We start from the raw sequence: 51,345 nt of genomic DNA, 5'->3' as shown, positions 1-51,345 counted from the left end.
GGACGCGTCCGCGCGGACGCATCACGGGCTCAGGAGATGCGAGCGCGGTGGAGAAGGCCTGGACGAGGTGCATGGGGGTGCTGGGGGCGAACTGGGCGGTCCAGCCGTTGCCGTGCTCGTCCCTGGCGCCCGACCACCACAGGGGGTTGCCGTCGCCGTCCTGGCGGAAGTGCATCCAGGCCGAACCATCGGGACTGGTCGCGGCGTAGTGCCGGCCCTCGAGCCGGGTGTGCCAGCGGTGTCCCTCCAGGGGCGCCCACACGTTGGGGGCGTGCGCGGAGCGGGGACGGGTGAGGGCGTCGGTCAGTCCGGCGATGATCTCCACCGGGGCCTGTCGGCCGATCACCGCCCACCACTCGGCCTGGTGCCCCTGTGCCGCGCCACGGATCGCCCAGCCGCCCGGCTGGGTGAACGGGTCGTAGGAGATCCAGACCGCGCGGTCGGGTCTCTCCAAGACCAATGGGCCGCCGTTCTTGGACTTGTCCCGCCAGCCGGAGGCACGCAGGAACTCCGAGACGTGGCGGATGTCGCCGCCGCCGGCCAGCGCTCGGGGCTCGACGAGGTAGTGCTGCTCGGCCTGCTCGCCTGAACCCCAGCCGTGCCACTGGGTATTCCTCATCGGCGCCGCCGGGCGACGAGCGGGGCGGGGGCCGGTGGCTTGGCCGTGGTCGTACTGGGGCGTGTGCCGAACTGGGTGAGCGTCTCGTTGTGGTTGTCCAGGTCGAGGCCGATGTCATGCAGTTCGTTCGCGGCCCGGCCCAGGGACAGCCATACCTCCGCCGGCAACACTCCGCGCTCGGCTTGGTCCTTGGCGAAGTAGGAGCCGGTGATCACGAGATGGGTGAAGGCGCCGAGGATTCCGTCGTCAGGGTGGAGGACACGTGCGATGACCTGCAGGGCCTCGGTGGCGGGCAGCCGCTGGAGGTCGTTGGAGAGTCGTCCCAGTTGGCGTGTGATCTCGTCGGCCAGCCGGACGGCGTACGGGGTCGGGTGGGTCATGTTGCTCCGAGGGTGTCTGGGTCAGCGGTGGTGGCCGGTCCGCTGGGCCTCGGAGAGAGCGGCTTCGGGGTGCGCACCGGCCAGTGGGGAGGTGTGGTCGGGGTCTACGGGAATGCAGGCGCGCAGGTAGCGGCGGAACAGCGCGGTCGCGAGGCGGGGCGTCAGGCGGTGGCTGATCGGTGGTGGTGTGCGGGTGGTTACGGGGTTCTCCGGTTGGTCGTCTGGGAGGATGCCTGGGAGGGGCGGCCCCGGCCTGGGCCGGGGCCGCCCGGGCTTATGGAATGCGCCGGGTGGACGCGTGACGCCGGGCGGGAGCGGCAGTGCCCGACGGACGTGTGGCCTGGCGGGATGTGCCGGATCGGATCTCGTGCACGGCCTGCTGGTAGGCGGTCTCGTCGAAGACGTCGGGGGTGCAGTTGACCGTGTATCCGGCCAGAAGCAGGGTGGGGACCGCCCGGCTCGCCAGCCGCTGCTGCTCGGCGCTGTCGAGGTGGGCAGGGACCTCGTGCCAGATGTAGACGGGGCCGACGGTGCGGGCCTCGCGGCGCTTGAAGCCGAGCCGGTCGAGCAGGTCGAGGAGCTGCTCCGGCGCGCCGGTGGGGGTATCGGCGTGGATTGTGGAGGTCAGGGCCCTGCGGTAGATCTCGACGTCGGTGCCGTACTCGTCGGCACGGTTGCCCATGGAACTCCGTTTCATCGGCTGCGGGATACGGCATCGGCCGGACGCTGCGCCGGACTCGGCGGTCTCACGCCGGGGTTGGGAGCGCGGGCGCTGTTGTTCCGAGCGAGGAGGATCTGGTCGGTGGCTCGTGAGAGTGCATCGACCCTGCTTTCGAGCTGTGCAGCCAGTTCCCGGTCTTTGCTGGAGAAGTCGGGCAGCAGTGAACAGACCCAGGCGGCTACGACTACCTGCCGGATGAGCGGCAACAGTCCCTCGGCAGGGCATGCGATCTCCGTCAGGAGGGCGGTCCAGTCGTGGCTGCTCTCGGCGCGAGTGGTCCGTTGGGGCAGCTGGGCCAGGTACCGCAGGGCAGCTTCCCGGTCGCCGTCCGGTGCGGCCAGGTCGTTCAGAGCCGGGTCGAAGTGAACGCTGTAGCCAGCGGTGAGCAGCGTGCGATGCGGCCGTGGTCTTCCGGCGCTGCTCCTCGACGGGAAGGCCATGGGGCAGGCGGTGGTAAGTGCCGCGGGGGCCGGAGGCGTCGAGGAATCCGGCCCGTTGGAGGATGCCGACTGCTTGTTTGGTGCTGCCGAGTGCGACGACCAGTCCGGTGCGGGCGTCCTTGGTGATGGTGATCTAGTCCAGGACGTAGAAGTCGGGTTCCGGGTGCCTCATCGAGATCGGGCTTGCGATGCGCGGGGCCCGGCCGGGACGGCGGGGGTGGCCGGCGCCGTGGCGGTGGGGGTGATCCGGCCCGAGGGGTGCTGCAGCGCGATGTCGATGCCGTGGGCGCGCAGCTGCCGGCCGGTCTCCCGGACGGCGCGGGCCTGCTTGGTGCTGTCGTCGCCGTTGAGGCGATAGATGCCGGTCTGCTGGTCGGAGACGAATCCGTTGGTGGCCAGCACTGTGGCGGCGCTCGCGCCGACGGGGGTGGCGGCGAGGCTGCCGTCCGGTTGCCAGGTCAGCACGACCCGGTCGGGCTGGGATGGCAGGATGCCGTCGTTTGCGTTGTGGCGGACCTGGGCGAGCGCGATGTCGTAGCGGGCGAGCAGGTCACCGGCGACCCGCTCGGCGCCCAGGAAGGGATCATCGGTCAGTGCGATCCCGTTCGGCTCGCGCCCGCCGCGGTACGCCTCGTCGGGAAGATCTCGGGGGGCGACGGCGGCGATGAGGAAGCCGTCGCGTTCGTCGTGCCGGTCCAGGACGAGGAGCTGGGCGCCGTCCGGACGGGACAGGACGGCCGCCTGCTGCAGCGGATGCTCGGCGAGGGACTCGGCGACGAGGTCCAGGTCCCAGATGCGGTCGGCTAGTTCGGCGAGGTCTTCCTTGTGCTCGGTGGGGTGGTAGGTGCTGCTCCAGGCGCCGGGGAGTTCGCCGGCGAGGACGTCGGCGAAGGAGGCCAGGCGCTCGGAGTCTTCGTGGTGGTGCATGGAGTCCTTCGGCAGGGGAGGGTCGAGTGTCAGCGGCGTGGTCCGACGGCCACGGGCGACGGGGGGACGGGGATGGGGCATGGCGGGGGCGGGCAGGCGCACACGGCGGAGCGTGACGGGCACTTGCTCGGTGCAGGTACGGCGGCCACGGCGAGTGGCGGGCCGAGGCCCGGGCGGTGGTGGGTCGCGCGGCGCAGCGGTGGGCGGGTGGGCCTGCGTGGCCAGAGAGCGTGGCGCGGCCGGGGCGGCGAATGGGCAGACTCACCGGCCGCCCCGGGCGTCGGCGACGTGGACGAGCTGGCCGAGGGTTGTGATGGTGTACCAGCCGCAGTCGATGACGGCGTCGTCATGGCCGGCGAACCTCGGCAGGAGGTGATCGGCCATGGCCCGCAGGTAGATCAGGCAGTCCGGACAATGCCGCGAGAGGTGCACGAGGTAGCGAGGGTGGGCCGTGATGAACGTCTGGGCCCCGCCGTCGGGGTCGCGCAGCCGCCACCCGTCTTCGTCGGTCGGGGTGTGCCAGGAGGGAGCGACCACCCGCACCGCGTCCCCCCACAGTTCCTTGCCGGCCACGCCCTTGATGACGACGACCTGGTCGCCGGCCTGGAAGTGCTCGTGGGTGATGTCCCGGTCCGGGGTGAGAGGGTCGGGCGTCGGCGCGAGGGCCGGGGTGGACGGTGGAGTCCGGGAGGGCGGGAGCATGCAGGTCCTTCCACGCGATGCGGGGTGGCGGTGGGAGGATCAATGGTCCGCAGGATCGCCGGTTTGGCTAACCGGCGAACTGCGGCTATGTTCCGGCCGGATCAGTGGAATGGGTTCTCCGTCCCGCGATCCTTGTCGGTCGCGGCATCGAGGAGTTCGAGTAGGTCAGTGCCGTCTGCGTCGCGCTGGTCGATCCACCAACCGGCCCGGGTGATGGTGCGGGCCTTCTCCTCCAGCTCCGCCCAGTCGGCCTCGTCCCAGGTGCCCTCGATGACGAGCGCGGCGTGCGCGGCGGTCATCAACTGGTGACGCGAGCGTGTGCCCCAGTCCAGGGCCCGTTCGGGGCCTTCCAGCGGCGGCATGTCGAACTGCTTGGCCCACTCGGCGGCGGCCTGCTGCTCCTCGGCGCGCTTGGCGGCGAGCCACTCCTCCTTGGACGCGGTGTCGGAGTCGCGGGCGGCCTTCCAGCAGCCGGTGCAGTCCCGTTCGGCGAGCCAGCGGGCGAATCCTGCCCGCCGGTCGGCGGCGCGGTTGGACAGGTCATGGACGACTTCGTGGCCGCAGGCGTGCTGGACGGTCCACTTCGTGCGGACAGTCATAGATCGATCTCCTTGAACGGTAAGCGGGGACGTCGGTTGAGGTTGAGAAGGTCTGCTCGTGCGCACCGGTGTGCTACGCGCGGCGGGCGACGACCGTGCTCGGGGTCGGCGGCGTGGGAGGTGTGGTGTTGAGGGCGGGGCGGGGCCGTAGCCGAGGTGGTGTGGGTGTGCGATGTGGGGGCAGGACGGCGAGGGTCGCGCCGAGGTCCTCGGCTGTGTCGTGGACTTCGCGGGTGAGGAAGGCGAGTTGCCGGCTGAGGGCGTCGAGCCTGGCGCCGACCTGCTGACCGCGGACGGTGTCCAGGGCGTAAGAGAACTTGGCGGCGGTGTTGAGGAGGCGCTCCATCCGGACCAGAGGCCCGGCGTCGTAGCCTTGCTGCGCGGCGGTGATCAGTGTCTCGGAGACCTCGCTGGCGCCTCGGGCCTCGATGACCTCTTGGAGCAGCTCTTGCAGGGGTCGCTCGGGGGTAGGTTCGGGGCGGTTGAACCGGGACGCGGCGTCCGGGCGCAGGACTCCGGGTGGGACCGCGCGGGGCAGGGCCTGGCCGGCGGCGGATTCGTTGTCGTAGTGCCCGATCACCTCCCAGCCCGGCGCGTCCAAGTCGCCGGCGGCGGCAATGACGGTGGAGGTTTCGTCCTCGATCAGATAGGCGAGGGTGATCAGGCGGCCGTCGGCCGCGTACCAGGATTCGATCGGGTCCAGCTCGCCCCTGCGCCGGGCAGCACGGGCCTTGTCGGTCCACGTGCGCTTTTCCTTGGTGGTCAGTTCGGGGCCGGGCTGGTGGTGCTGGTCGGCGAGTCGACAGCGATGGAGCAGTAGTCCGCCCAGAAGGCCAGGTGCGGCCACACGGCCGCGTGCTGCTCACGCTCGTCAGCCGATCCGGGTGTGGCAGGGCCGTCCAGGACGCGGACGATCTCTGTATGGGAGATTGCGAGGGCATCTACCAGGTCGCGCCAGGCCCTGGTGTGCCGGGCCGGAGGCAGACGGTCGAGGCCGCTGCGGGCGCGAGGGCGGCTTGGGTGCGTCGTGTGCGGGCGGCTGCGGCAGCGTCGTGGTTGATGGTGCGGCCGTAGCGGTCACGGGCGGCGTCGAGTGCGGTCTCGGTGTCGCGGTCGATGATCGCCATCCGCAGCCGGAAGCCGCGTGCCCCTTCGGCGAGCTGTGCCGCGCGCGGCGTGGTGGTGTCGGAGATCAGGTCCTCGTGGGAAAGGGTTCAGCGGTGGGGTGGCCGGCTGGGCGGCGCCTGGGCGGTCATGGCGGGCGGTCGAGAAGGCGTGACCGGGCCAGGCGGGCGAGGGCGGAGGTCGGCGTCGAGGTGCACGGGGTAGCGTGCGGCGGTGAGCATGTCGGCTGCCCAGGTCGCGTGCTCGTTCTCCCACTTTTGTCCCAGGTCGAACGGCAGCCGGATCCAGTGACCGCGCAAGGACGGCTGGAAGAGGAACCCGGCTCGGAGCAGGATCTCTCGGGCGAACGCGTCGACTGCTCCGGTGACTTCGACCTCGCCTCCCAGCCCGCGGACGATGCGTATCTGCTCGCCGCCGGGGCTCATCGTGACCGCTCGGCGGACAGGTGAACGGTCGGGGCGAACGCAGGCTTCGGCGGGATCGGTCGGGCGGCCGGCGGGGAGGTGGTTGGCGCGGTGCGGTGTTGCGGTGAGCGTACGGAAGCGGCCTGCGCGAGACGGGTGCGCCGGTCCGACAGGGCGCGGGGTCGGAACGGGCGCGGCGCAGTGGCCGGTGCATCGGGGTCGAGGCCGACGTCGGCGTGCACGGCGTAGCCCTGGGCGCGCAGGTCGTGGACGGCTTGGCGGGTGCGGCGCGGACCGTCACGGTCGGGCTGGGTCAGGCGGAAGAGCCCGGGACGTTCTGGGACGGGTTCGAACTGCTCGCGGGTGAGGAACCAGTGGGCCAGGTGCGCGGGCATGGTGGCGGTGAAGGCCGCGACGAAGCCGTGCTGTGGATGGGTGCCGAAGGCGAAGTGAGTGCCAGGGTCCAAGAAGGTGGGTTTTCCTAAAGGTCGGGGCCGGTCAGCGGTGGTGCGCGGATGTGCCCGGCGGGAGGGCGCGGGCCGGCTGCGGGAGCGCGGGGGCGGCTTGTGGTGGCGGGGCCGCGGCACGTGCCTGGCGCAGGAATCGGGCGCTGTGGGTGAGCCAGGTCTCGATCAACGGCTAGCTCCGCGCGTGGTGCTCGGCGCGGGACAGCGGGGCGCCGCTGGCAAGCTCCTCGCGTACCTGTTCCGCGAGCGCGGCGCCGGCGGGCTCAGCGGCTCGCGCGAGGGCGAGCGTCGTACGGCGCAGGGTCACCGTGATCTTCTTCTGATAACGGGCAGCGGCCCGGTGCCGGAAGGCGTTCTTCCCGGCCAGGTAGCCAGCAATCGGGTCAGGTGCCGGACCTCGTCGTCCAGGATCTCGCTCAGCCCGGGTCGGCACGGAGGTGGTCGGGGAGCGGGAGCTGATCGAACACGGTGTTGAGCCGGTCGGCCACGTCGTGCAGCAGCATCCGCTGATCGGGCTCGGCCAGCGACAGGCATCGCACGGGAGGGTCGATTTCATCGCCGCGTGGTAGACGATCGCCACGCGGGCGGCGGTGCGCCGAGCACTGCCGCTGCTGGGCAGGGCGGACGAGAGGCGGCGGCTGGGGCGGCGTGGCGGAAGTTGACGACGATGCCCTGGGTGGTGAGCTGCCGGACCGCGCTGTGGAGCAGGAGGGCTCGTGCCTCGGTGTCGTAGGAGGAGGGCAGGACGAAGGCCGCCTCGTGCGGGCTGTACTGGAAGTAGCAGGCGTAGAGCACGGTGCGGGCCGCGGCGGGCACGCTCGTGTACGGTGCGCCCACCACGCCGTCGGCGTACCAGATCAGCGTGACTGACTCGGTGACCTCCGGCGCACCGGGCCGGTGCGCCGGGTCCGGCTGGAGGTGGGCATTGCGCCGGACCGCATCCAGCGCGTCGGCGTAATTGGGCAGAACTCGGCGGGAGACCTGGGCGGCGGCCCTGGCGGGATCGTCGGGGACAGCGATGCCGTTCGGCTCCTCCACCCCGCGGAAGTGGTGCTGTCGGAACCCCTCGGGCTGCAGAGGCGCTACCAGGTACTGGCGAGGGTGACGGGGGCGCGGTATCACGCACAGCTGTTCGCCGGGGGGACCTTCGAGAAAGGCCGTCGGCGGGTCCCAGTCGAGCAGGGCCGAGTGGGCCGGGCCGCAGTCCCAGATCCGGTCGGCGATATGCGGCTGGTCGGCGGGCGGCGGGAATCCGGCGTACTTGCGGTACCACTTGCCGGGCAGGCGTGCTGCGAGTGCGGTGGCAAGGTACTGGTGGTGTGTGGGGGCAGGTGGTGCCTCCTGGTCGGGGGAAGGAGTGGTCGGCGAGAGCGTATTGGCGGAGCGGTGCTTCAGCGCAAACGCGCGTCGGTGTCGAACAGCTGCAGTTCATGCGGGTGGAGGAGGTGCTGAACGATGAAGGATCGTCCGGCGACCTTCCACAGGCCACGGCCCCGGTTGAGATGCGCCATGGCCTCGGTTTCGACGGAGGTCAGGCCCAACAGTGCGGCAGCGGCGTGGAGCTGGTCGGTTTCCTGCCGGTAGATGATGCGGGTGGAGCAGTCGGCGAGGAGGCCCTCGGCGAGTGCTCGGCCTTGTGATCCGGCGTCGCCGGCGGTGAGCAGGTCGGACAGCCGGTGGATCACCATGAGGTTGGCGATGCCGAGTCCGCGGGAGAGTTTCCACTGGGCCTGCATGCGCTGCAGCAGGCCGACGTGGCGCATCAGGCGCCACGCCTCGTCATAGACGATCCACCGTCGGCCGCCGTGCGGGTCGGTGAGAGCGGATTCCATCCAGGCGGAGGCGCAGGTCATGGCGAGGACGAGGGCGGTGTCGTCGCCGGATCCGCCGAGCCGGGACAGGTCGATGGTGAGCATCGGCGCGCCGGGGTCGAAGCGGACGGTGGAGGGGGCGTCGAACATGCCGGCCAGGTCGCCGTGGACGAGGCGGCGCATGGCGTGGGCGAGGTCGCGGGCTGCGTCGCCGAGGTGCCCGGCCATCGTTCCGGCGGCCTCATCCAGCTGAGCGGGGTCGTTGAGGGCGGCGGCGACATTGCCAAGGAGCGGCGTGCGGCCGGTGCTGGCGGCTTTGGTGACCGCGATGTCGAGGGCTACGTCGAGCGCGGTGTGTTCCATCGGCATCAGGTCCCGGCCCAGGACGGTCCGGGCCAGGGAGCCGAGCAGGAGGAGGCGCCTCTTGCGTATTTCACTCTCCCAGTCGGCCTCGGAGATGCTCTCGGGGCGCGGGGCGGCATCCAGGGGGTTGAGGCGGCCGGGCAGTCCGGGGCCGAGGGCGACGGAGGTGCCGCCCAGCGCCTGGGCGACCGGTGTCCACTCGCCCTTCGGGTCGCAGGGGACATAGACCCGGTAGCCGAAGGCGATCGAGCGGAGGGCGAAGCTCTTGGCGAGCGCGGACTTGCCCTGGCCGATCACTCCGGCCAGCAGCACGTTCGGGTTGGTGAACCCCTCAACGCGGCCGTACAGGGCGAACGGGTCGAAGACGAAGCTGGCCTGGGCGTGGACGTCTTGGCCGATGTAGATGCCTTCGGCGCCGAGTCCTCCTTCGGCGAGGAAGGGATATGCGCCGGCGGCGATGGCGGTGGTCATCCGGTGTGCGGGCAGCCTCAGCCGGTTGCCGCGGGCGGAGGCGGGGCCGGGGCGTCCGCTCGGCGGGTACAGCGGCGCGGGCATTTTGTGCTCGGCCGGTGCGGTGCCCGCTGAGTGGGCGGTGGCTTCGGCGCGTGCTTTCGCGGCGGCTTCGGCGAGCTGGCGGCGGCCGGCCTTGCGGCTGGCCCGGTCGGTGCCGTGCGGGGTGAACAGCGGTGACGCGGAGGCACGGCGTGCGCGGCGGGCGGGCCGGTGATTCATCAGGGGCCCTCGTTTCAGCGGGTGCTGCTCATCGCACGCACGCGGTGGTGTGCGGCGCGCGGTTGAGGTCGGTGGGGGTGGTGGTGCGGCGGACGATGTGGCCGGCGGCGAGGTGGCGCTGGCAGATGGTGAGGAACGGCGGGCCTGCCGGGAGCTGCTCGGGACGGCACTGGGTGGAGTCCGCCGACGTGGCCGGGAGCAGGTGGAAGGCCGCGTGGATCTCGGTGGTGGCCTGGTACAGCCGGGTGTGCGCTGTGGCAAGGTGCCGGCCCGCACCGGGATGCGGTGGCCGGGTGGTCTCGGCCAGCTGGTGAAGAAGCCGCTGCACCTCGGCGAGGTGAGCGTGGAGGGCATCAAGGTGCACGCGGCTCACCGGAGCCGCCGCGGCGGGCCGGTTCAGGGTGCGGGTGTGGTGGCGTACTCCGGCGGTGGCGGCCCGCAGGTAGGGCTGTGCATCGGGTTCGAGGGTGCCGGGCTGGGTCAATGGGAGGTCCTTGCCGCCAGGGAGGCGGGAGCGGGGGCCGGTGGCGAGGTGGTCAACGTTGTTGCCGGGCGGGCCTGGGCGGTTTGCTTGGTACTGCTCGCAGGCGACGTAGTGCGTTCCTGCTCGGCGCGCAGGTCGACATATTCGCCGCGCGTGGGAAGGCTGGGATGGCTCTGCTCCGGTAGGTAGACGATGTCCGCGCCCTTGGCGTCCGGGGTCCCGGCGGTGTCCAGATACCACTCGTGCCAGCTCGGGTGGCCGGCCAGGATGCGGGCGGCGTCGTCTAGGTTCATGGCGTTGACGACGAAGCTCGTCGGGGCTTCGCCGCTCTGTCGCTCCTGACGGGCGAACGTCAGGGTGAAGGGGCTGGGTTTTGGTGGGCCGATGAGGTCGGCGAGGTGGCTGACCACGGTGTCGAGGTGGTCGCTGGCCTCGATCGCGGTGCTGATCCGGGCCTCGTCGTAGTCGGCGTACTTGTCCTCGATCACCTCCCCTTCGTCGCGGTACTGGTCGAGGATGGCGCGGTGGCGGTCGGCCAGTTCCTTGCATGAGGTGAGCAAGGCCCGTAGTTCGCGGAGCAGTTGGTCGTAGTCGGTGATCGATGTCAGTGCGTGTCCCGGGGACTGAAGGGTTTACAGGGTGGTGCGGGCGAGGGGGAGTGCGGCAACGGTGAAGGCGTCGGGCTGCTGGAAGAACAGGCGGCGCAGGTCGACGCCGGCGGTGACGGCTGCGGTCTCGATCTGTGCGCACGCGGCGTCCAGGGCTGTGTCGGTGTCGGCGGTGACGGTGACCAGCCCGGTCAGGGCGACGTCGGCGTGGCCGGCGATGAGCTGCCGTTCACGGTTTTTGACGTCGGAGTACTCGACGGAGTCCTCTTCGCTGTCGACTTGACCGCGCCGGGCGCGTTCGGATGCGTCGGCGATGATCGCGGCCTTGCGGCGCTGGACGTCGCGCAGCGCGGACTCGAGTCCCTGCGGGACGTAGGTGAGGGAGAGAGTGCGGCGGACCCCGGCAGTGAACATGAGGCCGTGCAGAAAACCTGCGCCCATCTCGGTGCGCGGCCAGTTCTCCACCCAGTACGTGGCGTGGCGCGCTGAGTCGGTGGCGATCCGGTCGTACTCCTCGACCTGGACGACGGGACCGGCGGCGGCTGGGTCGGCTTCCGCACGGCCGGTTGGCGACCACTGCTGGAGCGCGGCGAGCGCCTTGGGGTCGTAGGCGGTGCGGACGACGGCGGCGATCTCCCGGGCGGACAGCCACCCGGTGATCATCAGTCCGGCGTTCCGGGCGGCCTGCGCGATCGAGGCGGTGGACTGCTCCATGACTGTGAACGCTCCCGGCAGCCCCCCGCCCGCCTGACCGATGAGCCGCTTGGCGGCCTTGAGATCGAGCGAGATCGCCAGGTACGTCTCGTGCGGGGCGGCGGCGGGACCGGCGGAGGCAACTAGTTCCGAGTAGACCTGCCCGGCGATGGGGGCCTCGGGCCGGCCGTGCTGGGACCAGTGCCGGGCCAGGGTGTCACCGGAGTCGGGGACGGTGCGCTCCAAAACCTGCACGGTGGTCACGTGCCCGGTGCGGGCCGTGCCCGCGAGCGCGCGTCCCCACCCGTTGACGTTGTGGTTCTGCGTGGCCGGGTCCAACAGGGCGAAGGCGCGACTGCTGACGCGGGCGATGGCCGTGAGGGTCTGCTGGTGCGGGTCGTAGACGGCGGCGGCGCCGTTGGTGGAGTCACCGGGGGTGACCACCTTGAGAGAGGAGGCGGCGCCGGGCAGGTGGAGGACGCCGTCTTGCCGGGGCCTGGTGACGGGCCGGGCCAGCCACAGGGTCTGCCCGGTGCGGCGGCGCCCGGCGTAGCGGGCGACGATCGGCGCCCAGTCGATCAGGGAGCGGCCTTGGCGTCGGATGGCGACCAGGGCGGCGACCGTCGCCCACAGCGGGGCCAGGGCGATGGCGCCGAGCAGCCCGCTCGTGACGACCGTCACCAGCAGCAGCGCCAGCGTGCAGGAGACAAGGGTGAGTTGGGGGAGGGTGAGCCCGAGGAGGATGCCGCGGCGGCTCCTGTGGGGGAACTTCACCGAGGCAGGGGCTATCGAAAGGTCGGACAAAGGCAGTGGTCCTGGAGCGAAGGGCCTGGGGGCGGGGAGGCGGGGGAACCTCCCCGCCCCCAGAGATCGGGCATCGGGCAGGGGCGGTCAGAGACCGGTCGAGGGCGGAGGAGGAGAGGCCGGCCCGTTCGTTCCGGAGCTCTGAGTGCCGACTGGCTGTGTGCCAGCGGAGGGCGGAGCGCCCTGGGGTGGTGGGGTCGTGGCTGGCGCTGCCGACTGCCATCCGCCGGCCTGGCTGCCGGCTGAAGTGCCTGCTCCGGGGCTGCCGCCCATCTGGCCGCTGGTGTCGTCGGTGGCACGGGTCGGCGGGGGCTGGACGGCCTGCTCCAGGCCGGACTTCGCGGAGCCACCACCGGGGGAGCCGCCTGAGCCTGCGCTTTTCGCACTGTCCTGGCCGCTGTCGGACGAGGTGGAGGCGATGTCGCCGGGGAATCCGTCCTGGCCTGGGATGGAGTCCGGTCCCTGCGGGGCTGCAGCGGCTCCGGCTGCGGCGCCGCCGGTTCCGGCGGTGGCCGCCATCGCGGCGGCCTTCCTCCCGGCGCGCTCGGCGTGCTGCCGAGCGAGCTGGGCGCCGGCGCCGCCGGCCCGGTGGAGCGTCTCTCCGTCGGATCCTTCAGCCGCCCAGTGCACAAACTTGAACGTCGCGTAGGGGCACAACAAGACCAGGATCATGATCACGATGCCGGCGAGGACGTCGGCGAGTGCGGCCAGGCCGTCCTTGGCCTCTGTCTTGCCCATGGCGGCGATCCCGAGGACGAAGACGACCGTCATCAGCAGCTTGGAGGCCACGAGGGTGGCGGTTGCCTCGATCCAGCCCTTGCGCCAGCGGCGTGCGACCTCCCAGCCTCCGCCGGCTCCGGCGAAGACCGCGAGGGTCACCATGACCAGAATGCCGACCTTGCGGACCATCATCACGCACCAGTACAGGACCGCGCCGATGGCGGCTCCGAGGCCGGCGAACACGGCGACGAGCCATCCGAGTCCTGCGAGACCTGGGATTTCGCTGACCTTGACGATGCGGCGGACTGCCGTGGCGATGTCCATGTTGGCGGTCTTGAACAGCCCGGCGGACAGGGCGTCGGTCACTTCGATTGCGACAGTGGTCAGGGCGATGGCGGCGAACGCGAAGATCACGCCGGACGCGGTCCCGGTGAACGCCTGTGTCAGAGCCTGCCCGTCGCGTCGGATCGCGGCGCGGACGAGCTGGGCGCAGAAGGTGGCGACGAGCAGGACCAGTCCGATCGGCAGGATCGTCTCGTAGTTGTCGCGGAACCAGGTGGCGTTGAGGTCGACGCGGGTGGTGGCATCGACGGCTTTGGACGCCAGGTCGGCTGATGCGGCGGCGAGTTCACCGGCACTCTTGGCCAGCCAGTCGCCGATCGCCTTGCCGGGGTCGGAGGCGAAGTCGACCGCGTCGCCGACCGCGCAGACCGTGTCCGCGACGGGGAGATCACAAAACCCCACGGGGGCTCCTTTCGGTCAGGGCGCGACGCGCGGGGCGATGGCGACGAGCGTGCAGTCGGCCGAGGGTCGGCACTGAACGGCGAGCGTGATGGAACGCTCCTCCGCGCCCCCGCCGCCCTTCCAGGCGATGGTCTGCTTGCCGGTGACGGTCACTGCGTAGATGTACGCCTTGGTAATCGCGGAAGGGTCATCGGACAGTGCCTGTTTGAAGGCGGCCGGGTAGTGGCCTTCGGCGATGGTCGCGGCAGCGTGCTGCTTCTGGTCCGCCATGCGCGACCACAGCAAGGGGTCGGGCATCTGCGCGGAGACCGAGGCCCAGTCGCCGTACTGACTCTCCTTCGTCATCCACGCCTTCATGCCGGCCAGCTGCTGGGCCTGGGCGGTGGTGCGGGTGTCGTACGACCAGAGCATCTTCGTGGCGGCCTTGGCGAACTCCACCGGGTCCGAGATCCTCGGTGGCCTGGCCACCGGGCCGGTCCCGGAGGATGGCTCGCCGGTCTGAGAGGTGGAGCTGGGTGTCTGCGACGGGACGGGGGCGGAGGTGTGAGGGTGGTCGCTGCGGCGGGTGACGAAGGCGGTTGCGGCGGCCAGGGACAGCAGGCACGCCAGGCCAATCGCAATCACGGCGACGCGGCGATTCGGCGACCAGCCGATGCCGTACGCGGGGAACCGCTTCTGCATCAATGGACCTGCGACCCCAGGCTGGAGAAGAAGGCGATGATGCCATTGGCAGCACCGAGGCCGATTGCGGCGCCGGCGGCCACGACGGCACCATTCTTGCCGTTGGCCTCGGCCTGGTGACCACCGGTGTGGCGGCCCCAGGCCCAGACGGCGAGGCTGACGGCGAGGGCGCCGACGGCGGCGACAATGCCGAAGAGGTTGATGCTGTTGACGACGTTCTTCAGGACGGACAGGCCCGGCAAGCCTCCGCCCTTGGGGGAGATGCCCGGATCGTAGGCGAGCTGGATGACACGGCCAGCGAGTGGGGACATGGGTATGGCGGGCTCCTTTGCTTGCGCATGCCAGAAGGCGCTGGCAGAGGGGAAGTTGAGAAAGACCGGGGGAAAGGCGCCCGAGCGGCGCGAGAAAGCTGTAGGTTCCAACCTGACTTGTCGTCTGACACCAGGCTGACCTGCGGCTCTGGGCGGCTGTCCAGACGGTCTGTCGGCGGTTTAGTCCAGCTGATTTGTCAGGTTCTTCGGGCCGAGGCACTGAGCTGGCTGTTGGCCCCCACGCCGTTAGCCGGAACTTCTAGTATTTGGTGCATGGCTCCTGGGTGGGATGTAGCGAACGTTGTGGCGACAATCGTTGGGGCAGTGGGGACCGTCTCCGCCGTGGTGGTAGCGCTGGGCATCGCGATCCGAGACGGCCGCTTGATCCGTTCGGAGCGCGAGTACCACGAGGCACCGCAAGCCCGTAGCGTCGTGTCTGAGGTCCCCACTCCCGACTTGGTGCGGATCAGTAACCACAGTCGCGAGCCAATACTCGTCGCGAGGATCACTGGAGTCAGCGCGCGAATGACTCGGGGTAACGGTGAAGTTGAGCATTACCTGGGCAAGGCGGAACCAGATCTGAACGGGGTTGTCGCCCCGGGCAGTAGCTGGGAAACCTCCATCGAGCTAGTGGATGTCGTCAACCCAGGACGGACGCTGCAACCGAACCACGGCGTCGATGATTGGCAAATATCGGTGACCTTTCAGATTTTGGACAGCGAAGGCCAAGCCTGGCAGCGCACTGACAACGGGCGCCCCGTGAAGGTCAATGACTAGCTTTGCCAGTGTCTCGAAGGCTTGTAGCGCGGGTCCTGAGTTCGTGGGCCGCGGCGCGGCGGGCCCTGCGCGACAAGTCGATGGCAAATCACTTGGACAGCGACATCTCTAATCGGAATCTACAAAAGCAGGGCCGGCGTCAGACGACGCGGCGGGCGGCGAGGACCGTCCAGTCCTTCAGCGGCGTGATCCGGACGGGCTTGCCAGTGCGGGGCGCCTCGATGACCAGGCCCTCCCCGATGTACATGCCGACATGCTCCGGGCGGGCCGCGGTGCCGCGGCTGAAGAGCAGGTCACCGGGCTTCAGAGCGTTCGGTGAGACGCTCTTGCCCTCGCCGACCTGCGCGTACGTGGTTCGGGTGAGGGTGATGCCGGCGTGCGCGTACGCCTGCTGCATCAGCGAGCTGCAGTCGCAGCGGGCCATGGCGTCGGGGCCGTGGGGGTTCGTGCAGGACCCGCCCCACTGGTACATCGTCCCGAGCTGCTGCATCGCCCAGACGATCGCTTTCTTCGCCCGCGGGTCGGTGCCCTTGGGGATCTTGTATCCCTTCGGGACGGCGCCTTCCGGGATCGGCCCGAAGGACGAGCCGTCGGCGGTGTCGCAGCTGGTCGTGGTGGACGGCTTGTCGTCGTCCTTGCCGGTGTCCTTCTCCCCGCTGTACGGGAAGGTCGCAGCGATGGCCTTCTGCAGCGCGGCAGCCATCGGTTCCCACTTGGCGTACGCGTCCGGGTAGCCGGACTTCTGCACTGCCTGGGCGGCCTGGGTGACGGTCATCTGCTGCCAGCCGTGGACCTTGAGCAGCGCCTTGTAGAACTGCTCGGAGGCGTAGACGGGGTCGTGGATCTGCTCGGCGGTGCCCCAGCCCTGGCTGGGGCGTTGCTGGAACAGGCCGAGGGAGTCACGGTCGCCGCCGCCGAGGTTGCGCAGTCGGCTCTCCTGTAGGGCGGTGGCCAGCGCGACGATCTGCCCGCGCTTGGGGACGCCGAGGCTGATGCCGGTGGCCACGATGGTCTGCGCGTTCGGAATCTGCTCACCGGGCAGCTCCAGGCCCTTGATGTGGACGTGAGAGGCGTCCGCGCCGTCGAGGATCTTGGTGACCTGCTCGGCGATCTGGCCCGTGTCTGCGTCGGACACGCAGTCGAGCGACGAGGTGGTGCTCTGGGCGGCTTCGCTGGAGGCGGCCATCATCATGGCGCCGCCGCCGAGGAGAAGAGGGGAGAGGAAGACGACGCCGATACCGGCGGCGAGCCCCTTCAACCCGAGCGGCCTGCTCGCAGGTCACCGTTTTCGGGCAGGGGCGGGTAACGAGACGTCATGCAGGGGTCCTTGCGGGTGCAGTGTCCGGCGTGCCGCGTGCGCGAGGCGTGTGGAAAGGGATCGCGGCGGCCGGGGTGGGCGGATCGGAGGGTGGTCGGCGCAGGCGAGTAGCCGCTCGCCGGGTGCGGCCGGAAGTGAGCTAGGTGTGCCTGGGCAAGGGGAACCTCCGCGAGGCAGATTGGGGGAATAGCCAACGGCGTTGTGCGCCGGGCGGTTCAAAAACAGTAGGCCCAGATCGGCGGTTGACCAAAAAGTCGGCGTGAGGTGCCGGAATCCGGCCCATCAACCGCCCACTTCTTGGTCGTCGGCCGATTCGCGTCTACAGTTTTTGAACTCCCCTCGCCTCTCCCCGAACCGCGGCCACGGGCCTCTCCATGTCCGATCTCCGGCCTGCGGGGACTTACTGATGCGACGGGAATCCCTCCACAGGTACACCGAATCGGGGTTTCCCTTTGCCTTTTTCCCTGCATCAGGGCGACGCCCTGAGCGTCCTTTCCACGCTTCCGGACGACTGCGTCGACGCGGTAATCACCGACCCGCCCTACAACTCCGGCGGCCGGACAGCAAAGGAGCGCACCAGCCGCTCCGCGAAGCAGAAGTACACCTCCGTCGATGCCAAGCACGCGCTGGCGGACTTCACCGGCGAGAACATGGACCAGCGCAGCTACGGGTTCTGGCTGACGCAGATCATGACCGAAGCCCACCGGCTCACGAAGACTGGCGGGACCGCGCTGCTGTTCACGGACTGGCGGCAGCTGCCCATCACGACGGACGCGATCCAGGCTGCCGGCTGGCTGTGGCGGGGCGTACTCGCCTGGCACAAGCCGCAGGCCCGACCGCAAAAGGGGCGCTTCACACAGAACTGCGAGTTCATCGTCTGGGCCAGTAACGGGCCGATCGACGCAACCCGGAATCCGGTCTATCTCCCGGGCCTGTACAGCGCGTCGCAACCCTCGGGCAAGCACCGGCAGCACATCACGCAAAAGCCCGTCGAAGTGATGCGCGAGATGGTCAAGATCAGCCCGCCGGGCGGTACGGTGCTCGACTTCTGCGCTGGCTCGGGATCCACCGGCGTGGCCGCTCTGCTCGAAGGACGCGATTTCATCGGCGTGGAGAAGACCGAACACTATGCGTCCATCGCCGCCGACCGGCTCGCGGAGACGATCTGCCAGAGCCTCGGCCAGGACGACATGGTCCTCACCGCCTGAAGCCACAACTGTGCCCAATATGTTCGGTGTTCGCGCCTGTCGCTCAATCCGGCCGACGCAAGCCCGGATCTCGTCTTCTCTCATTCCCGCGGCACACAGGAGGCCACTGCTTTCATGCCCGAATCCTTGGAATTCCCGAACGAAGGAGAACTGGAGCCGGTTCGTATCCCGGACTCGCAGCTGGAGGGGATCGAAGCCAGTGTCCGTCGGCTGATGGAACAGTCGGCGCAGCAGGCACGGCAGCTGGATCATCTGGCCTCCGCGCCGGCCCCCGGCGGTTCCCCGTTCGCCGCATTCGGCATGCCCGGATTCGGCGGGCCGGTTTCGGCTGCCCCGCCGGAGCCGCGCCCCATCTTGGAACTGGAGGGTGAGGCGTACGAAGACGAACTGGACGCTCTGTCGGACTGGGTGGACGACTGGCTCATGCCTGTCTACGGCGCGGAGGTCACCACTGCGGCGCCCTGGTGCCTGCAGTGGCAGGAGCACGACGACGTTGTTGCCTGGCTTCACGCCTTGTGGCTCGCCTACCAGCAGCACAAGGATCCCGAGGCGGGCTTGGCGGGGATGTTCGTGTGGCATCGCGACTTCCTCACGCATGCCATGGCGGCGATCCGCGCACCCGGCGGGCCGTTGTCCGCGTGCATGACCTCGCCAGAGCGTCCCGCGCACCGCATTCTGCCGGGCCCGCCCCCGTCGGCACGGAGCGAGAAGACGGCGGCCGAGCCGGAGGCGCCCGCGCCCGGTGAGTCCGAGCTGGCGTCATGAGCGAGGGGCAGCAGCGGCCGGCCTTCGGCCTGAGCTTCGACCCCCGAGCCCTGACCGACCTCCTTCAGGCGCCCAGCGGCATTCGCGACCTCACCCTGGCCTATCTGCAGGAAGTGGTGAACGCTGAGCGCTTCGGCCTCCGGCTCACGGGCGACCTGGAGGGCTACCGCAAGCTGTTCGTGGACGCCAGGAAGGACTGGCGGGTCGTCTACGGCGTGAGCCCGGCACCCGAGGCGTCGGCTCACTCACGCGAGATCCACGTGGTGGCCATCCGGCCGCGGGCAGGCAACGACGTCTACGACGAGGTCGGCCGCCGCCTGGGGATGGCCCGACGGCCGCTGAGCGCCCGCACGCACGCGGCACGCTCCCGCTCCCCGCAGCTCACTACCGGCGGACCAGTGCAGAGGCCGGCACCGCTGCCGTCCGCGATGCCGGGCCTGCCCCGCCCGGCGCAGAGCCCTTCGCAGCTTCGCACCCGCTGACCTGAAGGAGCCGCCTATGCCCCCAGATTCCGCGCCCGCGGCTGCACGGCGCGCTGTGTCCCAGCTCGACCTCCGCATCGAGGCGGTGACGGGCCACAGCGTCGACACCCTGTGGGCCCACCGCGACCGCGGCGTCCTTGATGCGCCGCATGCCGAGCTGGTCGACCGGCACCGTGAACTCGCCCGTGCCGAGACCGGCGTGACCTTCTACTGCACCCTCCTGCACCGACTGTCCTCGGGTGAGTTCCCCGTCGATGCCGCCTTGCTCGAACGGATCGATCGCACCGTGGACCAGCTGGAGGAGGCGGCCACCGCCCGCGACGCCGCCGCGCGGCGGGTGCTCGCGGCGCTGGAGCCGATCGAGGTTGCCGCCCGATCAGCACCGATCTCCCGTGAACAGCCGATTACTACTGCCGACCAGGCGGCGCTGCTGGCCATCGCCGGCGGCGCAAAGCTCTACGAGCACCTGCTGACCGGCCGACTGTCAGTGACTACCGGGTCCGGCACCCGCATCTCCTACGCCAAGCTGCAGCGCCTTGAGTCCGACGGTCTCGTTGCCGTCGACACCTGTCACCCGGTCCACGCCGGCCAGCCGATCAGTCTGACCGACGCAGGCCGCGCCGCGCTGGTCGAAAACCGCCGCCCCAAGCCGGCCGAGGCGCCGCTGCCGGCGGCGCGGCCGGGAGCGTGGCCGTCCGCCCCCGCACAACGACGCTGACCCGAAAGGCTGCATGCCCACCCACGAACCCACCCGACCCGCTGACCGAGATCCGGGCCCTTTACTGGACTTCCGGGTGGACGACAACGTCGACGAGCAGACAAGCGAGGCGTTCTACCGACTCATCGGCGTGAACGAGGACATGCTCGACCCCCTCGCCGAGCACCACAGCGCCGATAACACCCGCAGCTTCTACGTCCTGTTCGACCGCACGGCCACCTGGGACCACCCAGGTGTGCCGCAGTACGTGGCTCTCTACCTGCAACGAGACCACCAAAGGCGGACGTTCCGCTTCGAGCAGGCGCCACTGCCTCTGCCTTCCATGGCGCAGTCCTGGCTGATCCACCGCGGCTGTCCGCCCGAGTCCATCGCACTCGACCCCGAACGCGGCACCGTGCCGGCCGACGAGGCGACGCGGGCCCTGGAGCAACGGCTCATGAGGGACGGGGACCACTACGCGCTCGGCTGGTCCTACACCCGGGACGACCCGGACGACTGGGTCACCCTCGCGACACTGCGCGCCCTGGACGAGCGCGCCCCGTCACCGTTCCGCGTCGTGGTCGAGGAAGTCGATATCCAGGCGGGAACGCACACGCTGCGCGAGGGCGGCTTCGAAACAGTCCAAGAAGCCCTGAAGTGGTGCGAAGGCCGCCTCAGCGGCACGGGTAAGGCGCTCCCGCCTGTCAAGCCGGCGCCATCTCATTCCCGCCCGGCTTCCGCGCCGAAACCGGCCCCTGACTGCTCACCGGGACGTTCACGCTAAAGCCGCGATCCCGGCTTGCGCGGCGAAACATAGCCGATGATCGCCGGTTGGCCAAACCGGCGAATCTCCGGACTCTTATACGGCCGCCGGGACAACCCCGCTTCGGCACTCCCCTACATCTCTTCTCCTCGAATGGAGGCTACTTCCGCATGCGCGCAACCCGAATTGCCGTAACCGCCGCAATCCTCGGCGCCCTTGCCCTGCCGATCGCGTCGGCAACGACCGCCACGGCCGCCCCGGCATCCGCCCTGACCGCCCAGTCCTGCAACGACCCTGGTCCGTGGGTCATCGGCACCAAGGCCGTGACCATCCGCTCCAAGGCATCGGCCAAGTCCACCCCCGTCGGCATCCTGTACCGCGGGCACAAGTTCACCGTCCACAAGACCAGCGGTCACTGGCGCTACATCACGGACCGAACGACGGGTGTGAAGGGCTGGGTGTCTGCTACCTACGTCTACCGCGACGTCCGTATGTGCCTCGACTGAGACCCACCGTGTGGGATCCCAGATCCCCTGTCCTTTTCCCACTGGCGATGCCCACGCGTGTCCAACAGGACACGGGGATGGGAATCCGCGGGTGAAGCGCCTCCTGCCGAGCCAGGAGCGGCGCCGCCGCAGAGGAAGTGGACACCAAGCGGGACGGCCACCAAACCCGCTGGTCAGAGCGATTCCAGTGGACAGCCCGAGCGGAACCTGCACCCGCCGCCACCCCTATCACCGGCCCGGCCGCGAACGGCCCGCCGACCCCCACCCGTTTCCAGGAGGAAGCCACCATGCTCGCGCTCAAGCGCACCGCCGTCACCCTGCTCGCCGCCGCCGCTGTCGCCGGCACCACCCTCGCCACCGCCGGAACGGCTTCCGCGGCCAGTTACCACTGCACGACCAGCAGCCACTCCGTGGACGACCCGTCGTACTCCGCCCCCGACTCCGACAACTGGGACTTCGACGTGAAGCTGTGCGCCATGCGGTCCGGCGGCTACATCTACACCACGGCCACGGTCTACTGGGACGGCCCCTACTCGGACAATACGAACAACAGCTTCACCTTCAACAAGGCGCGCTTCCATCTCCAGACCAAGAAGAGCGTGAGCGGCCCGGACAAGGTCGTGAAGTCCGCCAACTACACCGGGCTTGAGCACGCGCTCGAGAACAGCAGCGCCGCGGGCAACGGCTCGTACAAGACGGGGACGCTCGTGTACAAGGCCGGCTCGGGCCGTTACCTCGCCGACGGCTACATACAGCTGGACTGGTCGGGTGACGGCAAGGACTACCGGGCCCCGATCCTGTTCACCGCATCCCCGACGGTGTAGACGCCCCCCGCGTCGCACGGTTGCTTCCGCACCGCGTCTGGGAAGTGGACACGTCCAGGGGACGACCACCAGCGGACACAGGGCGGTACGACAACGAACCCCCTTGGTCAGAGCGCTACCAGTGGACAGCCCGACGCGGAACCTAAACACCGCTCATAACGCGGGCGTATTCCGATGCCTTTGAACGCTGGGGTCGCCGCCCACTCTCCTCCCTGCAGTTCGAGGACAGCTGTGTCCTTTGAAGAGGAGTTTCCCTTGCTCAATGCCTCACCCGATTCGACAGACCATGTCGTGGGCGTGCTCACGGAACAGATCGAAGCCTGCTTCGGAATGCGCGTCGACCAGTTGAAGGCCGCCGTCGCCGCTGCGCCGAACGCCAATCCCAACGCCATCGACGTGGTCAAGTGGTACGGCCTTCTCCTTGATTCGCAGGCAGCACTGGAACGTACGGAGGACGATCTCGTGTCCGCGCTGGAGAACCAGCCCAGTGAGGTCGACGACCCGACGATGGGGTTGGCGCATCGGGTTAACGCGGCCGTCACCGCCCGTGACGGGCGGGCCATGGTCGTGCGGTGGCTTCTCGACCCGAACGCCGCCGGCAAGCAGGATGCGTCCGCCCGGCAACTGGCCCGCTTCCGCGGTCGCCAGGGACCGGCAGTGCCCACCAGTGCTCCGCCGCAGCCAGCGACCGCGCCGCAGCCGGGAAGGAGCCTTGCGCGGTGAGTGCCCAGCTCAAGCTCAGCTCCGCGGACGACCGGCTGCACCAGGTCTTCGGCGCTCCGGTCGGCGACCTCTACACGGCGGCCATCCGTCCCGATGCGTCCCCTGCGCTGTCCCGGGCACTGGAGCTGCGGTCCTCTCTCGCCTTGGCCGAGGAGCAGGTCGCCCGGGTCCGGGACCGCGTGCGCGAGGCGATGGTCGCGGACCGTGACATGGACGAGCTGTCCGCAGAGGACCTGCGCATGGACGCGCAGTGGCTGGAGGCGGAGCTTGATGCCCGCGACGGCTACCGCGCCGCGCTGGATGACCTGCTGCGCACCATGCCCCCACCCGGGCAGCGCGCCCGGGCCGTCCGCACCGCGCAGCCGACTCTCGCCCCCGCCCTGCCTCCGGCCGTGGCCGCCCCGGCACCCCTGAGTGCCGGGGCGGCCCGGGCCCGCCGACTGTGAAAGCTCCCGCTTGACCCACCCGACCTCCGCCGAGATAGCCGGACGGATCGAGGACCTTTACGGCGCGCCGCTTGCCGCCCTCGTATCCCATGCTCAGGACCAGCCGCCCGGCATGCTCTCCGCGCTCCTCGGTCTGCACGACTCGCTCGCCTTGGCCGAGCGCAGCATTGCCTTCCACCGCGAGCGCCTCGCTCAGCTCGTCCACCCGGAGCGGCAGGTCAGCGCACACGAGGTGTCGCACGTGCTCGACTGCGCACGCCGGCTCGTCGAAGCGGTCGCCGTACGAGATATCCAGGCCACGTCGGCCTCGGCCGTTCTCCAAAGCCTGGTCCGGGTCACCCCGCCCGAGCCGTCCCCTGCTCCCGTCGCGGTGCCTGCAACCCCTCCCGCTCCGGACGCGCGCGCCGCACCAAGCCGCTGACCTGTCGCGGTTTCCCGTTACTTACCCAGGAGTTCCACCCTTGGCCCTCACCGGTCTGCCTTCCGACACCGATGCCGACATAGCCCGGGTCACTGAGGCACTCGCGATGATCACCCCACGCTGGACCGTGCGGATCCTGCTCGCCCTTGCCGGACAGCCGTTGCGCTACAGCGAGATCGCCAGCAAGGTGCCCTGGCTGCACAACGGCCAGCTCCACCCCAAGCTGCGACAGCTGTGCGAGGCCGGCCTCGTCGAGCGGATCGAACACAGCTCCCGGCACGTCACCTACGGCCCGACCGACCGCGCTACCGAACTGCTGCCGGTACTGCCGCTGATCGTCACCTGGGCCGAGCGGTATCTGGAGAAGCCGCAGCGACCGCTGTCCGCGATGGAGCAGGTCGAAGACAGCCTCACGTTGCTGACCCGCCGGCACGCCGCGGCGATCTTGTGGGTGCTGAAATCCCGTGATGAGGCCAGCGCTCACTTCCTGGCCAAGATGGTCATGCCCGGCAGCGACTGGACCAACATCTACCCGCCGCTGCGCCAGCTCGTCGGCGACGGCCTGGTCGACACCGCCGGCAAGGGGCAGCCCTACCGTCTGTCCTCCGCGGGCGAGGGCCTGGGGCCCGTCCTCGGCGCTCTGTCCGCCTGGTCAGCGGGCCAGTCCCTCGCCCAGGCCGCACAGCACCCGGTCTGGGGACGCCCGCAAACCGGGCCAACCCGGATGTGGGTCAGCAACCAGACGCGCCTGCCCGCCCCGGCCACCGTGCCTGCGCCCAGCGGGACCGGCTACGCCGCTCGCCTGACCTGGCAGCACGGCGACCTTTTCTCCCACGCAATCCCGCCCCGTCCCCTGGCGGCACTCTCGGCTGGAGGCCCGCGCCGATGACCACCCTCTCCCCATCCGAGGTCCAGCACGCGTGCTCGCTGCTCTCCGCGCCTGCCCTGATGCGCCTGATCACTGAGATCGACGACAACGGCCCCATCCCGTCGCGCGGCCTGGGGCGCACGCTCGCCGACCTTCCCGCGCAGCACCTGCGCCACACCGCCGAACAAGCCCGTGCTCTGGGCCTCGTCCGTCACCGGCCGGGCGTCGGTCTCACCCTGACCACGTCCGGATCGCACCTGGCCGATCTCTACGACGCGATGGCTCGCTGGGCCCGCCGCCACGCCTACCCGGCGCCGGTCTGTGACTTCACCAGCCGTATCCAGCACACCCTCGCTCTCCTTGCCGATCCACCTGTCCCTGTCTCGCAGGCCGATGCCCAGGCACACGCCGCCGGCTCACCGACGAGCGCAGAGGCCACCGAGGATGCCCTCGCCGGACCGCGCGACCTCCTTCACGAGTGGCTGCACACCAACCCACAAGTGATTCCGGACGTCGACCACGAGCTGGCCGCGTGAGGGTAGAGAGAGGCTGGCAGGCCCGACGTCCCTCCCTTTTCCGCGGTGTCTACCTGCCCCGCTCGGCTGACGGTGCCGCATTCGCGATGACCACCTATGGCATCCCCCTCATCGTCGTCGCGACGACAGGATCGGCCACGCTGACGGGAGTTGCCTTCGCGCTCGAGTGGCTCCCGCGCCTGGTGGCGTTCACGGTGGCCGGCTCCCTCGTCGACCGCCACGGCGTCGCCCGGGTCTTCCGTAGCGCATGCATCGGGCGGGCCCTGGCCGTGCTGATGGCCGCGCTGCTGCTGGCCGTCCCGGACTCCGAGGTGCCGTCAGCGGTGACGGTGATGACGCTCGCTCCGTTGACCGGCTTCCTCACCGAGTGCAGTTACATCGCGGCGGAGACCGCCGGCGGCGAGGCGAGCCGGACGGCCGGACTCGGGGCACACCGGGTGCAGTCCGTCCTGCTGGCCATCGACCAGACCGCCATGCTGGCTGGACCCCTGGTCTCCGGCCTGCTGCTGGAGCACGGGGGACCGGCGCTCATGCTCAGCACGCTCGCCGCTTGCTCCCTGCTCGCTGCGACCCTGCTTCCGCGCCAGCCGACCGCACCGAACCGTTCCGTACAGAGCAAGACCGGTGTACGGGCCGGTTGGGACACTCTGCGCGCCCTTCCCGCCCTAGCCTGGCTGGTCGGCGGCCTCCTCGTCTCCAACACGGCCATCGCCTTGCTGCAGGCAGCCATGCCGGTCATCGTGGTCACCGAGCTGGGACGCTCCAGCACCGATGCCGGACTCATTTGGTCCGCCGCCGCCCTCGCCTCCCTGCTGGCCATCGCCTGCGCTCGCCGCGCCATCGACCGGTGGGGGCTGTGGTCCGTCGGCGCCACCGCCGCCGCCGTCGCCGCCGGAGCCACCCTCGCCATCGCCCAGGCCGACACCTACCGCGAATACGCCCTGCTGATCGCCGCCCTGATGGCCGGCGAGGGCGGCCTCACCGTCGTCCTGCGCACCCTGCGCTCCCACCTCATCCCGCCCGGGGTGTTCGGCAGCACCCTGAGCCTGACGATCCTCCTGCTCCTTGTGCCCTTCCCCGTCGCCGGCCTGCTCGTCGCGACCATCCCGCATGACGAGATCGGGCACGCCATCACCGCCGCTGCCCTCCTGCAGGCCCTCGGCCTCTTCGCCGCCTTCGCCCGGCTGCGCACCCTACGCCCCACGCCTGCCTGAGCCCTCGCCCCGAAAGGAACGCTGCGTCCATGCCCCTGACCGCACAGGACGGACTGCCCGGCCTCGAATACCCGCACCAGGACGGCCGCCCCACGATCACCGACCAGTTCCGCGCCTTCGATGCCGAGCATCCGCGGATCTACCGGGCCCTGGAACAGCTCGTCGAGGAACGTCTTGCTGCCGGAGCCGAGCGGGTCGGGATGAAGGCGCTGTTCGAGGCCCTCCGCTGGCGCTGGCCGGAGGGGGCCAAGGGCCTGAACAACAGCTACACCGCCCTGTACGCGCGCAGGCTGCTCGCCGTCCATCCGGAGTGGGCGTCCGTGATCGAGGTCCGTCGCCGGCGCAGCCCGTGAAGCCCCTCGGCCACCTATCCCATATTTGATCTTTGAGGAGTTCGTTCTTGTCCGACCGTCCTGTCGTCCTGGTCGTCGCTGCCGCCGACATGGAAGCCGAGGGGTATCGCGGCTACTGCCTTCAGTCCGTGGCTGCCGGCTACGACGTCGTCCTGATCACCGGCGAGGAGCCGTCGTGGGAGGTGCCGTACATCCGGGACTGCGTGGTCGTGCCCGACCCGACCGATCAGGCGGCGCTGTCCGCCGCCGGCCGTACCCTGGCTGAACGGTACGACGTGGCAGGCGTGTTCACGTGGACCGAGTGGTACCTCGTGCCCGTCGCCCGACTCGCGCGCCAGCTCGGCCTGCCCACCACCGCCCCGGAGGCCATGCAGGCATGCCGCAACAAGGCCACCTCGCGCAGCCTGTTCGCCCGGCATGGAGTCCCCTCGGCCGCCTCGGCGAGCGTCCGCACCCTCCGGGAGGCTCAAGGCGCGGCCGAACGGATCGGCTACCCCGTCGTGCTGAAACCTGCCGCGCACGCGGCCAGCATCGGAGTCATCCGCGCCGACAGCCCTGAACAGCTCACCGCAGCCTTCGAGTTCGCCGACAAAGCCGCCGGTCTGGGGCGGGAGAACACCAGCGTGCTGGTCGAGGAGTATCTCGACGGACCCGAGGTTTCGGCCGAGTGCGTCACCTACCGCGGCGAGACCACCGTGGTCGCGATCACCCGCAAGACCGTCAGCGCCCCGCCGTACTTCGAGGAACTGGCCCACTCGGTCGATGCCGCCGACCCGCTGCTCGACATGGTCGCCCCGGCTGCACGGGCCGCGATCCGCGCCCTCGGGATCACAGACGGCGTCGCTCATGTCGAGATGCGCCTGGTCGACGGCCGCCCTCGGCTGGTCGAGGTCAACGGCCGGATCGCCGGCGACATGATCGGCCACCTGGTCCTCCTCGCCACCGGCATCGACCTGCCGCGCGCCGCAGCCGACATCGCCTGCGACCTCACCCCCGACCTCACCCCCACCCGCTCCTCGGCCGCCGCGATCCAGCTGCTCTACCCGGAAACCTCCGGCACCCTGCGGCGCCTGCACTTCAACGGGCCGCGCCCGCCGTGGCTGGACCGCGTCCACTATCAGCACCAGGTCGGCGACCAGCTCCTCCTCCCGGCCGACGGCGGCGACATGTTCACCGCCCGCATCGGCTACCTGATCACCACCGCGCCCACCGCCGACCTCGCACAGGCCCGCGCCGAGCAGGCCCTCCGTCGCCTCCACATCGATGTCGCACCGCACACGGCCGGCGCCACGGTGGTAGGCGGTCGGGCTGCATGAGCCGTACCACCGCCTTCGCCCGCCGCAGCCGAGGGCTGCTGACCGGATACTTCCGGGAATGCGACGAGTTCCCCTTCGCGTCCACCTACGAGGGCGCCGCCGGATCCAGGTACAACCCACGCCAGGATCCGCTCAACTTCAGCGTCATGCCGGTCTCGAAGGACAGCAATGGAGCTGCTGGCAACCTGCTCGCTCAGTACTACAAGTTGAACCGCATCATCGACGGCCCTGACGACGGGTTCATGGTCAAGATCACCTCGTAGGGGATCCGAACAGTGTGGGCCAGTCCCACGAACACAACAGGGCTGGCCCGCACGAATCTGTCTAGGGGTGTTACGACGCCGCTGGCCAGAATTGGATGACGTAGCATTCGACGTCGTGCGGAACGCTATGCTGCGCAAGTTCCGCTACTTCCTTGCGTCCCGCGCACATTGCCCTTACCGCCCAGGTGGCAGGCCTCCTCGACAACTCAATTTCCATGTCATCGGTCATCGGGCCACCCATGCTCCAAGCGCGCAGCTTTCCGGATACGCATCGGATTGTCGCCTCGGCAACCTCATCCCAATCACCGGACGCGGCCGGGGAACTTGGGGTAGGGGGTTCTGCATCCCACTCCTCGACAGTGACATCCGCCCTGTGAGTGTGGCCGGCGCTCGTGAAATCCAAGCGTCCTGGATGGGGCATGAGAAACTCACCGGCTTCAAATCCATCTGGGAAAGTGTCGGGTACGTAATCGTCATCCCAGTCTTGAAGTGCCCATCCGTAGAACTCCACACGCACCGGCACTACCAGTCGCCTGACCTGCTCAGCCACGAAGCCTCCTCACGTACAGACCCTGGCCGAGAAGATATCGGAGGCCACGTGAACTCCAGTCGCCATCTGGGTTGATGGCCGGATATGCGACTGTTCTGGCCGATCAGCCTCTCACGGCCCGGCGTTGTCGTTACCGCGGCAGCTGCCACGGACATCGGCTCGCGCCAGATGGCGCACACCGTGAGCGTCGGAGAACGCCAGCTCCAGCAGAGCTGCGGAAGGGGAAGCTGCGAGCGGTGCCGCTCACCTCGGGCCCGAACCGTGGGACGCACGTCGAGCCCGACGCGCCCAGGGTGACCGAGGAATAGAACGGAACCAGTGGGTGACCGTGGGCGTCGTCCCGGACCTGGCAGCCGCGAAGGCGTTGCTGTACCCGCCGCCTCCGGTGGACGAGAAGCCTGCCGAATGGGACCGGCCGGCACGGGCGTCGTGCTCGACTGGCTGAAGCCCACGAGCGCCCGTTAAGAGCGTGATCTGGCGAGGCGCGCCCAGATGGTGATCGCGACCGGTATGTCGTTCGCGGCCTCGCCGAAACAGGACCCCGATTTGCTGATTGGCGAGGCCGTGTTCGACAGCGAGTCCGTGCACGAAGCGCTGATGGGTCTGTCCTCTGACATCGATCCACGCCGACCTCTGCAACGAGCGGGGGCGGATGCCTTGGCCGCCATGTCCCCGCTCGTCGCCCTGCGTCCGCCCTTGATCGTGTACTGCAACAGGCGGTTTGGGCTGGATCCCGAGGCGACGGACGCGCAGAGCGAGCAGTGCCGACTCTGGGTCGACTCCAAGACGGCGCGCTCGTGACCGAACTTCGACCAGGCCCAGGTCAGCGGTCACAGTGGCGACCGAAGGGATCAAGAAACTGCAGACGGCGCTCGCGGAATTCACTGGAAGTCACGTCACAGCTGTGGCGTAGCGCGGAGCGCCCGTTCAGCGAGCAGCAGAGCCGCCACGCTGCACGGTGGCCAGAAAGAAGTGCGTACGCGCAGGGGTGGTCGCGGGCAGCGGATCAATCACGCCCAGGGCTCGCACCTTGGTCGCGACGACGCCAGTTTCCTCCTCCAGTTCCCGCAGAGCGGCCTCGCCGGGCGCTTGGCCGCCGGTTCCCCCGCCGGGCAGATGCAGCACCCGGCACTGCTGGAGGTAGAAGTCATCTTCGACCAGAGCGACTCGCTGGGACTGGTCGACGGCTACGACCCGCACGTCGTCGCCGACAGTGGTGTGCTCGTAGGTCCCAGGGCGGCCGTCGGGCCGGATCACTTGGTCGCGGTACAAGGAGATGAACGGTCTGTCGTGCACCAGATCAGTCTGTATGCGCTTCCAGCTCATTCCCCTTCCTCAGGATGGTCTCCGGCGGTGCTCCATCATGGCGCTGCACCGGTGATCGCGCACCGCTGCCTCGGCCCTGGCTCCTCCGCCCCACGCCGCCTTGGCGCTGCTCTGGGCGCGTTTGGGGCCGCGAGACCACCTAGCCGAGTGCCGTTCGGGTAGCGGAGCCGCCAGCGGGTCCGTAGACCGGACTTATGGTGCTGCGACCGCCCGTGGAACCCATGCTGGCGCAGGCCCGAGACAGCCTGCCCCCTGCCAGCGCGCTCCCCGGCGAACTGATCTTCCAGCCGAAGTGGGACGGGTACCGGGCCATCCTGTTCACTCCCTGGCCGGCCCCCGGACCCGTGCTGCTTCAGTCCCGCCGCGGCGCCCTGATCCAAGCTCGCTTCCCCGACCTGGTCCGCGACGCCGCTCGCCTGCCCGCCGGCCTGGTCCTCGACGGCGAACTGGTCATCTGGGCGGGCAAGCAACTGTCCTTCGAGGCCCTGCAGCGGCGTGCGGCTTCCCGGGGGCGGACCGCCGCCCGGCTCGCCGAGGAGCTGCCGGCCCACTTTGTCGTGTTCGACGCCCTCCAGGTCGACGGGCAGGAGCTGTTGCGGGCGCCGTACGGTGATCGCCGTGCCCGCCTGGAGGCGCTGTTCGCGGAACGCCACCTGACCGACCCGTGGAGTCTGTGCCCCGAGACGACCGACGCAGCCCTCGCCAAGGAGTGGTTCACCACCTGGACCGAGGTGCCCGGTATTGAGGGGCTGATCATCCGGGGAAGCCAGCAGCGGTACCTGCCTGGCGCCCGGGCGCTCATCAAGATCCGCCGCAGGAGCACAACCGAGGGCGTCGTCGGCGCGATCACCGGCGCCCTGCGCCGCCCCCAGAGCCTCCTGCTGGGCCGGTACGACCAGCAGGGGGTCTTGCGGCCCGTCGCGCGCAGCGCACAGTTGCACCCCAACCACGTCCGGCATATCGCGGACCAGCTCACCCCGGCCGCGCCGGGACACCCCTGGGAGGGCGTACGGTTCACGACGACATGGGGGTCCCGAACCCCGCTCGACGTCGTCCTCGTCGAGCCGGAGCTGGTCGCCGAGATCGACGTGGACACCGCCCAGGACCGAGGCGTCTGGAGACATCCCGCGCGATTCGTACGCCTCCGCGAGGACATGGTGCCCGGGGACGTCGCCGCGTTCGGACAGGGAGCTGTGCCTGCCGCCGGGTGACAGCCGCCGATAAGCCGGAGGAATCCTCGGCGGCCTCAGCCGCTCGGCAGGCCCGGCACACGACCTGGGCATCGGATCCGTAGCGGCGCGTCAGCCCCTGGCAGCGTGCGCAGTAGCCGACCTGGTTGGGGGCACATCCCAGCAGCAGCGCGGCGGCGGCCCGGTCCGTTGAAGGGTCGATGCGCTGTGGCATCTCGTCCATGTGACCGAGTGTGCGTCCGGCCAACCTGGGCGGGCAGCTCGCCGACCCTGGATGCTCACGCCAGGTCCGTGCCCAGCTCGGTGTCGGGACGGCAGAACCGGCACGGCTCAATCTTCGGGTCGGTGAGCGCAGCCCGCGCCTCATCTGGCCTGATCCGGTGCGGCGTGCCCTCGATCATCGTGCAGTCGGCGAGGTGGATGAAGGCGGGTTCAGGTCCGTGCGGGGTCCGCTTCTGCTGGACGACGTAGCCGGTCTTCATAGGTGACTGGGCGAAGCCTGGCAGTGGGCCGCCGCCCTTCACTTTGCGCATCGGTCGCTCCGGCTGCCTTGGTCGCTCCTGCTGGGCCGAACCTTCGGCGCGGGCCAGAGCCATCTTGACCTTGTCTCGCTGGAGGCGCAGGTAGATGGCGATGGTCTCGGTCTTGGCGAGCTGCTCGTCCAAATACGCCAGGATTTCCCGGAGCCGGGGTGGGTCAGAGGGCAGCGGCGGGTCAGGGGGTAGCTCGGACATGGCGTGCACCGTGCAGCGCCGCCCAGCCCGCCGACCGCCGGCCCTGCCAGAACAGGTGGAACAGCACCTCCGACGACAGGTGGATCAGTCGCCTCCGGACCGCGGTGCGCGGCCGTGCTGCGAGCTGCCGGTAGGTGGTGTGCCACTCCTCTTGTGCGCGAGCGAGGTCGTCGGGAATCGGACTCATGGCCAGATTCAAGCATGTGTTCGATTTCCTCGGCCACTCCACCCGTCCATGTGTGACGTTTGGTTGTGGCTGAGCGCCTCAGTTGGCCATTGAGTGCTCCGGTTGGCCACGGCGCTCAAGGTGCTGTGCGACTGGTCCTCTGTAGAAGCGAAGTGCAGAGGTCACCGCGGGAGGAGGCTGCGCTCAGGAGGTCGTAGTAACTTCGGCGCTACCTGGCGTGCTCTGGGGTGCCGCTGATTCCCACACGTCCTCTCCAGGGTTGCGTTGGACGTGGGAGGTGAAGTCGGGGTGCTCGTCGAGCCAGCTTGCCAGGTTGGTGCGCGAGCGATGGCCACCTGGCGCAACCTCACCAATGGCGGACTCCGCCTCGCAGGCGTCGTTCACAGGAGTCCCAGCCGACGCCTCCATTGTTCCAACTCGGAGGTTTCCATGCCAGAGGACTGCACAAGTGCCGTGTCGAAAAGCTGGATGAATTCACCTCGCAGCGGCCACTGATACGCCAGAAGTCCACGCAGAATGGCCAGAGCGGCTGTGTTGCCCACTTGGAGTAGGGAGAATGCCAACTCCACAACTTCTGGCAGTTGTTCGGCCGTCCCGGCATCGATGTCGCGAGCCCTCGTCGGCTCCGCCGAAACCAGATGAAGGACGAGGTGCTGGGGCCAGCAGGGCGGGAGTTCCTCCAGGGGCACTGTCCATTGTCCACGAAACTCGCTGTAGCGGCGCACTATCACGGGATTAGTCATCACCGATTCGAACAGTATGAGGCGAATTAGAGAATCACCAGAATCCTCATAGAGAGCGTCAAGAAATTCATCCCGAGGCAACTCCCCCTGCTTTGCCAGCCACTTGAGGTACCAAACCCAGGACTGCATGGACAAGAGATCTGTGTCCGCTTCGGCTAGATCGGCAGCACTGAGATTACCGGGCAGCCTCTCGTCGCGCCCAAGGAGATCAGCGAACCGCACGGAGTGCGCCTCATTAACGCTCTCCCCATGCACAGGATTCGCCATTCCATCAATAAAGTCAGCACTTAGGCCCAGGAAAGCCTTCATGGGAAGTCCCCTTATGCGTACAGGTGAACGTATTCGCCCCGGGCGTAAGCTCTGCGGATCTTTTTCGTGAGATCGCGATCCGACTCCCGGCGGGAAATTGGCCCTATCAGTGCATTACGCCTGAGGTCGTGGTGAACTTCTTTGAACTCCTCTTCCACGATAACTGCGATGCGCTCATGGTTAAAGGACGAGCTGGCCCCAGTTTTTACGATCTCATGGATTTCGTCCCAGTCCGATACGGCCATCCACACATCGTTCCGACCGGAATACCACCGATTTCGCTGGTCGGGGCGGAACAATACGCAGTCAATCTGAAACGCAGTCCTGAACATGTTACGCATAAATTGGTTAGCCAACTGTGAGTGGCAGGTGAGCAATAGCTGATTGCGGCGAGGCTGAAATCCAACCCACTGCATGTACAGGTCTTGTGAGATCCGGTCCGTCGCGTCATAGACCCGCCAGTTCTCTGGATCGAAGCGAGCCACCACGCCGACTCGACCGAAGATGGCCGAGGAGATCGGAAAAGCCAACGGAGCGACGTAGGTTCCATCACCCCACGTGAACCCGGGAGTCCCTGAGATATGAAGGCGCCCCGTTCCGTTGCGGTAGCCTCTCGCGTACATGGCCGAGGTGTACTTGATGGCCAACGGCATCTTGCCGTCTTCGTCCATGCTTTCTTGCGCCAGCTGCGCCAGGCGACTCTCCGGGTAGCTCATGACATGTCGACATATCTTGTCCCGCAGAGACCGCGGGATAAAATGTTGGTCCCTCATGCCTGACTCCCCTTGAGAAGATCTGAGAGTGTGTCCCACACCTCCCGCTGAGTACTGCCTTCAGAAAAGCGCAGAGGCGTCGGCCTTATCGGTTCGCCGTTGGGCGCATTCAGGGAGGCGTTCAAGCACCATGCCGGCAGGGCAACGGGGATGATCTCGTCGATGCTGACGGTAACCGAGCGGGGTCGGGCCACGCTCAAGGTTTGTGCCCCGGTAATCCCTGTTTGTTCCAGGACCGTACCTTCACCGATCACGATCTCGGGATCGCGCAGCGCGGAAAGTTCAAGAAGGGCTACGTAGTCAGCGGCGCAGTCCGCTCCGGAGAGCCGATCCAACTCGTGAGCCCACTCCTCCGACGAGGCTCGGAGCTCGACCACATGACGCGGCGCCTCCCTCATAGTCGTGCCAACCCCCGATACTTGGAGGCCCGCGTCCCGTCGATAGGCAGCAAGCGAATGCTCTGGATACTCGCATACCAGGCCCAGAGCCGCAGGATTCCTCAGCACCAAGCTGTCCGAGTCCTTACGTGCGCCCGAGAGGGTCAGCAAAGCTATTGCTCCACCGACATCGGGTTCGGCGAGGTCGCCGAACCAGGAACTCAGGTCCTGCCTGACCTCGCTCAGGCGCACACGCGCCACGGCAGGTACGTTGCTGAAGAGCTCCTCTCGATAGGCAGTTGCCGTGCCCTCCAGGACGCGAACCGGTGGCGTTTTCTGCTCGACCTCCGGGCGTTCCTGCTGCGGCCGAAGAACAGCGATTCTCTGATTCTCGTCAGTATGCGCCCAATGCCACTGGCTCTCGCTCGCGACGCCAAGGAGATCCGCGAGGTCGAGATGTGTGACAAGCGCACCCCGCCACTCGGTAGCAAGCCAGCGAAGTTCTTCCGGCGGAATGCCTGGCAGAAAGGCAGCGCTTCGTACCCCTTCGCCAAGGAGCGCGTCGAACAGCAGGCGCACCAGATCGGCAGGCCAGCCATAGGACATCCAGAGTGGGCGCCCCCCAGGACCGGGTACAGACCCCTTGAGATGGAATCGCTCCCGGTCTGACGGCGAAGGCTCGCCGTCGAAACAGATAAGAAAGACGGGTTCCTGCATCGCATCTCCCAGGGCAGGAGTCGCTCGGCAGACGTCGGCCTAGTGGACATCGCTCAACACACCAACGAGCCCTACAAAACACCCTAGGTCTGCGCTCGGTTGACGCAACTCGGGCTCGACCACGCCCACATGGGCACCGTCGCAGAGCCTTCGTTGCCAGTGGTCAACGGCGCCCCAGCAGCACCCGGCCACGCCACCCGCTCCCCGGGCACGCAGGCTGTCCACGACACGCTGCCGACGACAAGCCGGACAAGATCACGCCACGAGATCGAACACGGTGTGCACGAGTGCCCCGACCATGGGTGACGAAATTCAGGATCCCCACTTTGTCACAGACCTGACTAAGTAGATAAATCGTCAATTTGCTGAGGCCCTGTGCGGGACAGGTCCAAGATGCGACTGCCTGGCACAGGGGTGATTCTGGATCCATGGACCCAGGCGTCGCTCACGCGTTGAGGGAGACCTTCAGCATGTCAGTTCAAGCGCAAGCTGCGGTGATATCAGGAATTGCGGCATTCGTTGGAGTTCTAGTAGGAGAAATCTTCCTTCGCCAGCGAACCAGGCAAGCAAGGAAGCAAAGCATTGAGTCAACATTCGAGACGTATGCTCAGCCTATCGCGGCCAGCTCATCTGAACTCTTCTGGAGGCTTCGAGAGCTCTTCGGGCGGCAAAGGGACGAGGTCTACTTGAAGGGACATGAACATTTCACAAATTATGAACACTACAAGGCCACTAGTACCCTATATCGCATCGCTGGGCTTATCGCCTGGATTCGCGCCCTCCGTCGAGAGTTGGTTTATATCCCAGGCTCAAAGCCGTCAAAGGTAAAGGAGCTGGATAAGGCGTTGCAGGCGTTTACCTCGGCCCTTGCCGACGGTGGACATGTTGAGGTGCGGAGGGTCGAGTCGTTGATACGTGCCTTGGATATAGATGCACAGTTCGCCAATGAGAGCATCGCTCGATCAGGCTCTATCCTCCACCGGCAGGTGGACCATTACCTACATGAACAAGAAGCCGTAAGTGTTGAGCACCTCACATCTGAGCAGCAGAGAGGGCTGGCTCGAATACTTTCCAAGACTCTTATGGAATCTCTGGACTGCGACCAGGGGATATCTGAGAAAATTGAAGAATCTATCAATAGCGTGATGGCGGCCCTGGCTGTGCGCGAGGCGTATGTCTATCGTGATTGGCAGTCTGCAATCGGCGACCTCATGCTAAGGGAGGTCGGTGGGGGGCAAAGGCAATTCGAGGTTCTTGGGTTCAAGGAATTTGAATCCATCTGCAGTCAAGGGCGAGAAGAAGACAAGCTCTGGCTCCGAAGGTTGAACGCAGTTATTGATGATCTCGACACCTCTGGTGATCGGGAGAAGGATGCTCGCATTACTCAACTGTACGAAGTCTACCTGGCTGCAGCTAGGATAATAATGGCACTTGACCAGTCGAAGGCTATGAAGTCACGCATCTCCGATGTCACTCTCATAGCTGCACAAGAGGTGGCTTCCCAGCGTTTATAGAGAATCACCATGGGATTCCGAGAAGTTGACTCGGACATGACGCAGCCGCGATTTCACCATTATTGGAGGGCATTTCCAGTTCGACGGTTTGCGGGGTCGCCCGCGTTGAGTTGACGAGCATGGCCTCGGCCATGCGAGGCTGACTTTGAAGCCCCTCCTCCGCGTTCGGCTTCATCGAGTGGCCTTGCCCTGGTGCCCAATCTGCTGGACACGTAGCTGTATACAAGGCTGGGGCACCTCCCGCCGAACGCTGACACCGCCGTCCGGGCCTGTGGCCGAAGGAAGGGCGCGCAGCCGCTGGTGCCAACCATCGTCGATGTGCTCGGCGAGCCGGTCGGCGTGGTCGTGGAGTGCGCCGTGCAGGAGGCGGGCGAGCAAGCCCGGTTCCTTGCTCGGGAAGACGGGCAGCGTGAGTTCGTGGGCCCGAATCTGGCCCTTTTGATTTCGACGAGATTCTGGAGCATGGGCGCCCATTGCCATTCGCCATGCGTGACTTGGGCCCAGACGATCGCCGAGGCTGCTAGGTGTCGTGCCCGGTCCCATCGGATGTGATGGCGATGGCTGGGCTCCAGTTGCTGGACAACCACCTCGATGATCTTCCTCCAGTCGTCGGGTCGGAGGGCCCAGTCTTGCAGGCGGGTTCGACGGTGCTGGTAGTTGATGGGTGAGTTGTCTGCCGCGAGTTGGTCGGCGAGGCAGTTGAGCGTATCTGCGTACTTGCGTGCGTTGTCGCCGACCGATTGCCATGGGCGAAGTTGAGCACCCGTGTTGTGGCTGACGGCGGAGGTGAATGCGAGATAGAGGGTCGCTTGTCGGCGGGTGCCGCCGTGTGCCATCTGCACCAGTCGGATGGCGGCGTCGCGGCGGAGAGGATGGATGGGGGCGCCGAGTGCTCGCAGGGGTTCCATCCAGGCGTCAGGAAGGCGTTGAGGGATCGTTGCGGCGTCCAGTTTCCCTTGGTGGGTGGCGGCTTGGGGGAAGAAGGCCAGAAAGTCGGCGCTGACCGGGCGGAGGCCATCGAGGCGAGGTCGGAGCGCGGTGCGGAGACCGTCCGAGCAGTGTGGTTCCAGCTGGAGAAGCTTGAGCCGTCCCGGCCACTGCCTGGTGCAGTGGGAGGGGAGGGCGTCGATGTGCTCGACCCCGTCGGGGCCTGTGAGGACGTGCCTGGCCAGCAGCATGACGGCGGCGCAGGCGAGCGAGTCCGCGGGCGCCGTGTCGAGTGCGCGAGCGACGTGGGTGACCTTCTTCTTTCGCGCGGAGAGTCGGCCAGTCTCACGACTGAGGCCAACTGGCCACTGAGCGGCCAGGTTCGTGCAATTCGGCCACGGGGCCGGAGATCCCACAGTGGCAAGGGACAGCAGTTCGCCGGGGGCAGACAGGAAAGATCCAAGAAGGACTGGCCAACCGGTGCAAGGGCATGTCAACGTAGACGACCTTCAGGAAACCCGCAGGTCAGAGAGGTGATCGCCCGTGACGGTGGCTCCCGTGAGCCCCGGACTCTCCACCACTGTTGAGGCCCTGCGGCTGCGTGAGTGGCAGCTCGGCCCTGGCGAGCCCACGCTCGTTATGGATCAGTTCTGCGCCGACGACTTCAACCTGGTCGTCGACGACCGAGCCGACGTTCACGTCAGCTCGAAGGACGGCCGCTTCTACCTTGGATGGTTTCCACTCGGACGCCCCGGGACTGACGGTGAGGGATGGAAGATCGCCGTTACGGGAACGGCCAAGGTGCGCGGCTACCAGATCTCTTTCGATGTAGAGACGCCGGCCGAGGTCGTCGCCGCCGCGGTGGCACGCGTACTGCAGACGTCCCGGTGTGCGTAGCAGCAACGCATCACTCGGAGGTCCTCCACCGGAGAGTGCCTCCGTTCGTACGGGGGCGTGCAAGCCGCCACACAGCAGGATTCCCGCATGTAAGGAGGCAGTTCGTGGAGAGTACTGAGATGACCGTCGGTGATCTCATCGACCGCTTGTCCGCCTGCGACCACAGCGCACCGGTGCGACACGCGATGAACCCGTTCTTCGCCATGGCGCACCGCCTCGAACAGGTCGTCCAGGTCGCGGACGAGACCGGGCAGGCGGTCGTCTATCTCGCCGAGGGGTGGAGCGAGGACACACAGCTCGGCCATCTCCCGCACGAGGTCGCCGTGCAACTGGCATGGCAGGCTCCCGTCCAGGCGCCCCCGCGCCGTCCCCGCCGCACCGCCGGCGGCAAGTAGATCTCGATCAGCCCTTGGAGGCGCCCCTGAACCCCGGCTTTCCGCTCGACCCGTCCACCCCGAAACACGCTCCGGTCGCGTACTGGGTCGGTCCCCGGCACCTGGCAGGTGACGACGGCCGACTGTACGACGCCGTCGCCGACACGCTCACCGGTCTGGGCTGGACGAGCCTGGTGACCGTCCGAGGACGACAGGAGCCGGACGAGGCGCCGGAGGCCCGTCAGGTCCTGCGCAGCACCGTCCTGCACATCAGCCCCGATACCCTGCGCTGGGCCCAGTGGGTCCTGGCCGACGAGCCGTTCCTCCTGGGGGAGCTGCCGATCGCCTGGCACGTCTGTGCCCGAGCGGACAGGACCAGTCCGCTCGCGCAGTGGTCCGCGTATTTCACCCCCGACGTTCCCGGGGAGGCCGTTGCCGACTTCCTCGTCGCGCTCGACGCCCGCGATCAGCCCGCCGTGCCGTTCGGCGGTCCGGAACTGGTCCTCGACGCCGCTGCCGCGCACGGCTGGCTCTGCGACATTGACCGACCCGGCACCGCGGCGATGGACCCCACGTTCACCTCGCACATCAGCTTCGGCGAGGTGCCGCCCCTCATTCAGGATGCCGATCCGCGTGCCCTGACTGGTGACGTCGGAGAGGAGGGCCCAGCAGGGTGGCAGGCGTGGGCCGAGCCGGCCCTGGGCGCACGATGTCTGTGGGCCGCGTCGTTCGGTTCAAGCGTGCCGCACGACCTCGTCGCGGCGTTCACCCGCTCGGTCAGCTCCAACGCGCCGGTTCTGCGCCGGACGCTGCCAGAAAGCACGAAGGACCGGCTCCTGCGGGCACCCGCGGGCTGACAACCGGAGCCTCCTTCTGCGGCCCAACGTGCCAAGCCCGGCATCTCCGAAGGGAGATGCCGGGCTTTCGCGCGTATACGGGTATGGCCAGGTCCGAAAACGCCTGTGCCCCGACTCCGACGGGGCACAGGCGGCATGGGCTAGTGCCAGCCAGCTGCGGTCGCCTTGGCGAGGGCATTGGCGACGTGGCGACCGACGAGGGCCGGTGAGCCGGAGACGACCAGGAGCAGGCCGCCCTTGCGGATCGCGGTCTGCTTGACGACGCTGTTTCGCCCGCCGAAGGAGAAGGTCAGCAGCTGGCTCCACTGCTCGTCGCCGAGCTGGGGGACGGTCGTCTTCTGTGTGCTGACGTCGATCGGGGTGTCACCGGAGAGGATCTGGTATTTCGGGCAGCCGGTCATGGCGTTGAAGATCCGGCTGGTGCCGTCGGACAGTATGGCGACGGTGTCGCTGTACAGCTCCTCGGAGAGCTCCGAGTCGCTGCTGCCGCCGTAGGTGAAGGTGGCCTTCGCCCGACGGGGAAAGGTGAGCGAGCCTCCGGTGCCCGCGTCGCCGCCCATTTCGTTCAAGGCGGGGCAGCCGAGGACGGCGACGTCGTCGTGCCGGGCCGGACCTTCGGGTTTGCGGGTGAATCCGCTACCGAGGTCGCTCGGGTCGAGCAGCCGAGTTGTCAGTTCGGCGGACGTCAGCGGAGTTTCTCTCTGCTGGGAGGCTGCCGGGCTGCTGGAGTAGGCGGAGGACGACGGGGAGGGCTGTGTGCTGCTGGTGCTGGTCGAGCAGGCGGGCAGGACGAGGGTACTGACGGCGGTGAAGCCGAGGGCGATGGCGACGCGAACGCGCATGGCGGAACTGACCCCTTGGTGATGGGCGTTGGTTGGGCAGGGGGGCCTGGCGGCCCGGTAGGGGGTCGTAGGACGGGTGTCAGTGGCCGAGGTGGCGCAGGCAGTCCTCGAACGTCGCGTGCGTGGCATCCACCGGCGCGGAGTGCCGGTTGTACCAGGCGGTGTCCAGGCGCCTCTCCTGCTGCTCGTGGCCGGCGCGGCAGCGCAGCCAGATCTCATCGCGGGTGGAGATGATGATCCAGTCCCGGTACGTGCCGCACTCGGCGCAGGCGACGATCTCGCCGTCCAGGACGAGGGGCCGCAGCCAGGGCATCATCCGCCCGGCGACCTGGTCGTGACTCGGGATCCGCAGATCCGGCGGAAGGAAGTCGTCCACCTCGGCCACCGGCTCGGCCGGCTGCACACCGGCGTGCGGCGACGGAGGCGTGGGTCGGGGCATGCGCTCCCACATCTCCCACATCTCCTGGTGCCGGCGCTGCATCTCGATGTCGAACGCGTCCTGCTTGCGGCGGCGTATGCGGTGAAACACCCTGGCGTCCTCCTGCGTCTCGTCCTGCTCGCGTCATGATCGTCCCCGAAGGCGTCTGACCTGCTCAACTCACAAAGTCCACAGTCACGACAGGCCCCGCCGAGGCCCAGTTCGGCCCTGCACCTGACGCCCTGTGCGGCTGGCCGGGCGCTCCGCCCCGCGGTCGGCGGTCACCGCGTTGCTGGTGTCGGCGGGCAGGTCCGCGCTCCGGCGCAAGCGCCACACCAGTACGTCGCTGACGGATTCCGCGGTGTCGAGTTCTCTCCGTCCGGCGGCGTCGGCGAGGAGCGCGGTGACGTTGTGGCCGGCGACTTCGGCATCGGCAAGGGTCGCGGCGAGCGCGTACCAGCCGGGCTCGGCCAAGACCTGCTCCGCCAGCTCCGGCACGGCCTCGCGCAGCACGGACGTCTGCCGCTGGAGGAGAGGGCGGCCCAGGCGCCGACCGCGCTGGTAGAGGGCGCCCAGCGGCTGGGCGGCGGCGGCCTGGTAGGCGGCACGCAGATGTTCGGCGGCCTGGCGGGCGGCGGCGGCCTGCTGGGCGTGGCCCTTCTTCGCGTGCCAGTGGATGGCGGCGGTGACGAGGAAGAACAGCATGTCGATCGCCATGGCGGTGGTCGCCCCGTCCTCCCCGCGGCCGAGCGCGGGCCCGCCCCGGACGAGGTCGCGGGCGGCCTGCCGCAGCGCCCGGTCGTGGCCACGCTCGGCTCGCACGTGCGAACGGGATGCCCGTTCGAAGGCGACGGCGGCCTCCCGTAGTTCCGTCCGGGTGTGGGCGGCGGAGGTCTTGGCGAGTGCGTCCAGGACCTCGCCGGCCGAGGCGATGTGAGCGGCGGCGACCGGGTCGTCGCCCTGTTCGATGACGATCAGCGCCTGCCACGCCGCAGAGGCAGTGCCTCGGCGAGCGGCGGCCGGGCCGCCCGGCACCGTGCGCGACGGCGAACCGACTGAAGCGCCGGCCTGGTCGCCGTCGGCGGACCAGCGCTCGCGGATGCGGGGCAGCGACAGGTCCGGGGCAAGTCTGGACCCCGAATAGAAGACGGGTTCGCCGTCCTTGTTGCAGTCGTCGGGGAGCGCGACGGTGTAGCCGAGCAGATCACCGGACGGGGCGATGCGCCGCCGGATGAGCAGGCCGGCGGCGGCGAGCCGGTCGAAGAACTCCTCCTCGCCGGTGGCTCCGGCCACAGCACGGCGGATGGTCTCGCGCAGCTCCTCGCGCGGGGTACGTTCCCGTTGCTGCCGTTCGGCCTTGTGGCGCTCTGCACTGGTGGGCCGCTGGGCGGCGGTCCCGTCCCCGGTGTTGAGCCGCTTGAGGCCGTACTCGGCTTCGATCAGACGGGCTTCGGCCTGAGCACGGCCCGCGTCGTTGTTCAGGCGGGGCCTTCGGCCGTCCTCGCGGACGAGGGTGGCGATGATGTGGATGTGGTCGTTGGCGTGGCGGACGGCCGCCCAGCGGCAGGCGGCGTCATCGCCGTCGGGGGCGATGCCGGTCGCTGCGACCATGCGCCGGGCAATCTCGCCCCACTGCTCGTCGGACAGCACCGGGTCCTCGGGCGCGGCGCGCACCGACAGGTGCCACACGTGCTTGGCCGGGCGACGGCTGGGGACGAGGGCCTCGACCGGCTGGTCGAGGAGCTTCTGCAACTCCGTGTAGGTCGCCTGCGGGTTGCGGCCGGGGTCCGGGGCCAGGCTGTCCCAGGCTGCCACGAGGTGCGGGTCGATGTGTTCCTCGTGCGTGCCGGGTCCGTACAGGTAGTACAGCAGTCCGATGGTGCGCGTTCCGCGCTTGTGGACTCTGGGGATCATGCGGAGTGGTTCTCGGTGTCCAGGCAGTGCTGGGTGAAGGTCTCCACACGCTTGGCGGCGCGGTGGACGGCGTCGAGGACGGCTCGGGTGTGCGGGACGTCGGCGCCAGCGTTGGTGGCCTTGGCCACCTGGTTGAGGTTGTTGCCTATCTGGCCGAGGTGCCGGCGAATGGCGAACAGCTCGGTCAGCACTTCTCGTTCGGTGGCGATCTCGGCAGCGGTGCGGTCGAGGTCACGGGCGGCTTTGAGGGCGGCGTGGGCGAGGAAACTGGCGACGCTCATGCGGCAGGCGGACGCGGCGCGCACGAGGAGTTGGTACTCGTCGTCGTTCATACGGCAGCTGGGCTGGCGCATGCGCTTGTGCTCGTCGCGCAGGCGCTCACGCTGGCGCACGTGCGGCTTCGGCGGCGCGGCGTGCTCGCAGTGCGCGGTGTGGCAGGTGTGCCGCTGTTCCCCTTCCGGATGCGGTCCGCCCTCGGCCGCATTCTGGTGGACCGGTGCCCCCTGGTGCCGGTCCGCTCCCGCCGCTCCTGGGGTGGGGGAGGCAAGAGCATTGCTCCCGGCGGGAGCAATGCTCTTGCGATAACTTGCTCGCCCCGAGACCGAGTTGAGGTTCCGAGCAGCGGTCGGGGTGGTGCCATTCTCGTTCGGGTTCGTCATCGGCTGTCGGGCCTCGCTGTGCGGAGCTGGCGCTGGATGGTGGCGGCCAGATCGAGGACGTCGGCCGGTCCTTCGAGGAGCTGGACGGATCCGTGCGGCTCGTGCTGGACGAGCCACTGGCCGGTTGGTACGCGCACGATGGCGTGCATGAGGTGCCGGTGGACCAGGACGGTGGCCCAGGCAGCTGCCTCAGCGTCCATGTGCGAGGACGGAAGAGTGGGACGGGGCATCACGTGGCGCCTCTCGGTACGGGGCGGTGGCCCGGCGTGCGCCGGGCCACCGCAGATGACAGGGGAGTGACCTGCTGGTTTGCGGGTCAGCCGCACTCGGGGCAGCGTCCTACGTGGCCGCTGAGCGCCCGAGCCATCCGCGCCTTCGTCGAAGCGGCATACGTCGCACTGGACTTCGCCGACGGCTTGCCGGCGTGCCGCTCGGAGTGGGCGCTCAGGTAGCCGATCTCCCGCTCGTACTCCTTACGGAGGGCAGTGAACTGCGGGCAGGTCCTCATCGGGTGGTGTTCCTTGTCGGGGTGGTGTCCGGGCTGCGCAAGGCCGCCAGGACCAGGCTGAGTCGGTCGTTTCGGCCGCCAGGGAGTTTTTCGCGCCGGATGATCTCCCTGAGCTGGACCCGGGTCACGGCCTCGTTGCCGTCCCGTTCGAGCAGGGCGGGCACGTGGGGGCGGATTAGTTCGACCAGCTGGTCGACGTCCTGCTCGGGCTCGCGCGGCGGACGCTGAGCCTGCGGGCCGCGGGACCGGCCACTGTGCCTACCCTTCCCCTTCTCTTTCGGGGGCGGCGTCCGGCGTAGGGGGACCTTGTGGACCCGGTCCCCGGTGGTGTCGGTCCCCGGGTGGGCTGGTCCCCGGTCCCCGGGGTCGGTCCCCGAGTCGGCTGGTCCTCCGTCCCCGGTGGTGTCAGTCCCCGACTCGGCGGTCCCTGGTACCCGGTGCGGCTCAGGGCCTTGTGCAGGCGCTTCATCCACACGGAGGCCGGTCCCCGAGCGGTTTTCGTGTTCCTCACTGGGCGCCGGGTTCCCAGTCTCGGTCCCCGGCTTGTCATCCCCGGGACTCGAGTTTCGGTCCCCAGCCCCCTCCTCGGTCCCCGCTTCTCGGTCCCCGGTCCCCACGTGGCGCTCGGCGTTCTCGGTCCCCGGTCCCCAGTGGGGTTGCAGTCCCCGGTCCCCGTTCCGGGGACCGTCGATGGGGACCGAGCTGCTCTCGACGCTCGTGGCGGGGACCGTGGTGGCCGTCTCGCCGGTGTGGAGTGGGGACCACGGGGAGGGCAGCGGGACCGTGGCGAGCGCGAGTGCGTGCCGGCGGGCCGCGAGCTGGGCGAGCAGCTCGGCGCGCTGGTCCGGGTCGGTGCCGACCGAGGCCCGGCCGATCGCCTTCGACAGCTGCCGGGTCAGGCGCCGCCCGCGTCGGCTCTGCCGCTGCTCGGCTGTGAGTTCGGCGAGCCGGGTGGCGAGGGCCACGGCGCGGGCGGTGGCGCGGTCACGGGTGATTTGCGCGGCGTCGCGGTCACGGGCGGCGATGCCGAGTCGGGACAGCAGCCGTTCGCGTGCTTCTCGCCCGAGGGTTGCCATCAGGCCGTGGGAGGCGGCGCCGGGTGTGCGTAGCCGCAGTTCGATGCCCATGGCCAGGTGCCAGAGCATGGCTGCCATGACCGGTCCGACGAAGGCGCGGACGGTGCCCCCGACGGGGCCGCTCTCGGCGTAGGCGGGAATCACCTGGACTCCGGTGATGACCCACACCAGGGTTCCCGGCAGCCCCGGGGCGCCCTGGGTTGTCAGGTTCTGTCGGGCCATCAGCGCGGTCGCGAACAGGCCCAGTTCCGCGGCGGCGAACATGCTGGCGCGTTCGGCGGTGCCGGCGATGTCGAGGTAGTCGGCGGCGAAGCGCCAGGAGGTGTCGGCGCTGTAGGCGGTGCAGCCGAGCGCGGCCAGGGCGGAGACCACGACCGCGGCACTGCCGAGTCGTTTCTGCGGGTTCCGTGCCCGTCTCCGGAATGCCCAGCCGGCCAGGGCCAGGGCCAGCGCGGTGGCAGGGACGCCGAGAACGAGGAGGAGGGGCAGGTCGGGGCCGGCACCGAGGGACAGGACAGGGCGGGTCATGCGGCCTTTCCGAGAGGGGCGTGCGCCGAGGCCAACACCACCGGGCGGGAGACGGGCTGCCGTGTGGCGGGCCGGGCGGCTACGGATCGGCTGCTTTTGCCGGGCGCGGTCTTCTTCGCGTTCTTCCGCCGGGGCACGCCGAGGGTGCGGTCGCGGTCGAAGACCTTGTTGGCGGCCTGCCGCAGCAGGTCCCTGGCATGCTTGGCGCTGATCTGCAGGGCGGCGGCGAGCCGGTCGGGTCGCCATCCGCGAACGAAGGCGTGGTCGATGACGACCTGGCGCTCGGCCTCGGTGAGGTGGACGTCGCGGCCGTTGAAGAACGCGATCACACGGCTGTAGTCGAGGCGGCGGGGCAGTCCGTCGTGCCAGGGGCGGCGCTCGGCTGCGGTCAGCCCGCCCCAGACACCCTCTTTGAGGTCGTTCTCCAGGGCGTAGTTGAGGCATTCGCGGCGGACCGGACACAGGCCGCACAGCTCCTTGGCGTCGGCGATGGCCTCATGGTCCCGGGGCAGAGGGAAGAAGGTGGCGTCGGCGTCCTCGGGGTCCATGCCGTGGCACGCGCCGCGGGGCTGCCAGTTGGTGTCGCCGATACCACGCAGGCCGGTGGCGGGCGAGGTGTGGGTGGTGATGTGGCGCAAGGGGGTCTCCGTTGTGCTGCCGAGTCGGCCGGTCGGGGCCGGCAGTGGGTGGACGCGGCGTCGGGTGCCTGCTGCGACGCTGAGGCGGTGCGCTGCAGCAGGGGCGGGACGGTGGTGTTTGCGCGGGTGCACCGGCGGGGTGCACCACGAGGCGGCAGGTCAGGCCATCGCGGGCTGGTGGGTCTGCTGGGCCGCGGCGAGGTCGCGGCGGCAGTGGTGCGGGGTAGCACGCGGTACGTTGCCGCGGGCCACGCCGTCGAGACCGATGCGTCGGCGGCGGCACGGCTCGCCAACTCGGGCCTGGCACCACTCGCAGCGGACCGAGAGCGCGTCGGGCTCGCCCTGGGCGATGGCCGCCTCCCGTGCCGCGCGGGCGCGCCGGTAGGGCGCGAGGGCGGCACGGGCCTCCGGCGGAATGCAGGATCCGACCTCCCGCAGCCGCGCCTCCAGCTGCGGGTCGATCCGGCGCCCGGCGAGCTGCCGGTACTGCATGGGCTGGGCGGTGCCGGTGGCTACGGCGCGTCGGGTGCCGACCAGCTCGGCGGCCCAGGCCGTCTGGTCGTCCGGGTCCACGGACGGGGTCGGGTCGGTGTGGCGCTGGAGGCGGTCGCGCCGGTAGCTCTCCCACGGGCGGGCAATGTCGGCAGGCAGGATCTGGTACGGCGAGACCCGGATGTGCTGGCGAGCTGCGATGCGGGCGTCCCAGCCGTGCGGCGTGGCCAGTGGTACGTCGCCGAGCAGCTCGTGCCACTGGGCGAGCTGGTCGCGGGCCTCGCCCTGGTCGGTGCGGATGGTGCGGGGGTCGAGTCGGCCGATGTAGGCCAGCAGGGCGGCGATTTCGCGGCGGTCCATGGCTACTCCGTTCCGGTCGGCTCGTCGAGGGCGGCGAGAAGGGCGGCGGTGTGGGCCTCGGCGCGGGTCATGCCGCCCTTCGGGGCGGAGCCGCTGCAGGGCACGGCGTAGAGGTTCGGTCGGGCCGGGGCGTGCTCACGGGCGACCCAGGAGCGCCAGTCAGCAGCCCAGGCAGCCGCCGGACGCGGCTGGAACTCAGCACGGTGGGCGCGCCACTTCGCATCGGCCGCCTGCAGCCCTTCCTCGCCGAGACGGTCGAGGTGCCCGTGCTGGCGGGCCCAGGCATGGGTGGCTAGGTCGACCTGCCACTCGCCAGCCGAGGTGACGGCAGCACCACTACTGCTGTACCTACGGTTCACCTTCGGTTCACTACGGTTCTGGGGTCCGGTTTTCGGTACATCGCTGTACCGGTTTTCGGCACGCCGATGTGCCGGTTTTCGTCGGGAGGTACCGGAATCCGGACCTGCCGATTTCCGGTACGTGCTCGCGGATTCCGGTACCTCGCGGGGCCGGATGCTGTACCGCCGTAGGGCAGAGATTCGGAGCGTCTGGTCGGTCGTGGGCTCCTCCGTCGATGCGGCCATGTCGTCGGCATCCTGGTCCTTCGCGGCCTCGGTGATGGTCTGAGCCGCGAGGGGGAGGCGGTAGACGGTGCTGCGCTGAGGACCGGTGAGGTCGTCAAGCTGCTCCAATTCGCCACTGTCGAGCAGCCGATCGAGAGCCTCGCGCACCGTGGACCGGGAGGCGTTCACGCGCTTCGCCAAGCCGGCCAGAGAAGCCCAGGCGATGCACTGCTCGTCGGCCGCCCGGTCAGCGATCGACAGCAAGACGAGGCGCGCGGTTCCCTTACTGGTGCTGTGCTCCCACACCCAGTCGCGGGCATCGCTGCTCATCGGCCGCTCCCGCTCACCAAGCGAGCCCGGCGGTTCGCCGAGGCCGTGTTGGTGCACGCAACGTCGACGGGAGGAACCACCGAGGTGGAGGTGGCTGCCACGCAGGCCGGGCAGTCCCGCCTTTTGCGCAGGGCAGGAGGCATGCAACAATCTCCTTTGCAGTGTTGCCACGCTGATGCGCCCCGTGGAAAGGGATCAGCGCGGTGATGGTGGGCAATCTCCGCCCTAGCCGGGGCGGTACGTGTCGCTACGCGTTCGGCGTCCGGGAGTAGCCGCTCTCGGGCGCCGTCGCTATATGCGGACCTACGCGAGTTGGTCGGTAGCTGCCGTGCTCCTCACTTTCGTAAATCCGAGCGGGTTGCCCGAGGGACGACGAACATACGCACGGACCCGCGTCAAGATCCAGAGTTGATTCTTAAACTCTGTAGTAGTTGCACAACGTGACGAGCCGACAGGTTTTTCTCACAGTCCTTGGCGCGCCCGGAGGAAGGCCACTTCGAGGCATCCGGGAGTCCGTTGCCGCGTTTACCCAGGATGCTTGAAGTGCGCCAATGTAAGGCGGTCGCTTGGGCTTTCTTGCGCTGACATAGCGACGCTGATTGAGACCGCGGCACTGTCTGCCCTGCACTGTCCGATCAAGATCAAGGTAAGCCCTGCATCGCCAGGCGGGATGTGGGTTGCTGCGTGCTAGCCGTGTGCGCTCCTCGTCCCGCGCAGTTGTGCCGACGAGCGGATGCGGCGGGCCGTGACGAGGGCAGCAAGCTCAGTGCCCCGAGCGACTCGGAGATGATCTTCACTGCCACTCCCTGGTGTCTTGCGTTGCGGCGGTCTACTGAACCGGCTGGTCAGAGGGATTTAAGTCAAGCCTCGCTGGTGGCGCAACGGCGATCTTTTGCCGGTTTTGGCTGGATAAGTCATCGGGGCGACACGTGATGGGGTGTATGCCTAGCGCTCCCCAAGTGGCGTGCCCCGTAAGGGGAATGGCGGCTGCTGAGAGACCTGAAATGGCATTAGGTGAACTGGTCTAGACCGGCATGTGCGGTCGCCCGACGAAAAGCGGCAACGTTTTGCCGATTTCCCTACCGCTCTCGCTTTGGATCGAGCGGGGTGTCCGTTTCAGGCACGAACATACCGTGATGTCGGGCGACTTTTGTTCGACATTGAACCAGGAGTAGGGGTGTCTTTTGCGTGCATAGGGCACCTGGTCAAGATCATTTCGATATTGCGTATTGTTCCTCCGGGAGACGACGGGGCGAGGGTCCAGTGCAGGCACTGGACCCTTCGTATGCCCGGAGAAAGGAAGTCTCCTTAGAGATGCGAAGACAGGGTTTCCCGTGGGCACAATCGAACATGACTTCAGCGGCAACGAGGCTGCGGACGAGGGGGTCTCAGGGGAGGGCGGCAGCGGACAGCAGCTGGCCGGCCAGTACATGGGGTTCGGTGCGCTGCTGCGCAGGTGGCGCAAGGCCGCAGGCGTCACCCAGGCGAGGACGGCCAAAGCCTTGGGCATGTCCGAGCGTACGTACCGCAAGATCGAACGCGGCGCGACGCCACCCCGACTGTCTCGTACGCAGTGCGAGTCCCTGGTGACCCTGCTCGGCCTCGACCGTGACGAACGTCATGCTCTCCTGCTGTACAACATCGGCTCGACCCTCGTGCCGCCGAGCGGCGCGGGCCAGCCCGAGTTGCAGCAGGCGCTACGGCTACTCATCGACCGGCAAATGCCCAGCCCCGCCTACCTGTGCGACCAGCACTGGAACATCCTCGCCTTCAACACTGCCATGGCCGAGTGGTGGCCGTGGGTGATGGAGCCGGGTGCGAATCTCATCCGCTGGGCACTGACCGCCTCCGAGGCGCGCTTTCAGTACCAGGACTGGGACCAGCATGCCTCGGCCTACGTGAAGATCCTTAAGTTCGCCCAGGCCATCAGGCCCAACGATGTCGAGCTGCGCCAACTGATCGACGAGGTCAAGAAGGACCCCGACGTGCGGCACGTGTGGGAGACCGAGCACGACATGGGCGAGAGCCGCGACGGCCATGTCTTCCGGATGAACATTCCCACGCTGGACTGGGAGACCATCGAGGTCGTTAGCCACGTCCTCTACCCAGCATCCATGCCGGACTGCCGCTTCGTCGTGATCACCTGGGTCGAGGGCAATGAGGACGACGAGCGCGACGCGCTCGGAGGCATGCGCAACGCCTGGGCAGCCACAACGGCGAACCAGAACGACGTAGCGACGGCGCAGCGACATGCACACAACCGCGCGGCCGAGGACGCCGCCACCCGTTGGCGGCGGGAAGCGGCGGCCCTCGCCTCCCGTACCGTCGTGGCCACATCGGAGCAAGCAGCAGCACAGGCCGGGGCAAAGGGTGTACCACTACCAGCTATCAGCCAGATCTTGGGCGCCGATACCCAGCTGACGCTCTCGCCGGACAAGCGCATCGTGGTTTGGGCCGTAGAAGAGGCGATCGGATGCTGGTCCGTCACCCACGTCTCGCCGGCCACGGTGATCGCCCGAGTTCCCAGGGCCACCCTGGCGGATGCCCGTCTCGTCGAAATGCGCCAACTGGTCCGCGCCGCCCTGCCGGCCGACCCCTCGGCGGCAGCAGTGCGCATCGGCCAGCTCCTCGACGAGCGTGACACCGAGCAGCGCGTACTGCGCGATGTCCTGGACGCAATCCAGGCAATCGACACCCAGGCGCCCTGATGCTCCAGCGGCGAGCCAGCAGCCCTGGTTGGCATCGCCGTGAGTCGAGCCGTAAGGCGGCGCCCGGCGTGGGCGCCGGAGCTGCACCCCACCCCCACACACAGAAGGTTCATCCAGTGATCAAGTACACCTACCCCCTCCCGCTGCGCTGGGCCGATGCAGACGCGTATGGGCATGTCAACAACGCGAAGTTCCTCCAGTACATGGAGGAGGCACGCACGCGGATGTTTCAGGAGATGCTGCCCGCAGACGAGGCCGGCCGCCGCCAGCATGCATTCGTCGTCGGTCGGTCCGTCGTTGACTACCGCGCTCCGCTGCCCTACCGCGATGCGCCCGTTGACGTGAACGTTTGGGTCGTTGCCTGCCGTGGGGCCCGGCTCGAACTCGGCTACGAGATCCGGGATGCTGACCAGATGTACGCCGAAGCCACGACCACGATGGCTGCATACAACCTGGACACCGGCCGCCCGCGGCGCATCTCCGAGGCCGAGTTGGACTTCCTCGCCCGTTACACCGATTCCTGAGGGTGCCGCCTGCGGTGACCCGCGGCAGTTGGTCGCGCTCCGGGGCCCTGGCTGGTCTCTTCAAGCCACGGCTCCGGGTGCCGTCGCAACGAAGTGATGACGGAAGACGGCATCGAGCACGGCGTGACCCCGTACGACGCGGCCGCCCGGGAGGCCGCGAAGAGCTGGGAATCACTCCTCACATCGGCCGCCTGCTGGTCCACGCTGGATCACGGTCGCCGGGAAGGGAGCACAGGCCCTGTACGTCTTCGACGGCGGCGCCCTCAGCCACGAGGATCAGGACGCGATCACACTGCAGAGAAGCGAACTCAGCGAGTACCGCTTCTGTGGGCCTGAGGGCATGGAGGCCGGCCTCATCCCGCCGCACCTGACAGAAGTGTGGGACCAGGCGCTCATCGCGCACACCGAGAACCGGATCACGTACGCCTGCGCGACCGTGTGATCAACTTCCGCTGGGCCCGGGGCCGGGTCTCGATATCCCCTGATACGCCGGGT

At 68.6% G+C, this 51,345-nt stretch carries 65 protein-coding genes; 26 read left to right on the top strand and 39 right to left on the bottom strand.

What is annotated here, in order from left to right; all coding sequences use genetic code 11:
* The 21 genes from BEK98_RS22975 to BEK98_RS22890 all read right to left on the bottom strand — a co-directional run.
* The coding region (locus BEK98_RS22975) for an SPDY domain-containing protein (protein ID WP_094218530.1) at positions 1–619 on the bottom strand (619 nt) is incomplete at its 3' end.
* On the bottom strand, positions 616–999 hold the full coding sequence (locus BEK98_RS22970) for a hypothetical protein (protein ID WP_094218529.1): 384 nt from the start codon (positions 997–999) through the stop codon (positions 616–618). The genes BEK98_RS22970 and BEK98_RS22975, both read right to left, overlap by 4 nt.
* A 274-nt stretch (positions 1,000–1,273) precedes the next feature.
* Complete coding sequence (locus BEK98_RS22965; RefSeq protein WP_094218528.1) at positions 1,274–1,681, bottom strand: hypothetical protein; 408 nt, start codon at positions 1,679–1,681, stop codon at positions 1,274–1,276.
* 11 nt (positions 1,682–1,692) lie between these two features.
* A complete protein-coding gene (locus tag BEK98_RS22960; RefSeq protein WP_244201940.1) occupies positions 1,693–2,160 on the bottom strand; it encodes a hypothetical protein in 468 nt (155 codons plus the stop codon).
* Positions 2,161–2,328: 168 nt separating this feature from the next.
* Positions 2,329–3,087, bottom strand: a complete 759-nt coding sequence (locus BEK98_RS22955; RefSeq protein ID WP_094218527.1) for a hypothetical protein — start codon at positions 3,085–3,087, stop codon at positions 2,329–2,331.
* 261 nt (positions 3,088–3,348) lie between these two features.
* The gene (locus tag BEK98_RS22950) at positions 3,349–3,789 is read right to left on the bottom strand and encodes a hypothetical protein (RefSeq protein WP_094218526.1); all 441 of its coding nucleotides are present in this window, start codon (positions 3,787–3,789) and stop codon (positions 3,349–3,351) included.
* Between the two features lie 101 nt (positions 3,790–3,890).
* Positions 3,891–4,388, bottom strand: a complete 498-nt coding sequence (locus BEK98_RS22945; protein ID WP_094218525.1) for a hypothetical protein — start codon at positions 4,386–4,388, stop codon at positions 3,891–3,893.
* Positions 4,389–4,461: 73 nt separating this feature from the next.
* Positions 4,462–5,235, bottom strand: coding sequence for a hypothetical protein (locus tag BEK98_RS22940; RefSeq protein ID WP_341868983.1), 774 nt, complete (start codon positions 5,233–5,235; stop codon positions 4,462–4,464).
* A 94-nt stretch (positions 5,236–5,329) separates the two neighbouring features.
* On the bottom strand, positions 5,330–5,515 hold the full coding sequence (locus tag BEK98_RS51125) for a hypothetical protein (RefSeq protein ID WP_341868982.1): 186 nt from the start codon (positions 5,513–5,515) through the stop codon (positions 5,330–5,332).
* A gap of 87 nt (positions 5,516–5,602) precedes the next feature.
* Positions 5,603–5,938 carry a hypothetical protein gene (locus BEK98_RS22935; protein WP_094218524.1) on the bottom strand — a complete coding sequence of 112 codons (336 nt, stop codon included), beginning with the start codon at positions 5,936–5,938 and terminating at the stop codon, positions 5,603–5,605.
* Positions 5,935–6,384: a hypothetical protein gene (locus BEK98_RS22930; protein WP_094218523.1), complete on the bottom strand. Its 450-nt coding sequence runs from the start codon at positions 6,382–6,384 to the stop codon at positions 5,935–5,937. Before BEK98_RS22930 ends, BEK98_RS22935 begins: the two co-directional genes overlap by 4 nt.
* A gap of 172 nt (positions 6,385–6,556) precedes the next feature.
* Entirely contained in the window at positions 6,557–6,691 is a 135-nt protein-coding gene (locus BEK98_RS50905; protein ID WP_279635477.1) for a hypothetical protein, read from the bottom strand.
* Positions 6,692–6,800: 109 nt separating this feature from the next.
* Positions 6,801–6,923, bottom strand: a complete 123-nt coding sequence (locus BEK98_RS50900; RefSeq protein WP_279635476.1) for a hypothetical protein — start codon at positions 6,921–6,923, stop codon at positions 6,801–6,803.
* Between the two features lie 13 nt (positions 6,924–6,936).
* Positions 6,937–7,422 carry a hypothetical protein gene (locus BEK98_RS22925; RefSeq protein WP_244201939.1) on the bottom strand — a complete coding sequence of 162 codons (486 nt, stop codon included), beginning with the start codon at positions 7,420–7,422 and terminating at the stop codon, positions 6,937–6,939.
* A gap of 353 nt (positions 7,423–7,775) precedes the next feature.
* The gene (locus tag BEK98_RS22920) at positions 7,776–9,290 is read right to left on the bottom strand and encodes an ATP-binding protein (protein WP_094218521.1); all 1,515 of its coding nucleotides are present in this window, start codon (positions 9,288–9,290) and stop codon (positions 7,776–7,778) included.
* A gap of 28 nt (positions 9,291–9,318) precedes the next feature.
* Positions 9,319–9,774 (bottom strand): DUF6238 family protein, encoded by a 456-nt coding sequence (locus BEK98_RS22915; protein ID WP_094218520.1) that lies wholly within the window; start codon positions 9,772–9,774, stop codon positions 9,319–9,321.
* The gene (locus tag BEK98_RS22910) at positions 9,771–10,334 is read right to left on the bottom strand and encodes a hypothetical protein (RefSeq protein WP_094218519.1); all 564 of its coding nucleotides are present in this window, start codon (positions 10,332–10,334) and stop codon (positions 9,771–9,773) included. Before BEK98_RS22910 ends, BEK98_RS22915 begins: the two co-directional genes overlap by 4 nt.
* Positions 10,335–10,406: 72 nt before the next feature.
* Positions 10,407–11,879, bottom strand: coding sequence for an SCO6880 family protein (locus tag BEK98_RS22905; RefSeq protein WP_167444236.1), 1,473 nt, complete (start codon positions 11,877–11,879; stop codon positions 10,407–10,409).
* An 87-nt stretch (positions 11,880–11,966) separates the two neighbouring features.
* Entirely contained in the window at positions 11,967–13,343 is a 1,377-nt protein-coding gene (locus BEK98_RS22900) for an SCO6881 family protein (RefSeq protein ID WP_094218517.1), read from the bottom strand.
* 15 nt (positions 13,344–13,358) lie between these two features.
* Positions 13,359–14,024 (bottom strand): hypothetical protein, encoded by a 666-nt coding sequence (locus tag BEK98_RS22895; protein WP_094218516.1) that lies wholly within the window; start codon positions 14,022–14,024, stop codon positions 13,359–13,361.
* A complete protein-coding gene (locus BEK98_RS22890; RefSeq protein ID WP_094218515.1) occupies positions 14,024–14,335 on the bottom strand; it encodes a DUF6112 family protein in 312 nt (103 codons plus the stop codon). Before BEK98_RS22890 ends, BEK98_RS22895 begins: the two co-directional genes overlap by 1 nt.
* A gap of 342 nt (positions 14,336–14,677) precedes the next feature.
* On the opposite strand from BEK98_RS22890, the gene BEK98_RS48615 reads away from it, so the two are divergent.
* Entirely contained in the window at positions 14,678–15,112 is a 435-nt protein-coding gene (locus BEK98_RS48615) for a hypothetical protein (RefSeq protein ID WP_143684152.1), read from the top strand.
* 139 nt (positions 15,113–15,251) lie between these two features.
* On the opposite strand, the gene BEK98_RS22885 is transcribed toward BEK98_RS48615, so the two are convergent.
* Complete coding sequence (locus BEK98_RS22885; RefSeq protein ID WP_094218514.1) at positions 15,252–16,370, bottom strand: C40 family peptidase; 1,119 nt, start codon at positions 16,368–16,370, stop codon at positions 15,252–15,254.
* A gap of 512 nt (positions 16,371–16,882) precedes the next feature.
* On the opposite strand from BEK98_RS22885, the gene BEK98_RS22880 reads away from it, so the two are divergent.
* From BEK98_RS22880 to BEK98_RS22805, 16 genes are all read left to right on the top strand, one after another.
* On the top strand, positions 16,883–17,638 hold the full coding sequence (locus BEK98_RS22880) for a DNA-methyltransferase (protein WP_094218513.1): 756 nt from the start codon (positions 16,883–16,885) through the stop codon (positions 17,636–17,638).
* A gap of 213 nt (positions 17,639–17,851) precedes the next feature.
* Positions 17,852–18,403: a DUF4913 domain-containing protein gene (locus tag BEK98_RS22875; protein ID WP_167444238.1), complete on the top strand. Its 552-nt coding sequence runs from the start codon at positions 17,852–17,854 to the stop codon at positions 18,401–18,403.
* On the top strand, positions 18,400–18,885 hold the full coding sequence (locus BEK98_RS22870) for a hypothetical protein (protein WP_094218511.1): 486 nt from the start codon (positions 18,400–18,402) through the stop codon (positions 18,883–18,885). The genes BEK98_RS22875 and BEK98_RS22870 overlap by 4 nt, the downstream gene beginning before the upstream one ends.
* 16 nt (positions 18,886–18,901) lie before the next feature.
* The gene (locus BEK98_RS22865) at positions 18,902–19,603 is read left to right on the top strand and encodes a hypothetical protein (protein WP_094218510.1); all 702 of its coding nucleotides are present in this window, start codon (positions 18,902–18,904) and stop codon (positions 19,601–19,603) included.
* 13 nt (positions 19,604–19,616) lie between these two features.
* Entirely contained in the window at positions 19,617–20,366 is a 750-nt protein-coding gene (locus BEK98_RS22860; RefSeq protein ID WP_094218509.1) for a hypothetical protein, read from the top strand.
* 149 nt (positions 20,367–20,515) lie between these two features.
* Positions 20,516–20,851, top strand: a complete 336-nt coding sequence (locus BEK98_RS22855) for an SH3 domain-containing protein (protein WP_208643198.1) — start codon at positions 20,516–20,518, stop codon at positions 20,849–20,851.
* A 287-nt stretch (positions 20,852–21,138) separates the two neighbouring features.
* Positions 21,139–21,675 carry a hypothetical protein gene (locus BEK98_RS22850; RefSeq protein WP_094218508.1) on the top strand — a complete coding sequence of 179 codons (537 nt, stop codon included), beginning with the start codon at positions 21,139–21,141 and terminating at the stop codon, positions 21,673–21,675.
* A gap of 330 nt (positions 21,676–22,005) precedes the next feature.
* The gene (locus tag BEK98_RS22845; protein ID WP_341868984.1) at positions 22,006–22,398 is read left to right on the top strand and encodes a hypothetical protein; all 393 of its coding nucleotides are present in this window, start codon (positions 22,006–22,008) and stop codon (positions 22,396–22,398) included.
* Entirely contained in the window at positions 22,395–22,844 is a 450-nt protein-coding gene (locus BEK98_RS22840; RefSeq protein ID WP_094218507.1) for a hypothetical protein, read from the top strand. The genes BEK98_RS22845 and BEK98_RS22840 overlap by 4 nt, the downstream gene beginning before the upstream one ends.
* Positions 22,845–22,854: 10 nt before the next feature.
* A complete protein-coding gene (locus BEK98_RS22835; RefSeq protein WP_094218535.1) occupies positions 22,855–23,265 on the top strand; it encodes a hypothetical protein in 411 nt (136 codons plus the stop codon).
* 40 nt (positions 23,266–23,305) lie between these two features.
* The gene (locus BEK98_RS22830; protein WP_094218506.1) at positions 23,306–24,154 is read left to right on the top strand and encodes a winged helix-turn-helix transcriptional regulator; all 849 of its coding nucleotides are present in this window, start codon (positions 23,306–23,308) and stop codon (positions 24,152–24,154) included.
* On the top strand, positions 24,151–24,669 hold the full coding sequence (locus tag BEK98_RS22825; RefSeq protein WP_094218505.1) for a hypothetical protein: 519 nt from the start codon (positions 24,151–24,153) through the stop codon (positions 24,667–24,669). Before BEK98_RS22830 ends, BEK98_RS22825 begins: the two co-directional genes overlap by 4 nt.
* Positions 24,670–24,755: 86 nt before the next feature.
* Entirely contained in the window at positions 24,756–25,883 is a 1,128-nt protein-coding gene (locus BEK98_RS22820; RefSeq protein ID WP_094218504.1) for an MFS transporter, read from the top strand.
* Between the two features lie 29 nt (positions 25,884–25,912).
* On the top strand, positions 25,913–26,236 hold the full coding sequence (locus BEK98_RS22815; RefSeq protein ID WP_094218503.1) for a hypothetical protein: 324 nt from the start codon (positions 25,913–25,915) through the stop codon (positions 26,234–26,236).
* An 89-nt stretch (positions 26,237–26,325) separates the two neighbouring features.
* A complete protein-coding gene (locus BEK98_RS22810; RefSeq protein WP_094218534.1) occupies positions 26,326–27,552 on the top strand; it encodes an ATP-grasp domain-containing protein in 1,227 nt (408 codons plus the stop codon).
* The gene (locus BEK98_RS22805; protein WP_094218502.1) at positions 27,549–27,815 is read left to right on the top strand and encodes a NucA/NucB deoxyribonuclease domain-containing protein; all 267 of its coding nucleotides are present in this window, start codon (positions 27,549–27,551) and stop codon (positions 27,813–27,815) included. The genes BEK98_RS22810 and BEK98_RS22805 overlap by 4 nt, the downstream gene beginning before the upstream one ends.
* Positions 27,816–27,885: 70 nt before the next feature.
* Here the strand turns inward: BEK98_RS22805 and BEK98_RS48610 are convergent, their stop codons facing one another.
* On the bottom strand, positions 27,886–28,365 hold the full coding sequence (locus tag BEK98_RS48610) for a hypothetical protein (RefSeq protein ID WP_143684151.1): 480 nt from the start codon (positions 28,363–28,365) through the stop codon (positions 27,886–27,888).
* Between the two features lie 74 nt (positions 28,366–28,439).
* Here BEK98_RS48610 and BEK98_RS50090 point away from each other — a divergent pair, with 74 nt between their 5' ends.
* Positions 28,440–28,673, top strand: coding sequence for a DUF6087 family protein (locus BEK98_RS50090; protein WP_244201937.1), 234 nt, complete (start codon positions 28,440–28,442; stop codon positions 28,671–28,673).
* 184 nt (positions 28,674–28,857) lie between these two features.
* Positions 28,858–29,166: a hypothetical protein gene (locus BEK98_RS22795; protein ID WP_094218501.1), complete on the top strand. Its 309-nt coding sequence runs from the start codon at positions 28,858–28,860 to the stop codon at positions 29,164–29,166.
* Positions 29,167–29,292: 126 nt separating this feature from the next.
* Here the strand turns inward: BEK98_RS22795 and BEK98_RS22790 are convergent, their stop codons facing one another.
* Entirely contained in the window at positions 29,293–29,661 is a 369-nt protein-coding gene (locus BEK98_RS22790) for an NUDIX domain-containing protein (protein ID WP_167444235.1), read from the bottom strand.
* 251 nt (positions 29,662–29,912) lie between these two features.
* Between BEK98_RS22790 and BEK98_RS22785 the strand changes: the two genes are divergently transcribed.
* Positions 29,913–30,902 carry an ATP-dependent DNA ligase gene (locus BEK98_RS22785; protein ID WP_244201941.1) on the top strand — a complete coding sequence of 330 codons (990 nt, stop codon included), beginning with the start codon at positions 29,913–29,915 and terminating at the stop codon, positions 30,900–30,902.
* A gap of 257 nt (positions 30,903–31,159) precedes the next feature.
* On the opposite strand, the gene BEK98_RS22780 is transcribed toward BEK98_RS22785, so the two are convergent.
* The 5 genes from BEK98_RS22780 to BEK98_RS48600 form a co-directional block, all read right to left on the bottom strand.
* Positions 31,160–31,546, bottom strand: coding sequence for a DUF6233 domain-containing protein (locus BEK98_RS22780; protein ID WP_244201936.1), 387 nt, complete (start codon positions 31,544–31,546; stop codon positions 31,160–31,162).
* Positions 31,547–31,595: 49 nt separating this feature from the next.
* Positions 31,596–31,802 carry a hypothetical protein gene (locus tag BEK98_RS48605; RefSeq protein WP_143684150.1) on the bottom strand — a complete coding sequence of 69 codons (207 nt, stop codon included), beginning with the start codon at positions 31,800–31,802 and terminating at the stop codon, positions 31,596–31,598.
* A gap of 380 nt (positions 31,803–32,182) precedes the next feature.
* Positions 32,183–32,854: a hypothetical protein gene (locus BEK98_RS22775; protein WP_143684149.1), complete on the bottom strand. Its 672-nt coding sequence runs from the start codon at positions 32,852–32,854 to the stop codon at positions 32,183–32,185.
* 11 nt (positions 32,855–32,865) lie between these two features.
* The gene (locus BEK98_RS22770; protein WP_143684148.1) at positions 32,866–33,570 is read right to left on the bottom strand and encodes a hypothetical protein; all 705 of its coding nucleotides are present in this window, start codon (positions 33,568–33,570) and stop codon (positions 32,866–32,868) included.
* 53 nt (positions 33,571–33,623) lie between these two features.
* Positions 33,624–34,721, bottom strand: a complete 1,098-nt coding sequence (locus tag BEK98_RS48600) for a hypothetical protein (protein WP_143684147.1) — start codon at positions 34,719–34,721, stop codon at positions 33,624–33,626.
* 428 nt (positions 34,722–35,149) lie between these two features.
* Between BEK98_RS48600 and BEK98_RS48595 the strand changes: the two genes are divergently transcribed.
* The 4 genes from BEK98_RS48595 to BEK98_RS22745 all read left to right on the top strand — a co-directional run bounded on the left by BEK98_RS48595 (position 35,150) and on the right by BEK98_RS22745 (position 39,290).
* Positions 35,150–36,235 carry a hypothetical protein gene (locus BEK98_RS48595; protein ID WP_143684146.1) on the top strand — a complete coding sequence of 362 codons (1,086 nt, stop codon included), beginning with the start codon at positions 35,150–35,152 and terminating at the stop codon, positions 36,233–36,235.
* A 1,470-nt stretch (positions 36,236–37,705) separates the two neighbouring features.
* Positions 37,706–38,059, top strand: coding sequence for an SPDY domain-containing protein (locus tag BEK98_RS22755; RefSeq protein ID WP_094218493.1), 354 nt, complete (start codon positions 37,706–37,708; stop codon positions 38,057–38,059).
* A gap of 104 nt (positions 38,060–38,163) precedes the next feature.
* Positions 38,164–38,454 carry a hypothetical protein gene (locus BEK98_RS22750; protein WP_094218492.1) on the top strand — a complete coding sequence of 97 codons (291 nt, stop codon included), beginning with the start codon at positions 38,164–38,166 and terminating at the stop codon, positions 38,452–38,454.
* A gap of 14 nt (positions 38,455–38,468) precedes the next feature.
* Positions 38,469–39,290 (top strand): SPDY domain-containing protein, encoded by an 822-nt coding sequence (locus BEK98_RS22745; protein WP_094218491.1) that lies wholly within the window; start codon positions 38,469–38,471, stop codon positions 39,288–39,290.
* Between the two features lie 140 nt (positions 39,291–39,430).
* Here BEK98_RS22745 and BEK98_RS22740 read toward each other — a convergent pair whose 3' ends face one another.
* The 10 genes from BEK98_RS22740 to BEK98_RS22695 all read right to left on the bottom strand — a co-directional run bounded on the left by BEK98_RS22740 (position 39,431) and on the right by BEK98_RS22695 (position 47,618).
* The gene (locus BEK98_RS22740) at positions 39,431–40,132 is read right to left on the bottom strand and encodes a hypothetical protein (RefSeq protein WP_094218490.1); all 702 of its coding nucleotides are present in this window, start codon (positions 40,130–40,132) and stop codon (positions 39,431–39,433) included.
* A 79-nt stretch (positions 40,133–40,211) separates the two neighbouring features.
* Positions 40,212–40,571: a hypothetical protein gene (locus tag BEK98_RS22735; RefSeq protein ID WP_094218533.1), complete on the bottom strand. Its 360-nt coding sequence runs from the start codon at positions 40,569–40,571 to the stop codon at positions 40,212–40,214.
* 174 nt (positions 40,572–40,745) lie between these two features.
* Positions 40,746–42,464, bottom strand: coding sequence for a relaxase/mobilization nuclease domain-containing protein (locus BEK98_RS22730; RefSeq protein WP_094218489.1), 1,719 nt, complete (start codon positions 42,462–42,464; stop codon positions 40,746–40,748).
* The gene (locus BEK98_RS50085) at positions 42,461–42,856 is read right to left on the bottom strand and encodes a plasmid mobilization protein (protein WP_244201935.1); all 396 of its coding nucleotides are present in this window, start codon (positions 42,854–42,856) and stop codon (positions 42,461–42,463) included. The genes BEK98_RS22730 and BEK98_RS50085 overlap by 4 nt, the downstream gene beginning before the upstream one ends.
* A gap of 263 nt (positions 42,857–43,119) precedes the next feature.
* Positions 43,120–43,323, bottom strand: coding sequence for a hypothetical protein (locus BEK98_RS22720; protein WP_341868981.1), 204 nt, complete (start codon positions 43,321–43,323; stop codon positions 43,120–43,122).
* A gap of 116 nt (positions 43,324–43,439) precedes the next feature.
* A complete protein-coding gene (locus BEK98_RS22715; protein ID WP_094218487.1) occupies positions 43,440–43,631 on the bottom strand; it encodes a hypothetical protein in 192 nt (63 codons plus the stop codon).
* A complete protein-coding gene (locus tag BEK98_RS22710; protein WP_094218486.1) occupies positions 43,628–45,235 on the bottom strand; it encodes a hypothetical protein in 1,608 nt (535 codons plus the stop codon). The genes BEK98_RS22715 and BEK98_RS22710 overlap by 4 nt, the downstream gene beginning before the upstream one ends.
* Positions 45,232–45,873: a WhiB family transcriptional regulator gene (locus BEK98_RS22705; RefSeq protein ID WP_094218485.1), complete on the bottom strand. Its 642-nt coding sequence runs from the start codon at positions 45,871–45,873 to the stop codon at positions 45,232–45,234. Before BEK98_RS22705 ends, BEK98_RS22710 begins: the two co-directional genes overlap by 4 nt.
* A 159-nt stretch (positions 45,874–46,032) precedes the next feature.
* On the bottom strand, positions 46,033–46,725 hold the full coding sequence (locus BEK98_RS22700) for a zinc finger domain-containing protein (protein ID WP_094218484.1): 693 nt from the start codon (positions 46,723–46,725) through the stop codon (positions 46,033–46,035).
* Positions 46,726–46,727: 2 nt separating this feature from the next.
* Positions 46,728–47,618, bottom strand: coding sequence for a helix-turn-helix domain-containing protein (locus BEK98_RS22695; RefSeq protein ID WP_094218483.1), 891 nt, complete (start codon positions 47,616–47,618; stop codon positions 46,728–46,730).
* 1,334 nt (positions 47,619–48,952) lie between these two features.
* On the opposite strand from BEK98_RS22695, the gene BEK98_RS22690 reads away from it, so the two are divergent.
* Positions 48,953–50,326 (top strand): helix-turn-helix transcriptional regulator, encoded by a 1,374-nt coding sequence (locus BEK98_RS22690; RefSeq protein WP_244201934.1) that lies wholly within the window; start codon positions 48,953–48,955, stop codon positions 50,324–50,326.
* 116 nt (positions 50,327–50,442) lie between these two features.
* On the top strand, positions 50,443–50,850 hold the full coding sequence (locus BEK98_RS22685; RefSeq protein WP_094218482.1) for an acyl-CoA thioesterase: 408 nt from the start codon (positions 50,443–50,445) through the stop codon (positions 50,848–50,850).
* Positions 50,851–51,345 lie beyond the last annotated feature (495 nt).

The organism is Streptomyces diastatochromogenes (assembly GCF_002242805.1).
GTDB classification, from domain to species: domain Bacteria; phylum Actinomycetota; class Actinomycetes; order Streptomycetales; family Streptomycetaceae; genus Streptomyces; species Streptomyces diastatochromogenes.
The sequence above is the reverse complement of the archived record's forward strand: the minus strand, read 5'-3'. Positions and strand labels throughout refer to the sequence as shown.

Excerpts from the sequence above, each read along its gene's own strand:
- BEK98_RS22970 (WP_094218529.1), bottom strand. The coding sequence starts at position 999 with ATGACCCACCCGACCCCGTACGCCGTCCGGCTGGCCGACGAGATCACA.
- BEK98_RS22965 (WP_094218528.1), bottom strand. The coding sequence starts at position 1,681 with ATGGGCAACCGTGCCGACGAGTACGGCACCGACGTCGAGATCTACCGC.
- BEK98_RS22960 (WP_244201940.1), bottom strand. The coding sequence starts at position 2,160 with ATGGCCTTCCCGTCGAGGAGCAGCGCCGGAAGACCACGGCCGCATCGC.
- BEK98_RS22955 (WP_094218527.1), bottom strand. The coding sequence starts at position 3,087 with ATGCACCACCACGAAGACTCCGAGCGCCTGGCCTCCTTCGCCGACGTC.
- BEK98_RS22950 (WP_094218526.1), bottom strand. The coding sequence starts at position 3,789 with ATGCTCCCGCCCTCCCGGACTCCACCGTCCACCCCGGCCCTCGCGCCG.
- BEK98_RS22945 (WP_094218525.1), bottom strand. The coding sequence starts at position 4,388 with ATGACTGTCCGCACGAAGTGGACCGTCCAGCACGCCTGCGGCCACGAA.
- BEK98_RS51125 (WP_341868982.1), bottom strand. The coding sequence starts at position 5,515 with ATGGCGATCATCGACCGCGACACCGAGACCGCACTCGACGCCGCCCGT.
- BEK98_RS22935 (WP_094218524.1), bottom strand. The coding sequence starts at position 5,938 with ATGAGCCCCGGCGGCGAGCAGATACGCATCGTCCGCGGGCTGGGAGGC.
- BEK98_RS22920 (WP_094218521.1), bottom strand. The coding sequence starts at position 9,290 with ATGAATCACCGGCCCGCCCGCCGCGCACGCCGTGCCTCCGCGTCACCG.
- BEK98_RS22895 (WP_094218516.1), bottom strand. The coding sequence starts at position 14,024 with ATGCAGAAGCGGTTCCCCGCGTACGGCATCGGCTGGTCGCCGAATCGC.
- BEK98_RS22890 (WP_094218515.1), bottom strand. The coding sequence starts at position 14,335 with ATGTCCCCACTCGCTGGCCGTGTCATCCAGCTCGCCTACGATCCGGGC.
- BEK98_RS22875 (WP_167444238.1), top strand. The coding sequence starts at position 17,852 with ATGGAACAGTCGGCGCAGCAGGCACGGCAGCTGGATCATCTGGCCTCC.
- BEK98_RS22870 (WP_094218511.1), top strand. The coding sequence starts at position 18,400 with ATGAGCGAGGGGCAGCAGCGGCCGGCCTTCGGCCTGAGCTTCGACCCC.
- BEK98_RS22865 (WP_094218510.1), top strand. The coding sequence starts at position 18,902 with ATGCCCCCAGATTCCGCGCCCGCGGCTGCACGGCGCGCTGTGTCCCAG.
- BEK98_RS22860 (WP_094218509.1), top strand. The coding sequence starts at position 19,617 with ATGCCCACCCACGAACCCACCCGACCCGCTGACCGAGATCCGGGCCCT.
- BEK98_RS22855 (WP_208643198.1), top strand. The coding sequence starts at position 20,516 with ATGCGCGCAACCCGAATTGCCGTAACCGCCGCAATCCTCGGCGCCCTT.
- BEK98_RS22850 (WP_094218508.1), top strand. The coding sequence starts at position 21,139 with ATGCTCGCGCTCAAGCGCACCGCCGTCACCCTGCTCGCCGCCGCCGCT.
- BEK98_RS22845 (WP_341868984.1), top strand. The coding sequence starts at position 22,006 with ATGCGCGTCGACCAGTTGAAGGCCGCCGTCGCCGCTGCGCCGAACGCC.
- BEK98_RS22825 (WP_094218505.1), top strand. The coding sequence starts at position 24,151 with ATGACCACCCTCTCCCCATCCGAGGTCCAGCACGCGTGCTCGCTGCTC.
- BEK98_RS22820 (WP_094218504.1), top strand. The coding sequence starts at position 24,756 with ATGACCACCTATGGCATCCCCCTCATCGTCGTCGCGACGACAGGATCG.
- BEK98_RS22815 (WP_094218503.1), top strand. The coding sequence starts at position 25,913 with ATGCCCCTGACCGCACAGGACGGACTGCCCGGCCTCGAATACCCGCAC.
- BEK98_RS22810 (WP_094218534.1), top strand. The coding sequence starts at position 26,326 with ATGGAAGCCGAGGGGTATCGCGGCTACTGCCTTCAGTCCGTGGCTGCC.
- BEK98_RS22805 (WP_094218502.1), top strand. The coding sequence starts at position 27,549 with ATGAGCCGTACCACCGCCTTCGCCCGCCGCAGCCGAGGGCTGCTGACC.
- BEK98_RS50090 (WP_244201937.1), top strand. The coding sequence starts at position 28,440 with ATGGCCGGATATGCGACTGTTCTGGCCGATCAGCCTCTCACGGCCCGG.
- BEK98_RS22795 (WP_094218501.1), top strand. The coding sequence starts at position 28,858 with ATGGTGATCGCGACCGGTATGTCGTTCGCGGCCTCGCCGAAACAGGAC.
- BEK98_RS22785 (WP_244201941.1), top strand. The coding sequence starts at position 29,913 with ATGCTGGCGCAGGCCCGAGACAGCCTGCCCCCTGCCAGCGCGCTCCCC.
- BEK98_RS48605 (WP_143684150.1), bottom strand. The coding sequence starts at position 31,802 with ATGAGTCCGATTCCCGACGACCTCGCTCGCGCACAAGAGGAGTGGCAC.
- BEK98_RS22775 (WP_143684149.1), bottom strand. The coding sequence starts at position 32,854 with ATGAAGGCTTTCCTGGGCCTAAGTGCTGACTTTATTGATGGAATGGCG.
- BEK98_RS22770 (WP_143684148.1), bottom strand. The coding sequence starts at position 33,570 with ATGAGCTACCCGGAGAGTCGCCTGGCGCAGCTGGCGCAAGAAAGCATG.
- BEK98_RS48600 (WP_143684147.1), bottom strand. The coding sequence starts at position 34,721 with ATGCAGGAACCCGTCTTTCTTATCTGTTTCGACGGCGAGCCTTCGCCG.
- BEK98_RS48595 (WP_143684146.1), top strand. The coding sequence starts at position 35,150 with ATGGACCCAGGCGTCGCTCACGCGTTGAGGGAGACCTTCAGCATGTCA.
- BEK98_RS22740 (WP_094218490.1), bottom strand. The coding sequence starts at position 40,132 with ATGCGCGTTCGCGTCGCCATCGCCCTCGGCTTCACCGCCGTCAGTACC.
- BEK98_RS22735 (WP_094218533.1), bottom strand. The coding sequence starts at position 40,571 with ATGCCCCGACCCACGCCTCCGTCGCCGCACGCCGGTGTGCAGCCGGCC.
- BEK98_RS22730 (WP_094218489.1), bottom strand. The coding sequence starts at position 42,464 with ATGATCCCCAGAGTCCACAAGCGCGGAACGCGCACCATCGGACTGCTG.
- BEK98_RS22720 (WP_341868981.1), bottom strand. The coding sequence starts at position 43,323 with ATGGACGCTGAGGCAGCTGCCTGGGCCACCGTCCTGGTCCACCGGCAC.
- BEK98_RS22715 (WP_094218487.1), bottom strand. The coding sequence starts at position 43,631 with ATGAGGACCTGCCCGCAGTTCACTGCCCTCCGTAAGGAGTACGAGCGG.
- BEK98_RS22710 (WP_094218486.1), bottom strand. The coding sequence starts at position 45,235 with ATGACCCGCCCTGTCCTGTCCCTCGGTGCCGGCCCCGACCTGCCCCTC.
- BEK98_RS22700 (WP_094218484.1), bottom strand. The coding sequence starts at position 46,725 with ATGGACCGCCGCGAAATCGCCGCCCTGCTGGCCTACATCGGCCGACTC.
- BEK98_RS22695 (WP_094218483.1), bottom strand. The coding sequence starts at position 47,618 with ATGAGCAGCGATGCCCGCGACTGGGTGTGGGAGCACAGCACCAGTAAG.